Annotated in this window: 55 protein-coding genes, 1 tRNA gene and 1 riboswitch (1 of these 57 cut by a window edge); of the genes, 30 read left to right on the top strand and 26 right to left on the bottom strand. The window is 69.3% G+C overall.

The genetic code is table 11. The features are described 5' to 3' along the window. From MKD38_RS08160 to MKD38_RS08145, 4 genes are all read left to right on the top strand, one after another. On the top strand, positions 1-108 hold the 3' end of the coding sequence (locus tag MKD38_RS08160) for an MFS transporter (protein WP_252675694.1). It extends 1,104 nt beyond the left edge of the window; only the last 108 of its 1,212 coding nucleotides appear in the window; its start codon lies beyond the left edge, outside the window; the stop codon is at positions 106-108. A 151-nt stretch (positions 109-259) separates the two neighbouring features. Continuing rightward, a complete protein-coding gene (gene pdxH / locus MKD38_RS08155; protein ID WP_252675692.1) occupies positions 260-898 on the top strand; it encodes a pyridoxamine 5'-phosphate oxidase in 639 nt (212 codons plus the stop codon). 240 nt (positions 899-1,138) lie between these two features. Further along, positions 1,139-2,380, top strand: coding sequence for a class I SAM-dependent methyltransferase (locus MKD38_RS08150; protein WP_252675690.1), 1,242 nt, complete (start codon positions 1,139-1,141; stop codon positions 2,378-2,380). A gap of 15 nt (positions 2,381-2,395) precedes the next feature. Beyond that, complete coding sequence (locus tag MKD38_RS08145) at positions 2,396-3,475, top strand: DUF72 domain-containing protein (protein WP_252675688.1); 1,080 nt, start codon at positions 2,396-2,398, stop codon at positions 3,473-3,475. 33 nt (positions 3,476-3,508) lie between these two features. Here the strand turns inward: MKD38_RS08145 and msrA are convergent, their stop codons facing one another. The 5 genes from msrA to MKD38_RS08120 all read right to left on the bottom strand — a co-directional run bounded on the left by msrA (position 3,509) and on the right by MKD38_RS08120 (position 8,910). Further along, complete coding sequence (msrA, locus tag MKD38_RS08140; protein WP_252675686.1) at positions 3,509-4,051, bottom strand: peptide-methionine (S)-S-oxide reductase MsrA; 543 nt, start codon at positions 4,049-4,051, stop codon at positions 3,509-3,511. A gap of 77 nt (positions 4,052-4,128) precedes the next feature. Continuing rightward, positions 4,129-5,679, bottom strand: coding sequence for a class I adenylate-forming enzyme family protein (locus tag MKD38_RS08135; RefSeq protein ID WP_252675684.1), 1,551 nt, complete (start codon positions 5,677-5,679; stop codon positions 4,129-4,131). Continuing rightward, positions 5,676-6,929: an acyl-CoA dehydrogenase family protein gene (locus MKD38_RS08130; RefSeq protein ID WP_252675682.1), complete on the bottom strand. Its 1,254-nt coding sequence runs from the start codon at positions 6,927-6,929 to the stop codon at positions 5,676-5,678. The genes MKD38_RS08135 and MKD38_RS08130 overlap by 4 nt, the downstream gene beginning before the upstream one ends. Before the next feature lie 95 nt (positions 6,930-7,024). Next, positions 7,025-7,843: an alpha/beta fold hydrolase gene (locus MKD38_RS08125; protein ID WP_252675680.1), complete on the bottom strand. Its 819-nt coding sequence runs from the start codon at positions 7,841-7,843 to the stop codon at positions 7,025-7,027. Continuing rightward, positions 7,840-8,910, bottom strand: coding sequence for a 2,5-dihydroxypyridine 5,6-dioxygenase NicX family protein (locus MKD38_RS08120; RefSeq protein WP_252675678.1), 1,071 nt, complete (start codon positions 8,908-8,910; stop codon positions 7,840-7,842). Before MKD38_RS08120 ends, MKD38_RS08125 begins: the two co-directional genes overlap by 4 nt. 155 nt (positions 8,911-9,065) lie before the next feature. On the opposite strand from MKD38_RS08120, the gene MKD38_RS08115 reads away from it, so the two are divergent. Both MKD38_RS08115 and MKD38_RS08110 read left to right on the top strand, forming a co-directional pair. Beyond that, the gene (locus tag MKD38_RS08115; protein ID WP_018008175.1) at positions 9,066-9,626 is read left to right on the top strand and encodes a flavin reductase family protein; all 561 of its coding nucleotides are present in this window, start codon (positions 9,066-9,068) and stop codon (positions 9,624-9,626) included. 17 nt (positions 9,627-9,643) lie between these two features. Next, on the top strand, positions 9,644-10,102 hold the full coding sequence (locus tag MKD38_RS08110; protein ID WP_111519472.1) for a MarR family winged helix-turn-helix transcriptional regulator: 459 nt from the start codon (positions 9,644-9,646) through the stop codon (positions 10,100-10,102). Here the strand turns inward: MKD38_RS08110 and MKD38_RS08105 are convergent. Continuing rightward, positions 10,099-10,578 carry an Lrp/AsnC family transcriptional regulator gene (locus tag MKD38_RS08105; protein ID WP_252675676.1) on the bottom strand — a complete coding sequence of 160 codons (480 nt, stop codon included), beginning with the start codon at positions 10,576-10,578 and terminating at the stop codon, positions 10,099-10,101. The genes MKD38_RS08110 and MKD38_RS08105 overlap by 4 nt on opposite strands. Before the next feature lie 157 nt (positions 10,579-10,735). On the opposite strand from MKD38_RS08105, the gene kynB reads away from it, so the two are divergent. Genes kynB through kynA form a run of 3 tightly spaced genes read left to right on the top strand, consistent with a single transcriptional unit; the run spans position 10,736 to position 13,584 of the window. After that, positions 10,736-11,386, top strand: coding sequence for an arylformamidase (kynB, locus tag MKD38_RS08100; RefSeq protein WP_252675674.1), 651 nt, complete (start codon positions 10,736-10,738; stop codon positions 11,384-11,386). Positions 11,387-11,423: 37 nt separating this feature from the next. Then, the gene (kynU, locus tag MKD38_RS08095; protein ID WP_252675666.1) at positions 11,424-12,680 is read left to right on the top strand and encodes a kynureninase; all 1,257 of its coding nucleotides are present in this window, start codon (positions 11,424-11,426) and stop codon (positions 12,678-12,680) included. A 13-nt stretch (positions 12,681-12,693) separates the two neighbouring features. Beyond that, positions 12,694-13,584 (top strand): tryptophan 2,3-dioxygenase, encoded by an 891-nt coding sequence (gene kynA, locus MKD38_RS08090; RefSeq protein WP_252675664.1) that lies wholly within the window; start codon positions 12,694-12,696, stop codon positions 13,582-13,584. 50 nt (positions 13,585-13,634) lie between these two features. Here kynA and MKD38_RS08085 read toward each other — a convergent pair whose 3' ends face one another. After that, positions 13,635-14,453 carry an IclR family transcriptional regulator gene (locus tag MKD38_RS08085; RefSeq protein WP_252675655.1) on the bottom strand — a complete coding sequence of 273 codons (819 nt, stop codon included), beginning with the start codon at positions 14,451-14,453 and terminating at the stop codon, positions 13,635-13,637. Positions 14,454-14,746: 293 nt separating this feature from the next. On the opposite strand from MKD38_RS08085, the gene MKD38_RS08080 reads away from it, so the two are divergent. From MKD38_RS08080 to MKD38_RS08065, 4 genes are all read left to right on the top strand, one after another. Further along, positions 14,747-15,940 carry an acyl-CoA dehydrogenase gene (locus MKD38_RS08080; protein WP_252675653.1) on the top strand — a complete coding sequence of 398 codons (1,194 nt, stop codon included), beginning with the start codon at positions 14,747-14,749 and terminating at the stop codon, positions 15,938-15,940. Positions 15,941-16,405: 465 nt separating this feature from the next. Beyond that, positions 16,406-16,732 (top strand): ElaB/YgaM/YqjD family protein, encoded by a 327-nt coding sequence (locus MKD38_RS08075; protein ID WP_010813729.1) that lies wholly within the window; start codon positions 16,406-16,408, stop codon positions 16,730-16,732. A 219-nt stretch (positions 16,733-16,951) separates the two neighbouring features. Continuing rightward, positions 16,952-17,332 (top strand): phage holin family protein, encoded by a 381-nt coding sequence (locus tag MKD38_RS08070; protein ID WP_092306926.1) that lies wholly within the window; start codon positions 16,952-16,954, stop codon positions 17,330-17,332. Then, positions 17,329-17,835 (top strand): DUF3318 domain-containing protein, encoded by a 507-nt coding sequence (locus tag MKD38_RS08065; protein WP_252675650.1) that lies wholly within the window; start codon positions 17,329-17,331, stop codon positions 17,833-17,835. The genes MKD38_RS08070 and MKD38_RS08065 overlap by 4 nt, the downstream gene beginning before the upstream one ends. A gap of 13 nt (positions 17,836-17,848) precedes the next feature. Here MKD38_RS08065 and MKD38_RS08060 read toward each other — a convergent pair whose 3' ends face one another. The 11 genes from MKD38_RS08060 to ybgC all read right to left on the bottom strand — a co-directional run bounded on the left by MKD38_RS08060 (position 17,849) and on the right by ybgC (position 28,573). Beyond that, positions 17,849-20,674 carry an EAL domain-containing protein gene (locus MKD38_RS08060; protein ID WP_252675648.1) on the bottom strand — a complete coding sequence of 942 codons (2,826 nt, stop codon included), beginning with the start codon at positions 20,672-20,674 and terminating at the stop codon, positions 17,849-17,851. Positions 20,675-20,877: 203 nt separating this feature from the next. After that, positions 20,878-20,953 (bottom strand) — tRNA-Lys (locus MKD38_RS08055). Between the two features lie 66 nt (positions 20,954-21,019). Further along, a complete protein-coding gene (locus MKD38_RS08050) occupies positions 21,020-22,135 on the bottom strand; it encodes a YeeE/YedE family protein (RefSeq protein WP_252675646.1) in 1,116 nt (371 codons plus the stop codon). A 48-nt stretch (positions 22,136-22,183) separates the two neighbouring features. Beyond that, positions 22,184-22,867 carry a 7-cyano-7-deazaguanine synthase QueC gene (gene queC / locus MKD38_RS08045; protein WP_252675960.1) on the bottom strand — a complete coding sequence of 228 codons (684 nt, stop codon included), beginning with the start codon at positions 22,865-22,867 and terminating at the stop codon, positions 22,184-22,186. 120 nt (positions 22,868-22,987) lie between these two features. Next, on the bottom strand, positions 22,988-23,746 hold the full coding sequence (ybgF, locus tag MKD38_RS08040; RefSeq protein WP_012353551.1) for a tol-pal system protein YbgF: 759 nt from the start codon (positions 23,744-23,746) through the stop codon (positions 22,988-22,990). 15 nt (positions 23,747-23,761) lie between these two features. Continuing rightward, positions 23,762-24,271, bottom strand: coding sequence for a peptidoglycan-associated lipoprotein Pal (gene pal, locus MKD38_RS08035; RefSeq protein WP_115704257.1), 510 nt, complete (start codon positions 24,269-24,271; stop codon positions 23,762-23,764). A gap of 15 nt (positions 24,272-24,286) precedes the next feature. Then, positions 24,287-25,657, bottom strand: a complete 1,371-nt coding sequence (gene tolB, locus MKD38_RS08030) for a Tol-Pal system beta propeller repeat protein TolB (protein WP_252675644.1) — start codon at positions 25,655-25,657, stop codon at positions 24,287-24,289. Positions 25,658-25,873: 216 nt separating this feature from the next. Further along, on the bottom strand, positions 25,874-26,947 hold the full coding sequence (gene tolA, locus MKD38_RS08025) for a cell envelope integrity protein TolA (RefSeq protein ID WP_252675642.1): 1,074 nt from the start codon (positions 26,945-26,947) through the stop codon (positions 25,874-25,876). A gap of 36 nt (positions 26,948-26,983) precedes the next feature. Then, entirely contained in the window at positions 26,984-27,427 is a 444-nt protein-coding gene (gene tolR / locus MKD38_RS08020; protein WP_018008157.1) for a protein TolR, read from the bottom strand. 61 nt (positions 27,428-27,488) lie between these two features. Then, on the bottom strand, positions 27,489-28,172 hold the full coding sequence (tolQ, locus tag MKD38_RS08015; RefSeq protein ID WP_198046717.1) for a protein TolQ: 684 nt from the start codon (positions 28,170-28,172) through the stop codon (positions 27,489-27,491). Beyond that, positions 28,169-28,573, bottom strand: coding sequence for a tol-pal system-associated acyl-CoA thioesterase (gene ybgC, locus MKD38_RS08010; protein ID WP_111519457.1), 405 nt, complete (start codon positions 28,571-28,573; stop codon positions 28,169-28,171). The genes tolQ and ybgC overlap by 4 nt, the downstream gene beginning before the upstream one ends. Before the next feature lie 165 nt (positions 28,574-28,738). Then, positions 28,739-28,864: riboswitch (ZMP/ZTP riboswitch) on the top strand. Positions 28,865-28,988: 124 nt separating this feature from the next. Here ybgC and glyA point away from each other — a divergent pair. Further along, positions 28,989-30,236 (top strand): serine hydroxymethyltransferase, encoded by a 1,248-nt coding sequence (gene glyA, locus MKD38_RS08005; RefSeq protein ID WP_062801448.1) that lies wholly within the window; start codon positions 28,989-28,991, stop codon positions 30,234-30,236. A gap of 155 nt (positions 30,237-30,391) precedes the next feature. Continuing rightward, positions 30,392-30,856: a transcriptional regulator NrdR gene (nrdR, locus tag MKD38_RS08000; RefSeq protein WP_012353559.1), complete on the top strand. Its 465-nt coding sequence runs from the start codon at positions 30,392-30,394 to the stop codon at positions 30,854-30,856. Positions 30,857-30,871: 15 nt separating this feature from the next. Here the strand turns inward: nrdR and MKD38_RS07995 are convergent, their stop codons facing one another. From MKD38_RS07995 to MKD38_RS07970, 6 genes are read right to left on the bottom strand one after another with little or no spacing between them, the layout of a single operon-like run. Beyond that, positions 30,872-31,330: a type IV pilin protein gene (locus MKD38_RS07995; protein WP_252675634.1), complete on the bottom strand. Its 459-nt coding sequence runs from the start codon at positions 31,328-31,330 to the stop codon at positions 30,872-30,874. A gap of 5 nt (positions 31,331-31,335) precedes the next feature. Continuing rightward, positions 31,336-34,710, bottom strand: a complete 3,375-nt coding sequence (locus MKD38_RS07990) for a pilus assembly protein (RefSeq protein WP_252675632.1) — start codon at positions 34,708-34,710, stop codon at positions 31,336-31,338. Then, the gene (locus MKD38_RS07985) at positions 34,710-35,297 is read right to left on the bottom strand and encodes a pilus assembly PilX family protein (protein WP_252675624.1); all 588 of its coding nucleotides are present in this window, start codon (positions 35,295-35,297) and stop codon (positions 34,710-34,712) included. The genes MKD38_RS07990 and MKD38_RS07985 overlap by 1 nt, the downstream gene beginning before the upstream one ends. After that, entirely contained in the window at positions 35,294-36,019 is a 726-nt protein-coding gene (locus MKD38_RS07980) for a PilW family protein (RefSeq protein ID WP_252675622.1), read from the bottom strand. The genes MKD38_RS07985 and MKD38_RS07980 overlap by 4 nt, the downstream gene beginning before the upstream one ends. A 38-nt stretch (positions 36,020-36,057) precedes the next feature. Further along, a complete protein-coding gene (gene pilV, locus MKD38_RS07975) occupies positions 36,058-36,579 on the bottom strand; it encodes a type IV pilus modification protein PilV (protein ID WP_252675620.1) in 522 nt (173 codons plus the stop codon). 32 nt (positions 36,580-36,611) lie between these two features. Next, positions 36,612-37,229, bottom strand: coding sequence for a GspH/FimT family pseudopilin (locus MKD38_RS07970; RefSeq protein ID WP_252675618.1), 618 nt, complete (start codon positions 37,227-37,229; stop codon positions 36,612-36,614). A 525-nt stretch (positions 37,230-37,754) separates the two neighbouring features. Between MKD38_RS07970 and MKD38_RS07965 the strand changes: the two genes are divergently transcribed. The 12 genes from MKD38_RS07965 to MKD38_RS07910 all read left to right on the top strand — a co-directional run bounded on the left by MKD38_RS07965 (position 37,755) and on the right by MKD38_RS07910 (position 48,088). Further along, a complete protein-coding gene (locus MKD38_RS07965; RefSeq protein ID WP_252675616.1) occupies positions 37,755-38,075 on the top strand; it encodes a hypothetical protein in 321 nt (106 codons plus the stop codon). After that, positions 38,072-39,019, top strand: a complete 948-nt coding sequence (locus MKD38_RS07960; RefSeq protein ID WP_252675614.1) for a PilW family protein — start codon at positions 38,072-38,074, stop codon at positions 39,017-39,019. The genes MKD38_RS07965 and MKD38_RS07960 overlap by 4 nt, the downstream gene beginning before the upstream one ends. Beyond that, positions 39,013-39,606, top strand: coding sequence for a pilus assembly protein (locus tag MKD38_RS07955; RefSeq protein WP_252675612.1), 594 nt, complete (start codon positions 39,013-39,015; stop codon positions 39,604-39,606). Before MKD38_RS07960 ends, MKD38_RS07955 begins: the two co-directional genes overlap by 7 nt. Beyond that, entirely contained in the window at positions 39,603-41,438 is a 1,836-nt protein-coding gene (locus tag MKD38_RS07950; RefSeq protein WP_252675610.1) for a pilus assembly protein, read from the top strand. The genes MKD38_RS07955 and MKD38_RS07950 overlap by 4 nt, the downstream gene beginning before the upstream one ends. Next, a complete protein-coding gene (locus tag MKD38_RS07945) occupies positions 41,438-41,890 on the top strand; it encodes a prepilin-type N-terminal cleavage/methylation domain-containing protein (protein ID WP_252675608.1) in 453 nt (150 codons plus the stop codon). Before MKD38_RS07950 ends, MKD38_RS07945 begins: the two co-directional genes overlap by 1 nt. A gap of 7 nt (positions 41,891-41,897) precedes the next feature. Next, positions 41,898-42,458: a GspH/FimT family pseudopilin gene (locus MKD38_RS07940; protein WP_252675606.1), complete on the top strand. Its 561-nt coding sequence runs from the start codon at positions 41,898-41,900 to the stop codon at positions 42,456-42,458. A 51-nt stretch (positions 42,459-42,509) separates the two neighbouring features. Further along, positions 42,510-43,625: a bifunctional diaminohydroxyphosphoribosylaminopyrimidine deaminase/5-amino-6-(5-phosphoribosylamino)uracil reductase RibD gene (gene ribD, locus MKD38_RS07935; RefSeq protein ID WP_252675604.1), complete on the top strand. Its 1,116-nt coding sequence runs from the start codon at positions 42,510-42,512 to the stop codon at positions 43,623-43,625. Positions 43,626-43,683: 58 nt separating this feature from the next. Beyond that, positions 43,684-44,307: a riboflavin synthase gene (locus MKD38_RS07930; protein ID WP_252675602.1), complete on the top strand. Its 624-nt coding sequence runs from the start codon at positions 43,684-43,686 to the stop codon at positions 44,305-44,307. 255 nt (positions 44,308-44,562) lie between these two features. Next, the gene (gene ribBA / locus MKD38_RS07925; RefSeq protein ID WP_252675600.1) at positions 44,563-45,672 is read left to right on the top strand and encodes a bifunctional 3,4-dihydroxy-2-butanone-4-phosphate synthase/GTP cyclohydrolase II; all 1,110 of its coding nucleotides are present in this window, start codon (positions 44,563-44,565) and stop codon (positions 45,670-45,672) included. 86 nt (positions 45,673-45,758) lie between these two features. Further along, entirely contained in the window at positions 45,759-46,259 is a 501-nt protein-coding gene (gene ribH, locus MKD38_RS07920) for a 6,7-dimethyl-8-ribityllumazine synthase (protein ID WP_252675598.1), read from the top strand. Next, positions 46,252-46,770 carry a transcription antitermination factor NusB gene (nusB, locus tag MKD38_RS07915; protein WP_115704290.1) on the top strand — a complete coding sequence of 173 codons (519 nt, stop codon included), beginning with the start codon at positions 46,252-46,254 and terminating at the stop codon, positions 46,768-46,770. The genes ribH and nusB overlap by 8 nt, the downstream gene beginning before the upstream one ends. 136 nt (positions 46,771-46,906) lie before the next feature. Continuing rightward, positions 46,907-48,088, top strand: coding sequence for a pyridoxal phosphate-dependent aminotransferase (locus MKD38_RS07910; protein WP_252675596.1), 1,182 nt, complete (start codon positions 46,907-46,909; stop codon positions 48,086-48,088). An 83-nt stretch (positions 48,089-48,171) separates the two neighbouring features. Here the strand turns inward: MKD38_RS07910 and MKD38_RS07905 are convergent, their stop codons facing one another. Beyond that, positions 48,172-49,281 carry a lytic transglycosylase domain-containing protein gene (locus MKD38_RS07905; RefSeq protein WP_252675589.1) on the bottom strand — a complete coding sequence of 370 codons (1,110 nt, stop codon included), beginning with the start codon at positions 49,279-49,281 and terminating at the stop codon, positions 48,172-48,174. A gap of 647 nt (positions 49,282-49,928) precedes the next feature. Here MKD38_RS07905 and ubiD point away from each other — a divergent pair. The 3 genes from ubiD (at position 49,929) to MKD38_RS07890 (ending at position 54,537) form a co-directional block, all read left to right on the top strand. Continuing rightward, entirely contained in the window at positions 49,929-51,455 is a 1,527-nt protein-coding gene (gene ubiD, locus MKD38_RS07900; RefSeq protein ID WP_252675587.1) for a 4-hydroxy-3-polyprenylbenzoate decarboxylase, read from the top strand. 130 nt (positions 51,456-51,585) lie between these two features. Then, a complete protein-coding gene (locus MKD38_RS07895) occupies positions 51,586-53,610 on the top strand; it encodes an acetoacetate--CoA ligase (RefSeq protein WP_252675585.1) in 2,025 nt (674 codons plus the stop codon). Positions 53,611-53,634: 24 nt separating this feature from the next. Continuing rightward, positions 53,635-54,537: an aldose epimerase family protein gene (locus MKD38_RS07890; RefSeq protein ID WP_252675583.1), complete on the top strand. Its 903-nt coding sequence runs from the start codon at positions 53,635-53,637 to the stop codon at positions 54,535-54,537. Between the two features lie 15 nt (positions 54,538-54,552). Here the strand turns inward: MKD38_RS07890 and MKD38_RS07885 are convergent, their stop codons facing one another. Further along, positions 54,553-54,930 (bottom strand): DUF5594 family protein, encoded by a 378-nt coding sequence (locus MKD38_RS07885; RefSeq protein ID WP_252675581.1) that lies wholly within the window; start codon positions 54,928-54,930, stop codon positions 54,553-54,555. Position 54,931: the final 1 nt, after the last annotated feature.

Genomic DNA, 54,931 nt, shown 5'->3' with positions numbered 1-54,931 from the left:
CCGATCTTCCTGTCGATGGCGGGCGCGATGGGCGCGGCCGGCTACTATTCGCGGCGCCAGGGGCGCAAGGCGCTGGCACCGCCGGCGCAGCCCACTGCCGGCGGGTGACGCAGCAGGGACCGCTGGTTGCCGCTGGTCGCCGCTTGTCGCCACGCAAATGCGGCCCCCGATGCATTCGCTATACTCGAATCAGCCGGACCCGCGGCCCCCGCCCCCCGGGCGCACCGCGCTTCCGGACCGACTCCCTGATGATTGCGACATGACCCAACTTGCCGACCTGCGCCGCACCTATGTGCTGGGCGCGCTGTCCGAATCCGACGTGGCCCCGGACCCGATGAGCCAGTTCAAGCGCTGGTTCGACGAAGCGGTCACGGCCAAGCTGCCTGAACCCAATGCCATGACCCTGGCCACGGTCGACGCCGACGGCCAGCCCTCGGCGCGCATCGTGCTGCTCAAGGGCATCGACGACCGCGGCTTTACCTTCTTCACCAACTATGAAAGCCGCAAGGGCCTGGACCTCGCGGCAAACCCGCGCGCCGCGCTGCTGTTCCACTGGGTCCAGCTCGAGCGCCAGGTACGCGTCGAGGGCCGCGTCGAGAAGGTCTCCGAGGACGAAAGCGACGCCTATTTCGCCACCCGTCCGCTGGGCTCGCGCGTCGGCGCCTGGGCGTCGGCGCAAAGCCGGGAGGTCACCGGCCGCGACGTGCTCGAGCAGCGCGAGCAGGAATACCGCAGCAAGTACGGCGAAAACCCGCCGCGCCCGCCCTACTGGGGCGGCTACCGCCTGGTGCCGACCGCGCTGGAATTCTGGCAGGGCCGGCCGTCGCGGCTGCATGACCGCATCGCCTACCGGGTCCAGCCCGGCACGGGCTGGCAGATCGTGCGGCTGTCGCCCTGAGCCGGCCGGCGGACGCCGCGCGCGTCCGCGCTGATGCCTCTACGTCTCTCCCGGGACGACGGCAGGGTCTTCCGGCGGTGCGCTGCACGGGCTGCGGAATTGGACTAAAGTGAGACAGGCGTCGCTTGGCTACTCTTTTCTTGCAGCGCTCGCGACGGATCGGGCAAGGTTTGCGCGCAGTTTCTCCTTGCCGGATGCGTCCGCCGAAGCGTGTGCCGCAACCATCGGGAGGTGAAGCGCATGTTTTTCAAGCAAACCCTGGAAAAGCAACTCGACAACTGGATCGCCGACCTGCGCGAGAACGCCAATCTCCCGGTCAGCCTGCGGCTGTGGAATGGCGCCGAATACCCGCTCGGGCAATTCGACAAGCCAGTGGTGACGCTGACCGTGCGCGAAGCCGCGGCCCTGCCGCTGCTGCTGACCCCCAGCCTGGACAACCTGGGCGAGGCCTATGTCCAGGGCAAGATCGATTTCGACGGCCGGCTGGCGGACATCATCAAGGTGGGCTACGGCTTCTCGGCCGCGGCCACGCGGCGCGCCGGCGGCGCGCTGTACAAGGTGGCGCAGCACTTCTCGCATACCAAGCAGGAAGACAGGGAGTCGATCCAGTACCACTACGACGTCTCCAACGACTTCTACAAGCTCTGGCTCGACCCCAACATGGTCTATTCCTGCGCCTACTTCGAACACGGCGACGAAGACCTTGCCACCGCGCAGATCAAGAAGATCGACCACATCCTGACCAAGATCCGGCTGCAGCCGGGCCAGACCCTGCTCGACATCGGCTGCGGCTGGGGCGCGCTGGTGCTGCGCGCGGCGCAGAAGTTCGGCGCGCGCTGCGTGGGCATCACGCTGTCGCAGAACCAGTTCGACCTGGCCACCGAGCGCGTCAGGGCCGCGGGCCTGTCCGACCGCATCGAGATCCGGCTGCAGGACTACCGCGACACTGCCGGCACCTTCGACCGCATCACCAGCGTCGGCATGTTCGAGCATGTGGGCAAGGACAACCTGCCCGGCTACTTCAGCCGCATCCGCGAACTGCTGGCCGACGACGGCTTCGCCATGAACCACGGCATCACCTCGCCCGACCCGGACAACGGCGCGACGCCGATGGACGGCGCCGAGTTCATGGACCGCTACGTGTTCCCGCAGGGCGAGCTGCCCCATATCGGGCTGGTGCTGCGCACGCTGCAACAGGGCGGTCTGGAAGCCTTCGACGTCGAGCTGCTGCGCCGGCACTACGCGCGCACGCTGCACCACTGGGCCGACAACTTCGAGGCGCGCGGCGATACCATCCGCAGCATGGTCGGCGAGAAGAAGTACCGCATCTGGCGTGTGTACCTGGCCGGCTGCGCGCACGCCTTCGAGACCGAGAAGATGTCGATCTACCAGGTGGTGTGCCACAAGTCCGGGCTGCAGGCCGACTCGCTGCCGTGGTCGCGCCGCTATATCTACGAACAGCCCATCGGCGGCAACCACTGAAGGCAACCGAAACGATTGACTGAAGACCTTTTCGGCGGGCTGCCCCTACCCGCCTCCGCAGCCCCTCACGGGCGGCCCTCGGCTCCAGCCGGCGCGGCCGCCCAACCCGACTCCCAAGGCAAACCGGCGCGCGGCAGGAGCGTGCAGCCGTTTCCGGCCGCACCCGCACTGCAGGCGCTGGCCGCGCGGCTGCCGCCGCAGCTGTATTTCGGCACCTCGTCCTGGGCCTATCCCGGCTGGAACGGGCACGTCTACGACGGCGAGTACGGCGACAGCCTGCTGTCGCGCAAGGGCCTCGCCGCCTATTCGCGCCACCCGCTGCTGCGCGCCGCCGGCATCGACCGCGGCTTCTACGGGCCGATCCCGCTAGCCGACTACCTGTCGTACGCGGCGCAGGTGCCGGAGGGCTTCCGCTTCCTGGTCAAGGCCCCGGCCAGCGTCTGCGACGCGTGGCTGCGCGGCCCGGACGGTGCCGGCCGGCTGGCCAACGCCGCCTTCCTGGACGCGGAGATCGCGGCGCGCGACTTCGTCGTGCCGGCCACCAGCGGCCTGGGGCACAAGTGCGGGCCGCTGCTGTTCCAGCTGTCGCCGATGGGACCGCTGGCCGACAGCGCGGTATTCCTGGAGCGGCTCGACGCCTTCCTCGGCGCGCTGCCGGCGCTGGATCCGGCGCTGACGCCGCACGCCGCCTATGCCGTCGAGCTGCGCGATCCGGCCCTGCTGACGCCGCGCTATATCCGGCTGCTGCGCCGCCATGGCGTGCGCTTCTGCCTGTCGGCGCGCGACCGGCTGCCGCCGGTGCCGCGCCAGGCGGCGGCGCAGGCATTGATGGACGCGGCCGCGGCGGGCCCGCTGGTACTGCGCTGGATGCTGCATGCGGGCCGCCCCTACGCCTACGCGGAGAAGCGCTATGCGCCATTCGACCGCATCGTCGACGACGATCCCGACACCCGCCACGCGATTGCCGACGTGGTGGCGCGCACGCTGCGCGCCGGGCAGACCGCCATCGTCATCGTCAGCAACAACGCCGAAGGCTGCGCCCCGCTGAGCTGCGTGCGGCTGGCCGAGGCCATCGTGGCGCGGCTGGAGGGCTAGGCGCGCCGGCGCCCGCCCTGGCCCGCGCGCGCCTTACTTGTGCAGCTTCGCGCCGAACTGCTTGCGGAACTTGGCCAGCTTGGGCGAGATCACGAACGCGCAGTAGCCCTGGCTGGGATGGTCCTGGTAGTAGTTCTGGTGGCCGGCCTCGGCGCGCCAGTACGGCTGCTCCGGCTCGACCTGGGTCACGATCGGCGCGTCGAACGCCCTGGCGGCGACCAGCTCGCGCATCACGTATTCGGCCGTGGCGCGCTGCGCCTCCGAGTGCGTGAAGATGGCCGAGCGGTATTGCGGCCCGACGTCGTTGCCCTGCCGGTCCGGCGTGGTCGGGTCGTGGATGGCGAAGAAGATCTCGAGGACCTCGCGGTAGCTGATCACCGACGGATCGAAGCTGACGCGTACCACTTCGACATGGCCGGTATCGCCTTCGCAGACCTGGTGGTAGGTCGGGTGATCGACATGCCCGCCGGTGTAGCCGGACTCGACCGCGACCACGCCCTCGACCTGCTGGTAGACCGCTTCCAGGCACCAGAAGCATCCGCCGCCCAGCGTGGCGGTTTCCAATCCATGTTCCATTTGCGCCGCTCCCTTGCGTAGTCGTCTGTCTGGCCAGGCCTCAAGCATAAGCGCAGATCGGCGCGCTTGCAGCGGATTCAACCGGGCTCGCGGCGCGCCTCCAGCAGCGCGCGCAATTGCGGCTTGAGCACCTTGCCCAGCGCGCTGCGCGGCAGGTCGTCCATCAGCACCACCTCGCGCGGCAGCTTGAAGCGCGCGATGCGCGCGGCCAGCAGCTCGCGCAGCGGCTCGGCCGCCAGCGCGCCGCGCGGCGCCCCCGGCGCCGGCACGATCACCGCCACCGGCACTTCGCCCCAGCGCGCATCGGCCACGCCGACCACCGCGCATTCCTGCACGCCGGGCAGGCCGACCAGCACGTTCTCGATCTCGGCGGGATAGATGTTCTCGCCGCCCGAGATGATCATGTCCTTGCTGCGGCCTACCACCTCGATGCAGCCTTCGGCATCGCGGTGGGCCAGGTCGCCGGAATGGAACCAGCCGCCCGGCAGCCCGTTGTCGGTTAGCCCACTCTTGGTCTGGTTCCAGTAGCCCGCCATGACATTGGTGCCGCGCACCCACAGCTCGCCCACCGCGCCCGGCGCCACCTCGGCGCCGTCGGCGCCGGCCAGGCGCACTTCGGCCTCGGGCTGCGGCCAGCCAGCGTAGCCGGGGCGCGCCATGGCCTGTTCCAGCTTCAGCACCACCGACACCGGCCCGGTCTCGGTGGCGCCATAGACCTGTCCGAGCGGCACGCCGCGGGCGTGGAAGGCGTCGATATACGAGCGCGGGATGGTTGACGATCCCGCCATCACCCCGCGCAGCGCCGCGAGGTCGGCATCGGCCCAGCCCGGGTGCTCCAGCACCGCGCGCAGCGTCGCCGGTACCATCAGCGACAGGCTCGGCCGCGCCGTGGCCACCGCATCCAGCCACGCCTGCGGCGCAAAGCGGTCATGCAGCGTGACGCGCGCGCCGGCGAGCAGCGCCGGCAGCGTCTGGATGCACAGCCCGCCGACATGGAACAGCGGCAGCACCGACAGCACGTGGTCGTCCGCGCTCATGCCGTGCGCCCACCAGCTGGCGCGCGCATTGGCCAGCAAGCCGGCCTGGGTATGGACCGCGCCCTTGGGCTTGCCAGTGGTGCCGGAGGTATAGGCCAGCAACAGCGGCGCATGGTCCGGCACGGCGGCATGGATCACGTCGGACGGCGCCGGATGGTCGATCAGCCGGTCGAGGTGCGCCAGCCGGCAATCGGCGCCGGCCTCGCGCGCCAGCGCTTCATGGGCCCCATCATGGAACAGCACGGCCAGTTGCGCGTGGGCCGCAATCGCCCGCAGTTCGGCCGGCGCCAGCCGGTAGTTCAGCGGCGCAAACATGGCGCCGACGCGGGCGCAGGCGAACAGCAGCACCAGCTGCAGCTCGTGGTTCAGGCACAGCGTGCCGACGCGGTCGCCGGGGCGGATGTCCCAGGTTGCGGCCAGGTGGGCGCTGGCGCGCTCCACGCGCCGCCACAGCTTGCCGTAGGTGAAGGTGCGGCCCTGGTAGTGCAACGCCGGCCGGCCCGGCGCTGCGTCGGCATGGCCATGCAGCATGGCCGGCAGCGCACCCAGGCCAGCGGCACCGGCACGGATGGCCCGGCGGGGGGCGCTCATTCGTCGCGCTCGCCGGATTCGTACAGGGTCTCGCGGCCCATGCGGTCGAGGATCAGCTCGGCGGTCCACGGCAGCATCAGCGCGCCACAGCGCGAATCGCGGTAGAGCCGCTCCAGCGGCAGGTCCTTGAGCATCGACTGGCCGCCGCAGGTGCGGATCGCCAGCCGGGCGATATCGTTGGCCCCTTCCATCACCGTGTAGTGCGCGGCGTACAGGCGCAAGCGCTCGTCCTTGGACGGATTGGGCTTCGCTTCGTGGATCGCGCGCCAGAAGAGCGAGCGCATGGTCTCCAGCTGGATGCGCATCTGCGCCACCGCGATCTGCTTGGTGGGATACATGCGGCGCTTGACCGGCGGCTGGCCCGGCACCTCGCCGCGCAGGTACTGCACGGTGAAGTCGTAGGCCGCCTGCGCCACGCCGAGGTAGGTCGGCGACAGCGTGAAGAACATCGCCGGCCAGGTCTGCGCCGCGCGGTAGTAGACCCCGCGCGGCATCAGCTGCTCGTGGTCGGGCACGAACACGTCCTTGAGCAGCAGCGTGCGCGACACCGTGCCGCGCATGCCCATCGGGTCCCAGTCGCCGGTAACGGTGAGCCCGTCCGCCTGTCCGGGCACGGCGATGTAGAGCGTGTCGCGCATGTCCGGATGCTGGTCGCCGCGGTCCTCGGTGCACAGGATGCCGTAGTAATCGGCCGCGCCCGACAGCGAGGCGAAGATCTTGCGCCCGTTCAGCACCCAGCCGCCGTCGACCTTGCGCGCGGTGGTGCCGAACGGCGCCTTGCCGGCGGCGGCGGCCGAGCCTTCGGAGAACGGCTGCGCGTAGACCGCGCCGTCGCGCACCACCCGCGCGAAATGCAGCTCGCGGCGGGCCTGGTGTTCGTCGCGCTGTGCCGGCGTCATGTCGATGCCATCGGACAGCACGCCGGTCCACATGGTCGAGCAGATATGCATGTTGTAGGTAAGCGCGGTGGCGCCGCAGAAGCGGCCGATTTCCGCGCCGACCATGCAGTAGGTGGCAAAGTCCGCGCCCGCGCCGCCAAACGCCCGCGGCACGCACAAGGCCAGCAGGCCGGCCTCGCGCAGGTCGTCGTAGTTGGCGAACGGGAAGCTGGCCTCGCGGTCCCAGGTGGCGGCGCGCGGCGCGAAGCGCTCGCGGCCCAGGCGGTTGGCCAGCGTCAGCCATTGCGCCTGTTCCGGGGAGAAGTCCGCCGTACCGACGGCGGGAATGAAGTCGAGCTGGCCGGATGGCATGTCGCGTCTCCTTTTTGTCCTGCTCGCGCCGGGTGGGGGAACGGGGGCGGCGCGGCGGCGGTTGTTGTGTTGGCGTGGCCGGAAAGCGGCGCGCTTCAGTGCACGGGAAAGTGCCGGCGCAGGAAATCCAGCACCGCGTCGTTGAACAGCTCGGGGCGCTCCATGCAGGCCAGGTGGCCCACGTCGGACAGGCAGCGGTACTCGGCGCCTGCAATGCGTTGCGCCATGCGCTGCATCACCTCGGGCGCGGCGTTGGTATCGTGCTGGCCTGCAAGCGCCAGCACCGGCACCGTGATGCGCGGCAGCGCGTCGCGCTGGTTGAAGCGCACCAGCGCGCCCAGCGCGGCGCGGTAGGTGGGCGCCGGCACCGCCGCCATTACCGCGGTGGCGAAGGCCACCGCCTGCGCGTCGGCATCGGGCGCGACCATGGTGCGCACCAGCCCGGCCGCCATCTGCGCCATGGTCTTGCCGGCATCCAGCGGCGCGGTGCGCGCGGCGATGAACTCGCGCTGCCACGGGCCATCGCCCTTACCGAAGGCGGGCGAGGTGCCGGACAGCACCATGCCGTCGACCAGCGCGGGCGTGGCCGCGCAAGCCTGCTGCGCGACCATGCCGCCCATGCTGTGGCCCAGCAGCACCACGCGCCGGCCGGCGTCGCGTTCGAACAGCAGCACGGGGGTCAGCGCCTGCGCCAGTCCGTTGAAGTCATAGGGGTCGATCAGGGCACTGTCACCATAGCCCGGCATGTCCCACGCCAAGGCGCGGTAACCGGCCTGCGCCAGGGCCTCGCCCTGCGCCGGCCAGGCGGCCTTGCCGCCGCCGATGCCATGCAACATCACCACTGCCACCGGCCCGTCGCCCCAGGCCAGCGTGGCGATGCCGTTGGCGTGGCGCTGCGTGGTCACGGCGCTCATGCGGCCACCTCCACCAGCGTGCCGGCCTCGACCTCGTTGCGGCCGTCGAGCGACACCGTGCAGTTGCGCAGCGGCAGGTCGAAGTGGCCCAGCGTATGCCGCCCGGCGACCTCGTTGGCGCCGGTCGAGAACAGGAAGTTGCCGGCGAACGCGCGCAGCTCGGTGCCGTTGCAATCGCGCTTGTCGTAGAACGTCATCGCGTCCCAGCGCGCCATCCGGTTCAGGCCCCAGCCCACGTGCGAGACCGCGTAGGCGTCGCGCGTGCCTTCGCGGTCGGCCCAGGCCTGGTAGTAGCCGCGCATCATGTCGGCGTCGACGCCCTGCCCCTCGACCGCGACGATATAGTCCTCCTCGATATGGCAGACCACGGTGTCGCGCAGGTAGGTCTTGAAGGTCAGGTTGACGTCGCCCGGCGCCAGCACCAGCGTGCCGTTGACCTGGCGCCCGGCCGGGAATGCCAGGCACAGCCCGCCGGGCCAGTGCGAGACCTGGCCGGGCTTGTTGCAGAAACCCCAGACGCCGCCCACGCGCGCCTCGGCCAGGCCGATGCGCAGTTCGGTGCCGGCGGCCGAATGCACGCGCATCTCGCGCGCGCCGCGCAGGCGCTTCATCGCCGCGCGCACGGTGGTCTCCAGCGACGAGTCGGGCTGGCAGCGCTCCAGGATCTCGGGGTGCTCGTTGCTGATCATCAGCATGCGCGGCACCACGCCGTCGGCGCCGCGCAGGATTTGCGGCAGCTCAGGCGCGTGCAGCAGGCCTTCGACGGTGCAGTCGAGCACCAGCTGGCAGCGCGACAGCGCCGCCAGCACCGGGGCCAGATTCTGCAAGGCGTCGCTGGCACCGGTGGAGCGCACCGGCGCCGGCGCCGCAAGCGCCGGGCTCGGCACCTGGATCCGCACCGGCGTGGCGCCAAGGGTCTGCACGGCCAATTCGGCCAAGGCCACGTTGACAGGGCGGGATTGGGACTCCGTTACAATTCCCACGACATCCCCGTGCCGCAGGGCACAGAGTTCCAGCGTGCGGCGGAACGCCGCCAGCCAGCGGTGTTCGATCTGCTCGATGAGCATGCGCTTGTCTCCTGCTTGTTATTGGCTTCTTGTTCTATGGGGCCCGGGCCGCCCACGCTTTGTGCAGCGGCCAGCGCCGGCGGCGCCGGACTTGAACTCGCCGCCCCTGGCGCGAATAATATATATGAAATTTCATGAACTCCAGTGGAGCCCCCATGGGCATGCCTGAGGCCCAGCCACGGATCGCCAGCGTAGCCGCCGCTCCGGACTTCGATGCGATGCACTTCCGCCGCACCCTGTCGCAGTTCGCGACCGGGGTCACGGTGATCACCACGCGCGCCAGCAACGAGTCGGTGGCGGCCGGTGCGCCGCCGTTCATCGGCATCACCGCCAGTTCGTTCAACTCGGTGTCGCTGGAGCCGCCGCTGGTGCTGTGGAGCATGGCCACGCGCGCCAACAGCCTGCCGATGTTCCGCGACGGCACCCACTACATCATCAACGTGCTGTCGGCCTCGCAGCTGGACCTGTGCCAGCGCTTCGCCACGCTCAAGGGCGACCGCTTCGCCGGCGTCGACTACCGGCTCTCGGCCACCGGCCTGCCGATCCTGTCGAATGCGCTGGCCTGGTTCGAATGCCACAACCGCAGCCGCTACGACGAGGGCGACCACGTCATCTTTGTCGGCGAGGTGGAGCGCTGCGGCGTGCTCGATGGCAAGGACGGCCCGCTGATATTCCAGGGCGGCCAGTTCACCACCACCGCTCCGCTCGATCTCTGAACAGCCACTGAGCCATCATGGCGGACCTGCCGGCAGTCCCCTCGCCTCAACCCTTCGTCGACGGCTACCTGGCCTACCTGCTGGCCCGCGCCAGCCATCTGATCTCGGGCGAATTCCATCGCGAGGTCGAGGCCAGCGGCCTGTCGGTGCAGGAATGGCGCGTACTGGCGACGCTGGCCGACCGCCCCGACTGCACCGTCGGCGCGCTGGCGGAAATCACGCTGACCAAGCAGCCCACGCTGACCAAGCTGGTCGACCGCATGGCGCACGACGGCCTGGTCCGGCGCCGCGCCGGCAAGACCGACCGCCGCCAGGCGCTGGTCTCGATCACCCCGCGCGGCCTCGCGCTGGTGCAGCCGCTGCTCGAGCGCGCCGCGCAGCATGAGCGCGCCGTGCTGGATGACTTCGGCGCCCGCCAGGGCGCGCAACTGAAGGAAACCCTGCGCCAGCTGATCGCGCTGCATACGCAGCGCTAGGCTTCCCCGGCCTTCAGGATCGCCAGCGGCGAACTGTCCACCTTGATCCGCTGCAGCACGATGTTCGAGCGGATATCCATCACGCCCGGGGTGCGGTACAGACGGTTCACGATGAAGTCCGAGTAGTGCTTCAGGTTGCGCGCCTGCACGCGCAGGATGTAGTTGCTGTCGCCGGTGATGATGTACGCCGACAGCACTTCCGGCCACGACTGCACCGCGGCGATGAAGGTGTCGTGCCAGCCCTCCACGTCATGGCGCATCGATACCTGCACGATCGCCTCCAGCTCCAGCCCCAGTTGCTCGGCATCGAACCAGGCGCGATAGCCGCCGATCACCCCCGACTCTTCCAGCAGCCGGACACGGCGCAGGCATGCCGACGGCGACAGCGCCACGCGGTCCGCCAGGTCCTGGTTGCTGATGCGGCCGTTCTCCTGCAGGCAGGTCAGGATGCGCAAATCGGTCGGATCGAGGTTCATTCGAATATCCTTCGACTAATCGTGAATTTTTCGCATTCTATGCGAAAGACCGGGCGGGTGACGGGCCATTTAGCAAGCCTCTTGCCCCCGATTTTGACTATGATTCCCGACATCGAGGCACACAGAAACGGCGCCCGCAGACGGCGCCGCGCAACCCATGACCGCCCCCAATCCCGACCCGCGCCGGCTGTGGGACATCAGCCCGCCGCTGTCGCCCGCCACGCCGGTGTGGCCCGGCGATACGCCGTTCCAGCAGCAGCCGGCCTGGCAGATCGACGCGCATTGCCCGGTCAATGTCGGCCGCATCACGCTGTCGCCGCACACCGGCGCGCATGCGGACGCGCCGCTGCATTACGCCGCCGACGGCGCGCCGATCGGCGCCGTGCCGCTGGCGCCCTACCTGGGCCGCTGCCGCGTGATCCACTGCATCGGCGCGGCGCCGCTGGTGCAGCCGCACCATGTCGCGCACGCCCTCGACGCGCTGCCGCCGCGGGTGCTGCTGCGCACTTACCGACAGGCGCCGCAGGCGCAGTGGGACCCGGCCTTCTGCGCGGTATCGCCCGACACCATCGCGCTGCTGGCCGCGCACGGCGTGCAGCTGGTCGGCATCGACACGCCCTCGCTCGATCCACAGGACTCCAAGACCATGGACGCGCACAACGCCGTGCGCCGCCACGGCCTGGCGATCCTGGAAGGCATCGTGCTGGACCAGGTCGATGCCGGCGACTATGAACTGATCGCGCTGCCGCTGCGCTTTGCCGCGCTGGACGCCAGCCCGGTGCGCGCGGTGCTGCGCAGCCTCGACTGACCCTTTTCCCGAACCCCGCCTGGCCTTTCTGCACGACATGACGACCATTGACCGCGAGCACTGTATCCGGCTCGACCAGCAAGACCCGCTGCGCCCGCTGCGCGACCAGTTCGCCCTGCCCCCGGGCGTGATCTACCTCGACGGCAATTCGCTTGGCGCCCGCCCGCGCGCCGCCGCCGCGCGCGCCGCCCAGGTGGTGGCCGAGGAATGGGGCGACGGCCTGATCCGCAGCTGGAACACCGCCGGCTGGTTCGAGCTGCCGCAGCGCCTGGGCAACAAGCTGGCGCCGCTGGTGGGCGCGGGCCACGATGAAGTGGTGGTCACCGACACCACCTCGATCAACCTGTTCAAGGTACTGGCCGCGGCGCTGCGCGTGCAGCAGACGCGCGACCCGGCGCGCAAGGTGATCGTCTCCGAGGCCAGCAACTTCCCGACTGACCTGTATATCGCGCAGGGCCTGGCCGACCTGCTGCAGCAGGGCTATTCGCTGCGGCTGGTGAACTCGCCGGCCGAGATCGACGCCGCGGTCGGCGCCGACACCGCGGTGCTGATGCTGACCCACGTCAACTACAAGACCGGCGAGATGCTCGACATGGCCGGGCTCACCGAGCTGGCCCACGCGCGCGGCGCGCTGACGGTGTGGGACCTGTGCCATTCGGCCGGCGCCGTGCCGGTCGACCTGAAGTCCGCCGGGGCCGACTACGCCATCGGCTGCACCTACAAGTACCTGAACGGCGGCCCGGGCTCGCCCGCCTTCGTCTGGGTCGCGCCGGCGCTGCGCGACGCCTTCTGGCAGCCGCTGTCGGGCTGGTGGGGCCATGCCGCGCCGTTCGCGATGGATCCGCAGTACCGCCCGGTCGAGGGCGTGCGCCGCTTCCTGTGCGGCACGCAGCCGGTCACGTCGCTGGCGATGGTCGAGTGCGGGCTGGACATCTTCGCCCAGACCAATATGCAGGTGCTGCGCGCCAAGTCATTGCTGCTGACCGACTTGTTCATCGAACTGGTCGAGGCTCGCTGCGGCCACCACCCGCTGACGCTGGTGACGCCGCGCGAACACGCGCGCCGCGGCAGCCAGGTCAGCCTGGAGCACCCGGACGGCTATGCCCTGGTGCAGGCCCTGATCGAACGCGGCGTAATCGGCGACTACCGCGAGCCGCGCATCGCCCGCTTCGGCTTCACGCCGCTCTACACCAGCTTCGCCGAGGTGTGGGATGCTGTGGAAATCCTGCGCGACGTGCTGGACAGTGGCGCCTATCGCGACGCGCGCTTCCAGACGCGCGGCCAGGTGACCTGACCGGGAGCGCATCATGAGCGAATTCAAGGGATGCCCCTTCTCCGGCGCGGCGCCGGCAGCCACGCCGGCAGCCACCCCCCAAGACGACGACTGGCACGGCGCGCAGATGGATTTCGCCCGGGACATGAGCTATGGCGACTACCTGGGCCTGGACCAGATCCTGAGCGCGCAGCATCCGCTGTCGCCGGACCACAACGAGATGCTGTTTATCGTGCAGCACCAGACCACCGAGCTGTGGATGAAGCTGATGCTGCACGAGCTGCGCGCCGCGCGCGAGTCGGTCAAGGGCGACAGCCTGCCGCCGGCGTTCAAGATGCTGACGCGCGTGTCGCGCATCATGGACCAGCTGGTGCAGGCCTGGAACGTGCTGGCCACCATGACGCCGCCGGAATACTCGGCAATGCGGCCCTACCTGGGCATGTCGTCGGGCTTCCAGTCGTACCAGTACCGCGAGATCGAGTTCATCCTGGGCAACAAGAACGCCGCCATGCTCAGGCCGCACGCGCACCGGCCGGAACACCTGGCGCTGGTCGAGGCCGCGCTGAAGACCCCGTCGCTGTACGACGAGGCGATCCGGCTGATGGCGCGGCGCGGCTTTGCCATCGACGCCGACTGCGTCGAGCGCGACTGGACCCAGCCGACCGCTTATAACGCCTCGGTCGAGGCGGCCTGGCTCGAGGTCTATCGCAACCCCGGCGCGCACTGGGAACTCTACGAGCTGGGCGAGAAGTTCGTCGACCTGGAAGACGCGTTCCGGCAATGGCGCTTCCGCCATGTGACCACGGTCGAGCGGGTGATCGGCTTCAAGCGCGGCACCGGCGGCACCGAGGGCGTCAGCTATCTGCGCAAGATGCTGGATGTGGTGCTGTTTCCGGAACTGTGGAAGTTGCGGACCGACCTGTGAGCCGCGCCGTCCCTGCGCGCAGGGACCGCCGTACGGCCGGGCGGGCTGACTCAGCCCGCCGGCTCTGACAACCTTGCCGCCAGCGTCTGCAGCGCCGGCGCCAGCGTCTGGTGGAACACCGCCTCGTCCACCGCGCCATAGGAAGCACTGCAGCTCAGCATGTGCAGCTCCTTCTCCCCCACCGGCCGGAACGCCACCGCACAGGCATGGATGGCCGGATGCCAGTCGCGGAACGACGCGGCATAGCCACGCTGCTGCGCCTCGGCCAGCGCGGCGCGGGTGGCGGCCTCCTGCTGCTTCCATTGCTCCGGGAAGGCCTGGCTGAACTCGGCCATCACGCGCTCTCGGCGCGGCGCCGGCAAGGCGGCCAGGTAGGCCCGCCCCATCGAGCTTGACACCAGCGACAGCCGCGAGCCGACGCCCAGCCCGAGCATCACGCCGGCATCGTTACGGATCGACTCCAGGTAGATCACCTCCATGCGCTCGCGCTTGCCGAGCGACACCGAGACTCCGTATGACTGCGCGAACGCCAGCATATGCGGGCGCGCCAGCGACACCACGTCCGACGCCGACAGGTAGGCGTAGCCCAGCGCCAGCACCCCGGCATCGAGCGCGTACTTGCCCAGGCTCTCGTCATAGCGCAGGTAGCCAAGCTGCACCAGCGTGCCGGCGAGCCGGCTTACCGTAGCCTTGGGAAACCCCGTGCGGCGCACGAACTCCTGGTTGCCCAGCATCGCCTCGCCGGTGCGGAAGCAGCGCAGCAGCTCCAGGCCGCGTGCCAGCGCGGTGACGAAGTTCGGGTCGCTGTCGCGCAGGGGTGCCACGGCAGGTTCGTGGGAAAGTGACGGATCGGGATTAGGGTTGGCCAAGGTTCGCGGCTCCAGTCGGCGCTTGTCCGTTCATCGCACAAAGGCGCGGAGGTTCAGGGTTTTGCCTGTTGCGTGGCAAGACCATTGCGATATACTAATTCAACGGAACACAGTTCCGCAATGCGGAACTTACAGGATCCCGAAAAAATCCTCCGCACGATCGCCGTCGACCACCATCGACCGATCACCGATCGATCACCGAACCCGTTACGAATGACGGAGTCCGCCGGCGCGGACCGCGGCACGCCAGCCGCCCGCCCGGCGCTTCCGCTGCGCCACCGAAGGAGACCTGCATGGCTGCCAACGCCGAATTTCACTGGGCCGACCCCCTGCTGCTGGACCAGCAACTGACCGCCGACGAACGCGCCGTGCGTGACGCCTCCGCGGCGTACTGCCAGGACAAGCTGATGCCGCGCGTGCTGCAGTCGTTCCGCAACGAGAAGACCGACGTCGAGATCTTCCGCGAGATGGGCGAACTCGGCCTGCTCGGCCCGACCATCCCCGAGCAATACGGCGGCCCGGGCCTGAACTACGTCAGCTACGGCCTGATCGCGCGTGAGGTCGAGCGCGTCGATTCGGGCTACCGCTCGATGATGAGCGTGCAGTCGTCGCTGGTGATGGTTCCCATCTACGAATTCGGCACCGAGGCGCAGAAGCAGAAGTACCTGCCCAAGCTGGCCACCGGCGAGTGGATCGGCTGCTTCGGCCTGACCGAGCCGAACCACGGCTCCGACCCCGGCTCGATGGTCACCCGCGCCAAGAAGGTCGACGGCGGCTACGAGCTGACCGGCGCCAAGATGTGGATCACCAACTCGCCGATCGCCGACGTGTTCGTGGTGTGGGCCAAGCTGCAGGGCGAAGACGGCAAGGAAGACATCCGCGGCTTCATCCTGGAAAAGGGCTGGAAGGGCCTGAGCGCTCCGGCCATCCACGGCAAGGTCGGCCTGCGCACCTCGATCACCGGCGAGATCGTGCTCGACCAGGTGTTCGTGCCGGAAGAGAACATCATGCCGGGCGTGAAGGGCCTGAAGGGTCCGTTCACCTGCCTGAACTCGGCCCGCTACGGCATCGCCTGGGGCGCGCTGGGCGCCGCCGAATTCTGCTGGCATACCGCGCGCCAGTACACGCTGGACCGCAAGCAGTTCGGCCGCCCGCTGGCCGCCACCCAGCTGGTGCAGAAGAAGCTGGCCGACATGCAGACCGAGATCACGCTGGGCCTGCAGGGCTGCCTGCGCCTGGGCCGCATGAAGGACGAAGGCACCGCCGCGGTCGAGATCACCTCGATCATGAAGCGCAACTCGTGCGGCAAGTCGCTCGACATCGCCCGCGTGGCGCGTGACATGCTGGGCGGCAACGGCATCTCGGACGAGTTCGGCGTGATCCGCCACGTGGTCAACCTGGAGGTGGTCAACACCTACGAAGGCACGCACGATATCCACGCGCTGATCCTGGGCCGCGCCCAGACCGGCCTGCAAGCCTTCTTCTGATCGCAGTCCGGCGCTCCCGCACAGGCGCTCCGTAGTAAAAAGGCCCGGCGGTAAAGCCGGGCCAAGCACACTACCAAGGAGACGACGAGGCTGCCCCGTCGATACAACACCTGTCTTGCACACGGCCCCGCCCTGGCGGGGCCGTGTGCATTTGGCTGCAGCGCTGCGATATCGCCAACACGCAACGCCATGTTTTCACGGTGGAACCAGCGTAACTGGATTGATATCCAACCCAAACGAATATAAAGTCACTACAAAATCACTCGTAGTCATATAGACATTCTCTGACATTCATCACGCCCGCTTTCGTGCATGCTGGCAATACTTGAGCGCCAGACCCCGCAGCAATCCCGCAGCAACCCTGCAGCGAACCTTGTTCCGGGCGCGTTGCCTTGAAAGGGCGACGTGTCGCCACATATGCTAAGTATCAGACCGACAAATGCCGTTAGCCTCGGAGCGAAGAAAATGTCAGAATCCGCACAAACCGAACCAACCGCCCGCAAACAGGAGAAACTGATGAGCGATGTCAAGACCGTTCTGTCCGACGCCGAGGAACTGCTGAAGCAAGCCGCCTCGACCACCGGGGAAAAGGCCGCCGAACTGCGCGAGCGTGGCATGGGCCTGCTCAAGCAAGCCAAGGAAAAGGCCCAGGACCTGCAAGACGCCGTCGTAACCAAGAGCAAGGCTGCCGCGCGCGCCACCGACGACTACGTGCATGACCACCCGTGGCGCGCCGTGGGCGTGGCAGCCGGCGTGGGCCTGCTGATCGGTCTGCTGCTCAACCGCAAGTAAGCGCTGCAAATCCGGCGCGGCACGCCAATGCCGCGCCATCGCGGCAACCCGCCCGGGTTGCCAATGGCCGGGGCGCCCGGTGTGCCGGTAACGCTGTCGTGGTTGACCTGTCACGGTCAACCGGTCGTTGCCGACACAACTCGCGCCGTCATCCGGCCCCGCCAGTTGGATAGGTGCGTACGGCCATGCCGGCGCACCGCTCTTTCACGCCGGAGCCGCATGAGCGAAGCCACCCCTTCCCCCAAGTTCCTCGACGCCGTGCGCAACCTCGCCGGCTCGCTCGTGGCGATGGTGCAGACGCGCCTGGAGCTCGCCAGCGTGGAGCTGGCCGAGGAGCGCACGCGCCTGCTGAAGGTCGCCCTGCTGGCCTTGTTCGGGCTGGCGTTCTTCGGGCTGGGCCTGGTCACGCTGACCGCCCTCATCGCGATCCTGTTCTGGGACACCTACCGCTGGCAGGCGCTGGGCGCGCTCACGGTGCTCTACCTGGTGCTGTGCGCCGTCTGCCTGGCGTACGCCCGCAGCGTGCTGCGCAACGCGCCGCCGATGCTGGAAGCCACGCTCGCCGAAATCGACAAAGACCGGGAGATCCTGCGCCGATGAGCACACTCGACCCTGACGACAGCACGCCCGCACGCGAACGCGGCGAATACCCGCGCGCGCCCCGGTTCACGCAGGAGGTGCGCCTGCCGCTGGCGGTGCGCAAGGAACTGCTGCTGACCCGCGCCGCCCTCGAACGCCACGATTGCCGGCAGGCGCTGCACGCGGTGCGCGGCGGCGTGCACCGCCTGGGCACCGTCAGTGCCTGGCTGCCGCGGATCGCGCGGCCGGGCTCGTGGATGAAGGTGGTCGGGCTGACCAAGGACTATCCGCTGCTCAGCACCGCGGTGACACTGGCGCTGCCGCTGGTCAAGCGCGTGCCGGTGCTGCGCCTGACCTGGAAGCTGTCCAAGCTCGGCTTGGTCGCCGGCGCGGCTTACTGGGCCTACAACACCTGGCGCGATGCCAAGAGCCAGGCGGTGCCGCCCGCCAACGTGCCGACCCCGGCCCCGGCAGGCACCCCGCCCGCCGCCGACACTGGCTTCCGCGACCCGCTGATTCCCTGACGGCGCTGGGGGCTCATCCCGCCAGCGCCAGCGTCGGCCGCGCCCCGGTCTCCGGGGCGGCCGGTGCGAACGGCACCGGCGGCGCAATGTGGTAGCCCTGCACCAGGTCCACGCCCAGCTCGCGCAAGCGCGCGAGCATCGCCTCGTTCTCGACGAATTCCGCAATGGTCTGCTTGCCCATCGCGTGGCCGATGCGCTGGATCACCTCGACCATCACCAGGTTGACCGGGTCGGCCAGCATGTCGCGCACGAAGCTGCCGTCGATCTTCAGGTAGGCCGCGGGCAGGTGCTTGAGGTAGGTGAACGACGACATGCCGGCGCCAAAGTCGTCCAGCGCGAAGCGGCAGCCGAGCTGCTGCAGTTGCATGATGAATGCCCCGGCCTGCGCCAGGTTGGCGATGGCCGCGGTCTCGGTGACCTCGAAGCAGATGCCGTCCAGTGCGATGCCGAAGCGCTGCGCCTGCTCGCGCACGAAGTCCGGGAACTGGATGTCCGCCAGCGACGAGCCTGACAGGTTGATCGCGCAGATCGCGATCTCGGCCTGGCGCTCCGCCAGCGTGGCAAACGCGGTCTCGACCACCCAGCGGTCGATCATCGGCATCAGGTTGTAGCGTTCGCAGGCCGGCACGAAGGCCATCGGCGGCACCAGCCGCCCGCGCTCGTCGACCATGCGCAGCAACAGCTCCACATGGCGCCCCGCCGCCGCCGTGCCCGGCTGCACCGGCATGATCTCCTGCGAGAACAGGCAGAAGCGGCCGGCGGCCAGCGCCGCATGCACGCGGCTGACCCATTCCATCTCGCCATGGCGCGCCTGCACCACGCTGTCCAGCGGATGGTAGACCTGCACGCGGTTGCGCCCGCCCTCCTTGGCCACGTAGCAGGCCGCGTCGGCGGCGCTCAGCGCCTCGGCCACGCTGCCGGTGTGCCGGTCCAGCGTGACCAGTCCGATACTGACCCCGACCGCGAAGGTGCGCTGCCGGTGCGCAAAGCGGAAGCTCGCAACGGCGTGGCGCAAGCCCTCGGCGATGCGCTCGCCGTCGACGCTGCCGCAATGCTCGAGCAGCACGCCGAACTCGTCGCCGCCCAGCCGCGCCAGCATGTCGCTGCGGCGCAGCTGGCCGCGCATGATCTCTGCCATCTGCCGGATCAGCTCGTCACCGGCGGCGTGGCCGCAGGTATCGTTGACCACCTTGAACTGGTCCAGGTCCAGGTACATCAGGGTGTGGGGGATGCCTTGCACGCGTGCACGCTCGATCGCCGCGGCCAGCCGGCGCTCGAACTCGGCACGGTTGACCAGGCCGGTCAGCGCGTCATGGCTGGCCTCGTACGCCAGGCGCGCGGCATGCGCGCGTTCCTGGCTGATGTCGTGCAGCACCACCACCACGCCGATGGCCTGCGCGGCGCGGTCGCGGATCAGCGCCACCGATGGCTTGACCGCCAGCGCCTGTCCGGGCTGCCCGGCACCGTCGCGCTGCACCAGCTGGGCCGAGCGGCTGTGCCAGCGCTGGCGCAGCGCCAGCGTCACGATATCGGGCAGCGGCGCCAGGCTGTCCTCGTCGCGCAGCACGCAGACCTCGCTCAGCGGCAGCCCGCGCGCCTCGGCTTCGCGCCATCCGGTCAGCGCTTCGGCGGCGGGGTTGAGCGACTGCACGCGGCCCCACACGTCGGCGGTCACCACCGCGTCGCCGATCGCCTGCAGCGTGACCTGGGCGCGCTCCTTTTCGGCAAACAGCTGGGTCTCGTAGCGCTTGTGGTCGGAGATATCGGTCAGCGACCCCGCCATGCGCGCGCGCCGGCGCCCGGCGCCGCGCACCAGCCGGCCGCGCGCGCGCACCCACAGGTAGTCGCCGGCCCGGTTGCGCAGGCGGAATTCGGCATCGTAGGGCTCGCCGCTGCGCAGGTGATGCGCCAGCTTGGCCTCGAACGCCACCAGCTCGGACGGATGCAGCAGCCCCAGCACGGTTTCGCGCGCATGCGGCAGCTCGTCGCCGCGATAGCCGAGCATCTGCGCGCAGCGCGGCGAGAAATACAGTTCGCCGCGGCCCAGGTGCCAGTCCCACAAGCCGTCATTGCTGCCCTCGACCGCCAGCTGCAGTTGCTCTTCACGCTGCGCCAGCGCCTCGCGCAGCCGGCGCTCGCGCCGCAGCGGCCCCATCGACAGCAGGATCGCCGACATCAGCAGCGCCGCCGCCATCACTGCGCTGCCGTTGGTGAGCAGCCGCGTGACCCGGCGCGAGGCCTGGCCCAGATGTCCCGAGAAGGCACGTTCCAGCGGCGTCAGCCTGGCGTCGATCTGCGCGATGTTGCGCAGCACCGGCGCAACGCAGGCGTCGTCGCAACCGGGCTGGGCGGCCAGGCGCCGCAGCACCAGCGCCTGCTCATGCAGGGCAAAGATTTCGAGATCGCCCTGCGCCCACACGCGGATGGCGGCGTCAACCTCATGGATCTGGCGGAAATTCCGGTACAGGCGCACCATCCGCGGGATGTCTTCGGGGTCGTTGCCGCCGGCCAGCAGGCCCTCGTGCACGCGTTCCAGGTCAGGCTCGGCACGGTCAAGTTCCAGGCGCGCTCGGTGGTCGCCGAACGGGATGGCGATGGACGCCAGATAGGCGTCGAAATCCGCCGGATCGCGGTCCTCGCCGTAGCGCAGCAGGTGCAGCACGGCGTTCTTCTGGCCCTTGGACCACTGGCTCTCGCCCGCGACAAAGGCGCGCGCGGCCGACAGCAGGTCCAGGCTGGCGATGCTGAACAACGCCAGCGCGACCACCACCGGTACGAACGGCCAGATGATGCGCAGCACATGCCCGCTGGCCGGCAAGGAAACGCCTGCTCGCCGCATAGGTCTTGTTCGAGGGGGCCGTGTCTCGCGGCCGTTCCGAGCGCCCGCGGTCCACACGCCGCGGCTGGCCCATTGTGGGGCGCGCGCCGGGCCCGCGTCTCTACCTCGAACTAGTTAAAGCACCCCCTACCATCGGGGCATGCCGGACGAAACAATGCAAAAGAAAAGGGCCTGTGACGTGCGCCACAGGCCCTTCGACATACTGGTGGGTCGTGCGTGACTCGAACACGCGACCAACGGATTAAAAGTCCGCTGCTCTACCGACTGAGCTAACGACCCGAAAAAACAGAACCGCGATTATAGTGATGCGATTCTCGATGTGTCAAGGGCATGGCGCGCCAGCACTTACACCATGCGTTCCAGGCGCCACATCTGGTAACGGAACGCCAGCGTCGCGCCGGCCAGGATGCCGGCCAGTGCAATGAACGAGCCCAGCGCCAGCGTCGACACGCCCGACAGCCCCTGCCCCACCGTGCACCCCAGCGCGGTGACCCCACCGGCGCCCATCAGGATGCCGCCGACCATGTGGTTGGCGACGTCCTCGGCATTGCCGAAGCCTTCCCAGCGAAAGGTGCGCGTGGCCAGCGCATACGCGGCCGCGCCGGCGATCACGCCGAACACGCTGACGATGCCGATGGTCAGCACCTTGCTCTTGTCGCTGAACAGCATCAGCCAGTCGAGCGTGTAGGCATACGGCGCGACGAAGCTCAGGCTTTCCATGCGGCCACTGTTGGTCGAGACGAACAGTTCTTCCAGCGTATTGGGGTCTTCGGCGACGTAGCCCATGTGGCCCGACACGTACCACATCGCCACGATGATCAGTCCCACGCCGATGCCGCCCAGCAGGTTGTCGAAGGTGCGGAAACCGCGCCCCGCCAGCGCCCACGCCGCCAGCACGCCGCCCAGCGCCAGGCCCAGCCCCAGCTGCAGCACGCCGCGCGCCGCGCCGGTGCCCTGCGCCAGCACCGACGGCAGGTCCTGCGTGGTCGGCAGCGCCAGCGCCACCGCGTCGACGGTATTGACGCGCACCACGCCGAACAGGCCGCGCAGCGTCATGTAGGCCGACAGCCCCAGGAACACGAACACCACCAGCGACTTCAGGTTGCCCGCGCCGATCCGCACCAGCGTCTTGCTGCCGCAGCCCGATGCCAGCACCATGCCGAAGCCGAACATCAGCCCGCCGGCCAGCGCCGACAGCCAGGCCAGCTTGCTGGCGGCATAGATGGTCTTGGTCGGGTCGATGGCGCCGTTCCAGGCCAGCACGCCGGTGCCGATCATGGCCACGCCGATCGCCAGCACCCACATGCGCATGCGGCTCCAGTCGCCCATGTTGACGATGTCCGAGACCGCCCCCATGGTGCAGAAGTGCGTGCGCTGCAGCACCGCGCCAAACAGGAAGGTCAGGACAAAGGTGCTCAGCAGCACCGAGCGCGACAGCGCGGCAAGATCGATTTCAGGCATGGGGCGGGAACGGCGGACTCAGGCTAAGGCGCGGACTCAGGTGCAGGATCAGGCGGCGGCCTGGTAGCGGGTCGGGTCGGGCACGCCGGCAGCCTCGAAGCCGGCGCGGCGGATGCGGCAGGAATCGCACACGCCGCAGGCGCGGCCGTCATCGTCGGCCTGGTAGCACGACACCGTCAGGCTGTAGTCGACGCCCAGCGCCATGCCGGCGCGGATGATCTCGCCCTTGGTCATGTCGATGATGGGCGCATGCACGCGGAAGCGGTCGCCCTCGACGCCGGCCTTGGTGGCCAGGTTGGCCAGGGTCTCGTAGGCGGCGACGTATTCGGGGCGGCAGTCCGGGTAGCCGGAATAGTCGACCGCGTTGGCGCCGAAGAACAGGTCGCGCCCGCCCACCGCCTCGGCCCAGCCGAGCGCCAGCGACAGCATGATGGTGTTGCGCGCCGGCACATAGGTGACCGGGATGCCGCCGGTGGCGCCGTCGGTCGGCACTTCCAGCGCGTCGTCAGTCAGCGCCGAGCCGCCGAAGCGGCGCAGGTCGAGGTCGACGATCTCGTGGCGCACGGCGCCCAGCGCGGCGGCCACGCGCTTGGCGGCCTCCAGTTCCGAGGAATGGCGCTGGCCGTAGCGCATCGACAGCGCATAGGTCTCGAAGCCCTGGGCGCGGGCCATGGCAAGTACGGTGGCGGAGTCGAGTCCGCCGGACAGCAGGACGATGGCGCGTTGGGTCATGGTGCGGGTCGCGCCGTAGGCGGCGCGCAAGAACATTCAGGCGAATCGCATATTCTAGCGCGACAAACGAGAAAGGCCCGCGGAAGCGGGCCTTGCGGTGGCGGGCGGCGGCGCCGGCGCTTACTTCAGCGTCTTGAGCCGGTTGCTCGCCGCCTGCGCGCCCTCGGTACCGGGATACTTCGCCACCACCTGCTCCAGCGTCTTGCGCGCGGCCGCCTTCTGGCCGGACTCGAGCTGGTTGTTGGCAATGGCGATCATCGCGTCCGGCACCTTGGGGTGGGTCGGGTTGGCATTGACCATGTTCTGCAGCACGAAGGTGGAACCCTTGTAGTCGCGCTGCGCGTACAGCGAGTTGCCGAGCCAGTACTGTGCCAGCGGCAGGTACGGGCTCTGCGGGTACTTCTTCACGAACGCCGAGAACGAATTCCCCGCGCTCTTGAAATCGCCCGCCTGGAACTGCTTGAGCGCGGCATCGTATTCGGGCTTTTCGCCCGGCTGCGCGATGCCTTCGCGACCTTCGACCGTGACCTGCTGCGGCTCGAATTTCTTCAGGCGCGCATCGAGGTCGGCGTAGTAGTCCTTCTGCTGCTTCTGCAGCGTGTCCACCGTGTTCTGCAGGACTTCGTTCTGGCCGCGCAGCCGCGCCACTTCCTGGCGCAGGCCTTCGAGCTGGTTCTGCATGTCGAGCAGAGTGCGGCTGTTCTGCTCGATGCGCTGCGTCGCGGTCGCCTGGAAACCGTTGAACTGGTCGCGCAGGCCGATGACGGCCTTGCGGGCCTCGTCATCGTCGAACACTCCGGCATGCGCCTGCGACAGCGGCAGCATGCCGCCGCCGGCCACGGCGGCGAGCCACAACAGGGTGGAAACGCGTGCTTTCATGGAAGGCGGTCCAGATCAGTAGTTGATGTCCGCGCGGCGGTTCTCGGCCCACGAGGCTTCATCGTGGCCGGTGGCCTTGGGCTTTTCCTTGCCCAGGCTGACGGCTTCCATCTGCGCATCGGGCACGCCCATCGAGGCCAGCGAGCGGCGCACGGCTTCGGCACGCTTCTGGCCCAGCGCGAGGTTGTACTCGCTGGTGCCGCGTTCGTCGGTGTTGCCCTGGATCAGGATCTTGCGGCCCTTGTTGCCGCCCAGATACTTGGCGTGCGCGGTCAGCAGGCCCTGGTAGTCGGACTTGACGGTGTAGCTGTCGAAGTCGAAGTAGACGCTGCGCTTGGCCAGCGGGCTGTTCGGGTCGTTCAGCGGATCGGCGGCGGTCACCGGGGTCACGGCGCGCGGATCGGCGCCCGTGCCGGCCGTGCCGGCACCGGCGTTGGCGGTGTCGTCCAGCTTGACGCCGGAGCTGCAGGCGCCCAGGGCCAGCAGCGCGGCGACGGCAAGGGTTTTGGTCATCAGTTGGGCCATGGTGGTTGACTCCTGTTATTGCATGAAAGGACCCCAGGACGGCTCGCGAACATCGCCGGACTGGAGGGACAGAACCTGCCGGGTACGCCCGTCAGTGGACACCGCCGCCAGCACCGCGCGACCGCCCACGCGGGTGGCATAAAGGATGTACTTGCCGTTGGCGGCGAAGCTCGGCGCTTCGTCGTTGGCCGTATCGGTCAGCGACGTCACGTCGCCGTTGCTCAGGTCCTGCAACTGCAGCTTGAAACCGCCCCCGCGCGAGATGTACGCCAGGTACTTGCCATCCGGCGAAATGCGCGGGCTCACGTTGTAGCTGCCCTTGAACGTCACGCGTTGCGCCCCGCCGCCCTCCTCGCCGGAGGCGGGCATGCGGTAGACCTGCGGCGCACCGCCGCGGTCGCTGGTGAAGTAGATGCTCTTGCCGTCGGGAGAGTACTGCGGCTCGGTGTCGATGGCGCTGCTGCGCGACAGGCGGCGGATGCCCGAGCCATCGGCATTGACCTGGTAGACCTGGGTATTGCCGTCGCGCGACAGCGCCAGCGCCAGGTGGCGGCCGTCCGGAGACCACGACGGCGCGCTGTTGTTGCCCTTCTGGTTCGACACCAGCGTGCGCTTGCCGCTGGCCAGGTCATGCACATACACCACCGGCTTCTTGGCCTCGAACGAGACATAGGCCACGCGCGCGCCATCCGGCGACCACGACGGCGAGATGATGGGCTCGTTGCTGGTCAGCGCCACCTGTGCGTTCTGCCCGTCCGAATCCGAGATCAGCAGCTGGTAGCGGCCGCCCACCTTCGACACGTAGGACAGGCGCGTGGCAAACACGCCGCGCTCGCCCAGCAGCTTTTCATAGATGTAGTCGGCGATCTTGTGCGCGGTCACGCGCAGCTGCGACTGGTTCACGGTGAAGGCCAGCCCGCCCAGGCTCTGGCCCTTGACGGTGTCGTACAGGCGGAAGCGCACTTCATACTTGCCGCCCGCGGCCGGGGTCACGCTGCCGGCGACGAAGGCATCGGCACCGCGCGCTTTCCAGCCGCCCAGGTCGACATTGGCGGATTCCGCCACGGTGGCGCCGCCCGGGTCGACATTGCGCAGGCGACCGCTGCGCGCCAGGTCGGCACGGATGATCGCGGTCAGGTTCTGCGGCGCCTGGGCCTCGCCCTGGAAATTGGCGGTGGCCACCGGGATCTGGGTGGCGCCGACCCCGGAGATCTCAACGTTGAGCTGCGCGTGCGCGGCGCCGGCTGCCATGGTCATGGCCGCGGCCAGCCATGCCATCAGCGCGCGGCGGCCCGCCAGGGGCTGCGGCCGGACGGCGCGTTGTGGTGCGGGGTTTGCGTTGTGCCGCCTCGCGGACAGCCAGTTGGGGGCCCAAAGCTTTCGCATGCTGCTCCTCAGTCGATTTCAAGTTTCGTCGGGCACGACAGGCAATCGGCAACACGGGCAAATGCGGCATTGCAGCGCGTGGCGCATGCCCCGTCCGTGTGCATACCGCACCGTCGGCTGCGTCAGGCAACCTGTCATGCTAGCGCTGGGACCGGAACCCGACGATGAAGGTTGCATTATGTTGCAAATCATGCTGTGCCGTTCACTCAGTCTCACTCAGTCCTTCGGCCGGAAGGTGATGGTGAAGCTGGCCGGCGCCTTGCCGTTCTCGTCGCGCGGCAGCGGATCGGAACGCTCCACCGCGCGCAGCACGGCATTGTCCCAGCCGGAGTTGCCGCTGGACCTGGACAGCCGCGCCGACAGCAGCGAACCGTCCGGCGCCAGCTGCACCGAGACCACCGCGGTCGGATTGCCCGGCACGTCCTCGGTAAAGACGATGTTCGGCTTGACGCGGCGCCGCACGCGGTCGGCATAGCCGGGCGACGCCTTGCCGCCACCGCCGGCACCGGCGCCGGCCGCATTGCCGACCCCGCCACCGCCCGCGCCGGAGCCGCCGGCCAGCGCCTGCAGGCGCGCCAGCTCGCTCTTGCGCTGGGCGTTGGCGGCGGCTTCGCGCTTGGCCTTGGCGTCGGCATCCGCCTTGGCCTTGGCATCGGCCTGGGCTTTCGCCTTGGCGTCGGCCTGGGCCTTGGCCTTGGCATCGGCCTGCGCTTTGGCCTTGGCCTCGGCGGCTTCCTTGCGCTCGCGCTCGGCCTGTTCCTTGCGGTCCTGCTCCTGCTGCGCGGCCTTCTTCTTCGCGTCTTCCTTGCGCTGCGCTTCCTTGCGCTCGGCCTCGCGCCGCTCGGCTTCCTTGCGGTCGGCCTCCTTGCGCAGGGCTTCCTTGCGCGCCTCTTCCTTGCGCTCGGCGTCCTTGCGCACCTCTTCCTTGCGTGCTGCTTCCTTGCGCTCGGCTTCTTCGCGGGCGGCCGCTTCGGCGCGGCGCTTCTTCTGCTCCAGCGCGATATCGGCGTCGTCCTCGACCTTGCTCTTCACCTGGGGCGGCGGCGGCGCCGGACGCGGCTGCACCACCGGTTCGGGCTCTGGCTGCGGCCGCGGTGGCGGGGGCGCAGTGGCGGCGGGGATTTCCTCCCACAGTTCGGCCTCGGCCCCGACCGGGGTGCTGCTCTGCCAGCTCACGCCGTAGTACAGCACCACGGCCAGCATCAGGTGCATGAGCAGCGCGAGCAGGAAGGAACGCAGGGTTCCCCGCTCCTTGACCGGCTGGTAGGGATAGGCGGCGGCGGTCGTCATCAAGCGCAACGGCAATCGGATAGGGGCTTCAATACGTCAGGAGGTCTTGGACTTGACCATCAGGCCGACGCGCTTGACGCCGTCGGCTTTCAGGACCGACATGACGTCCAGCACCGCCTCGTACTTGACCGCGCGGTCGGCGGCGATCACCACCGGCTGGTCCGGGTTCTCGTTCTGGCGCTGGTGGACGAAATCCAGCAGCCCCTGCTTGTCGAGCTTGCGTTCGAACGCATTGCCGGCGTTGTCCTTGCCGCGCGCGGTGAGCTGGCCGTCTTCATGCACGGTGACGACGATCGGCGGCGCCTTCTGCTGCGGCGTGGCATTGGCCACGGTGGGCAGGTCGACGGTGGCGGGGCTGACGATCGGCGCGGCCACCATGAAGATGACCAGCAGCACGAGCATGACGTCGATATACGGCACGACGTTGATCTCGGCGCTGGCCCGGCGGCGCGAGCCGCCGCGGCGCTGAATGGCTGCCATTGCAGGACTCCTGGAAACGCCGGCCCGGGCTCACCGCCCGGACCGTTGATAGGGAATACGGTTAGCGGGTCTGGCGCTGCAGGATGTTCAGGAACTCTTCCATGAAGCTCTCGAACCGGATCGCCAGGCGATCGATTTCGGTGGCGTAGCGGTTGTAGGCAATCACCGCCGGGATCGCCGCGAACAGGCCGATCGCGGTCGCCACCAGTGCCTCGGCAATGCCGGGCGCCACCGACGCGAGCGTCGCCTGCTGCACGTTCGACAGCCCGCGGAACGCGTTCATGATCCCCCACACCGTGCCGAACAGGCCGATATACGGGCTCACCGAACCAACCGAAGCCAGGAACGGCAAATGCGATTCCAGCACGTCCATCTCGCGCTGGTAGGCCGCGCGCATGGCGCGGCGAGCGGCGTCGAGCAGCGCGCCGGCCTCGTTGCCGCGTTCGCGCGCCTTCAGGAACTCGCCCATGCCGGATTCGAAGATCCGTTCCAGCGCACCGGTGTTGTGGCGGTTGTTGACGGCGCTGTTATAGAGCGCCTGCAGGTCGCCGCCGGCCCAGAAGTCGCGCTCGAAGCCTTCGGTCTGGGTGCGCGCCGAACGCACCGCCAGGTGCTTGCGGAAGATATAGGTCCACGAAAACAGCGACATGGCGAGCAACAGCGCCATGACGGCCTGTGCCAGCACGCTGGCGTGGAGCACCAGCGTTACGATCGACATGTCTTGCGTGACGGTCACGGGATTCATCGTGCTGACTTGATGGTGGCTAGAACGGGGTCGGGGATCGGGGCGGGACGGAAAGTGCTTTTGTCGACGCAGCCAACGCGGATCGCGCCGGTCGCGAGCATCAGCTCGCCACGCCAGGCTTCCTGGGTGAACTGCACCGAAGCCGGGCCGACCCGGTCGATGCGCGTGCGGATTTCAAGCTGGTCGTCCAGCCGGGCGGGCGCATTGTAGTCCACCGCCGTGCTGCGGACGATGAAGACCACGCCGGCCTGGTCGGCGAGCGCCTGCTGTTCGATGCCGAGCGAGCGCAGCCACTCGGTGCGGGCGCGCTCGAAGAACTTGAGGTAGTTGGCGTAGAACACTACGCCGCCTGCATCGGTGTCTTCCCAGTACACCCGCAGGGTCCAGACAAAGTTTGGCATGGCCGCGATTGTAACGGAGAGCGATACCCGTTTCGTGTAAACCCGCAGGACGACTTTGCAACAGCAAGTTGCTGGCCAGGCCCGCGCCAGCCCTTGCCAGCGCTTGGCTGGCGGCGCCACGGCTTGCGGCGGGCAGCCGCCTCGCGCTACACTGCGCGCAACCATTCCATCTTGCGCGACTGGCGAAGTCAGTGGGCACTACCACGAGGAAGCGCAAGTTCTCTGGCGTGAAGTTTCCAGACGCCATGGCGTTGACGCGAGTCATGCCTGCCGCTCGCCTGGGCAGCGAATGGGAAGCAGGGTGCGCCCTGCGCCGACGGCCAAGCCGCCGCCGGTGCCGGTCGCCGCTAGCCTTCCCCGCGCGCCCTACCCCCGATGCCTGAATCGGATTCCCTTTTTTCAGACGAGTTTCGCCATGTTCGAACGCAGCCGTTTTACGATCGACCAGATCGACCCCGAGGTCTTTGCCGCCATCCAGCAGGAAAACCAGCGCCAGGAAGACCACATCGAGCTGATCGCCTCCGAGAACTACACCTCGCCCGCGGTGATGGCCGCACAGGGTTCGCAGCTGACCAACAAGTACGCCGAGGGCTATCCCGGCAAGCGCTACTACGGCGGTTGCGAGTACGTCGACATCGTCGAGCAGCTGGCCATTGACCGCGTCAAGCAACTGTTCGGCGCCGAAGCCGCCAACGTGCAGCCCAACTCGGGCTCGCAGGCCAACCAGGGCGTGTACTTCGCCGTGCTCAAGCCGGGCGACACCATCATGGGCATGAGCCTGGCCGAAGGCGGCCACCTGACCCACGGCATGGCGCTGAACATGAGCGGCAAGTGGTTCAACGTGGTCAGCTACGGCCTGAACGCGCAGGAAGACATCGACTACGACGCGCTGGAAAAGCTCGCGCAAGAGAAGAAGCCCAAGCTGATCATCGCCGGCGCCTCGGCCTTCGCGCTGCGCATCGACTTCGAGCGCATCGGCAAGGTCGCCAAGTCGATCGGTGCCTATTTCATGGTCGACATGGCCCACTACGCCGGCCTGATCGCCGCCGGTGTCTACCCGAACCCGGTGCCGCACGCCGACTTCGTCACCACCACCACCCACAAGAGCCTGCGCGGCCCGCGCGGCGGCGTGATCCTGATGAAGGCCGAGCACGAGAAGGCGATCAACTCGTCGATCTTCCCCGGCATCCAGGGCGGCCCGCTGATGCACGTGATCGCCGGCAAGGCGGTGGCGTTCAAGGAAGCGCTGACGCCGGAGTTCAAGGAATACCAGCAGCAGGTGGTGAAGAACGCCGCGGTGCTGGCCGAAACCCTGATCGCGCGCGGCCTGCGCATCGTCTCGGGCCGCACCGAGAGCCACGTGATGCTGGTCGACCTGCGCGCCAAGAACATCACCGGCAAGGAAGCCGAGCGCATCCTGGGCGAGGCGCACCTGACCGTGAACAAGAACGCGATTCCGAATGACCCGGAAAAGCCGTTCGTCACCTCCGGCATCCGCGTCGGCTCGCCGGCCATGACCACGCGCGGCTTCAAGGAAGAAGAAGCCCGCATCGTCGGCAACCTGATCGCCGACGTGCTGGACAACCCGCACGACGCCGCCAATATCGCCGCGGTGCGCGAGCAGGTGTCGGCCCTGACCAAGCGTTTCCCGGTCTACGGCTGACGCTGACAAGGCCGCCCGTGCGCACGCGCATGGGCGGCCGGCAGCTCCGCGGCCCGCGCCCCTCCGGCGCGGGCCGCGGGCCTCGCCAACCCGCCCTGCCGCCGCAGAACGACAACACGGACAAGGCGATGGGGTTCAACTGAAGGTGGTCCGGCATGAAATGCCCCTTTTGCGGTCATTCCAATACCCAGGTTCTCGACACCCGCATGTCGGAAGACGGCGATGCCGTGCGCCGGCGCCGCCGCTGCGAAGCCTGCGACCGCCGCTTCACCACCTATGAGCGGATCGAGCTGTTCTTCCCCGCCATCGTCAAGAAAAACGGCTCGCGCGTGGACTACGCCCGCGCCAAGCTGAAGGATTCGATGCGCCTGGCGTTGCGCAAGCGCCCGGTCTCGGCCGAAGCCATCGACGAAGCCATCACCCGGATCGAAGAAAAGCTGCTGGCGCTGGGCGAGAAGGAAATCCCCAGCAGCCAGGTCGGCGAACTGGTGATGCGCGAGCTGCGCAAGCTCGACAAGATCGCCTATATCCGCTTTGCCTCGGTCTACCGCAGCTTTGAAGACGTGTCCGAATTCTCGGACGTGCTGGCCGAAGTCACCGCCGGCAGCGGCAAGCGCTGACGCCCGCGTCTTCCGCTACCAGCACTGCGCCGACGCCACGCCGGCGCGCATCCCCGTGTTCCCCTGCAGCCCCAGGTGGTTGATGGTGTAGCTGCCGCAGTCGTCTCCCGCCTGCGCGCCGACCGGCGCCGCGGTCGCGGTATAGCTGGTGGCCGGATTGCCCGCCACCACCGTCAACTGGTAGTACGCCTGGCCGCCTGACCGGATTTCCACCGGAAAGGCCGGCCCGGCATATCCCAGCGCGGCGGGCGTGCCGCCATAGACGTTCTGCGTGCTGAACAGCCGCTCCTGGCGCGCCGCCAGATCCAGCAAGGCGGTCTTGGCGTCGGTGCGGCGCGACTTGCGCACATGCTCCGTGTAGGACGGATAGGCGATCGCGGCCAGGATCGCGGCGATCGCCACCGTGATCATCAGCTCGATCAGCGTGAAGCCCGCGGCAGCGCGCCGCGCTTGGAGAAAGGCAGGCAGGTTCATGGTGGTCAGCGCAGGCGAATCCAGTTGAGGCGGGCGCCGGCACCGTTGGCGCCGGGGTTGATCTGCGTGATGGCGCCGCTGCCGCCAACGGTCTGCTGCACCAGGTAAGGCCGCTTCTTCGCCGTCACCACCGACGGCGTGCCGGTGCCGCTCAGGCCGATGCCGCTGACGATGCCGTTGTTCAGCAGCGGGAAGGTGCTGCTGTTGGTGCTGCTGAAGAACGACTGCGCGGCCGCGCCGCCCGAGCCCATCGACACGCCCATGGTGAAGCCCGACGGCACCTCGGCATTGCACGACAGCGCCTGCGACAGCGCCGAACTGGGCGGGATGGTGGTATTGACGATCACCATGCCGTAGGCGATCACCGGGTTGTAGATCACCTGCTCGCGCGTGGCCGACGGCAGCGGCAGCTGCCAGCCGTACTTGTTGTTGCCGCTGGCGCAGGCGGTCGAGCCCTGCCAGCACACCTTGCCGGCGCTGACCGTGCGCACCGTCACCGTGCTGCCGGCCGCGCGCCCTTCTGCGGTAATCGACTGCTGGGTCAGGTTGGCGGCGGAAAGGGGCCGGGTGGCGCTGGCCAGCGACGCATAGCGGGCCTGCGCGCCGGCCACCGCGTTCCATCCCGCCATGTCCCAGTCCCACACGCCATACAGTCCCTGCCCGCCGGGCTCGAACACCGCTTCGCTGCCCTGCGTCTGCTCCAGCCGGCGGCCGGTGCCGAACGCCACCACCACGCGCGGCATCGCCGCGGCGCCGGTTCCGTTGCCGGGCACCGAGCCTACCGCCACCCGGGTGGAGATCGGCTTGCCGCCGGTCTGCATCAGCGGCCGGCTGGCGGCGCGCCAGTGGTCCGGATTGTCCGAGGTCAGGTCGAAGCGCCACAGGTTGCCGAACACGTCGCCGGCGTAGACGTAGTCGGTGATGTGGTCGCCGTCGAGGTCGGCCGGCGTGACAAAGGCAATGCCGTTCTTGCTGTTGGCGCCGGCCGGATCCTGCTGCGGCCCGTAGCCGGTGCCGAGATAGCGGAAGCTGCGCGCGCCGTCGGCCGGGTCGACCAGCATGATGAACAGGCCGGCCGAGCCGCTCTTGCTGCCCAGGCCGTTGCCGAACAGCACCGCCCACTGGCCGTTGTGCAGGCGGCGGATCACGGGCGTGCCATAGGTGTTGCCGAGGTTGTCGCCGCACGCGCTGTCGCCAGTGCACTGCAGCGTGTGGTTCCACTCGCCGATCACCGTGGCACTGGCCGCCGCCGGGGTATCGCCGAAGCGCTCCGGATCGGTCACGTCGAGCGCGTACAGCGCGCCGCCGGTCGCGGTCGCGGTCTTGCTGGCGAGCGGGCCGCCGCGGTTCGCGCCCGGCCCCAGCCCGCCGACCAGCCAGGTATGCCAGGCGCCGGCGTAGTAGAGATCGCCGGTGCCTGGCGTGGCATCGACGAACAGGTTGTGCACGTATTGCGGCGAACTGTAGGCGAGCGCCGCATTCGACGACTGGATGGTGTCGAGCACCGCGCCGGGCATGTAGGCCAGCACCTCGCGGCCGTCGTTGGGCTTGCCGGCGTCGTTGCCGACAAAGGCGCCCGCCGCGTTGTAGTAGCCGGAGCGGAAGCCGTGCAGCAGCCCGTCGTTGGCGCCGACATAGACCACGTTGAGCCGCTGAGCCCTGGCTTGCCGGAAGGCATCATAGCTGCCGGCAGGCTCGGGCGGGCTGGCGCGCTTGTACAAGGCATCGGTCCACGGCCCGCTGTACGGCGATGACGGCGCGCCGACCCAGGCCGGGCTGGCATCGATGATGTCGCCCAGCACGCCGGTGCGCTTGCGGAACAGCCCGGCGCCGGCCGCGGTCAGCTCCTTGCTGCGGTTCCCGCGCAGGTAGTCGAGACGGTCGCCGCTCGGCGCGGCGTCGCCCGCGGTCAGCTTCGCCTTGTGCGCGTCGGGCAGGTTGGCATCCCAGCGCAGCGGGATGCCGGTGCTGCCGCTCCAGGTCAGGATCTTGCGGCTGTCGGGCGCCTGCGCCACCACCGTAGTGCCGGTCGCCGCGCAATGGCCGCCGGTCAGCGTGCAATGCGCGTTCCAGTTGGCCACGGTGGCAATCGACACCGAATCGGTGGCGGGATCGTAGAGCAGGTTCTGCGCGCTCAGCTCGCCCCACCAGTTGGTCGGATGGTAGTAGGCCAGGTACACCTGCGCGCCCGCCTCGACCCGCGCCGACTGCTGCACGTTGGTGCCGGCCGAGCTGCTGGACTGGCCCACCGGCTCGGCCTTGAAGCAGGTGATCTCGTGCACGTTGCTGCCGCCGCCGGTGCCCGCGGCGAAGCCGAAGCGCAGCGCCGCCGGCACCGGCCCGTTGGCCTGCGTGATGTCCTGGTCGGTGATCACCGGCGTGGCTGCGCCGCCGTTGTAGCTGTAGGACATGCTCAGCAGCCCGTTCTGCGTCAGCTTGAGCGAATAGACAATCGGGATGCCTTTGGCGCGCGTCGGCCTCGACACCGCCTGCTGGTTGGCGATCTTGTCGGGCAGGTCGCTGATGCCGAGCATGCGGTAGTTGTAGGCCAGCCGCCGTCCCCTGACGTCGCCGCCGTCCTTGCCGCTGCTCCAGTCCTGCACATAGCCGCGCGCACAGGTGTTCTGCACGGCCTGCGCGCGCTTGCTGGCGCTCAGGTTGTCGGGGTAGTAGGCCGGATAGGCGGCGCGCAGGCCGGCCCAGTTGGTATCGCCCGAGCCGCGCACGCTGATGCGGTTGGCCTGGAACGCCGGGCCCGAGTCGGTGTTGTCGGCCTTGTTCGAGAAGTTGCCGAACTCGTCGATGCCGATGCCGATATAGCCCCCGGCCACGCCGTCGTACGCGGCATTGACGTTGGAGCAGCTGTAGCCCAGGCTGCCGCCCAGCCCGCCCACAGTCGGGCTCCTGCTGCCGTCGGCGAGATAGAAGCTGATGCCGTCGGCGCCGGTGCCGCGCAGGTTGTCGCCGCCGTAGGTGACGGTGGAGAACGTGACTTGCAACCCTTCCTGCATGCCGAAGGTGAAGCGGGACACCACCGCGCCGGTCTGGTTGTCGCCGTTGGCGCCCTCGGCCGTGTCGCCGTTGGTCAGCCGCAGCGCGCCGTAGCCGACAGCATCCGGCACGCTCCCGCTGGCGCCTCCGACCAGTTTCGAGTTGCGGTCCCGGTAGTAGGTGAAGCTCGACGTGGCGCAGCCCGGAATCGAGCCGGTGCCGTTGCCTGCGGTCAGGCACGCGCCATTCAGCGCCACCCAGTCATAGTAAGACGACGCCCCGTTCAGGTTGTCCTGGATCACCAGGGCGTGCGCCGGCCCTGCCAGCAGCATGTTGACGGCGGTGCTGACGGCGGCGGCAATGCCGGCGAGGCGTGGAGGTTGGCTCATCACTCTTTCCCGAGGTCCTTGGTGCCCGCGCCAAGCTGGTAAGTGCTCTGCACCACCGCGGCGGTGCCGTCGCTGCCGCCATAGCCGGCGCCGGTCACGCGGAACAGCATCGACAGGCCATCCGGCGACAGACCCAGATAGTGGATGTAGAGGCTGGGCGCGCGCGCGTAGTTGATGTCGGCGCCGTTCAGGCCGCCGGGGCTGCCGGCCGTCGCAAGGCGCATCGACGGCGGCAGGTAATCCGCCCGTGCCGGCGTCCACGGCAGGCTGGCCGGGTCTGCCAGCGCGTTGGCGCAGACCTGCAGGTTGGCCGGATCGTTGGCGTCGATCACGCTGTTGCAGGCCGCGCCGGCGGAGCCGTTGCCCTGCCCCAGCCACCACTCGCCGTACTGCAGCGCGCCCTGCGCGGCCTCGAACGCGCGCTGCTTCTCGCGGGTGTTGCCGGCGATCTTCTCCTGCAGGCCGAAGCCGCGGAACATCGTCACCGACAGCAGCGACAGGATCAGCAGGAACAGCAGGCCGATGATCAGGACATAGCCGCGCGGCGCGGCGCCGGCGCGGAAGCGGTCTGGCTGGGCGCGGGTCATGGGCGGTTCATCAGGCCGATGGTCTGGGTCCAGCCGAGCGTGGCCGGCTGGCCGGGCTGACCGGCAAAGGGATTGGCAAAGGTCAGCGACACGCGCGCACTGCGCACCTGGCCCCACAGTGCGCCGGCGGTGACCGCGCTGGCGCTGAGGTAGGTGTCGACGTTGCCGCCGTTGCTGGTGTCGGTGCCGTAGCGCACCCGCAGCGCGGTGATGCCGCCGGCCAGCGGCACCGGCGCGCCGCCGTTGACCGCGCAGGTCAGCTCGTTGGCGGCATTGACCGCAAAGGTGTTGAGGTAGGCGACACTGGCGCCCGAGGTATTGGCGGCGCCCTGGCAATTCATGATGCCGTCGCCGCTGGCGGTGACAAAGCGCGCCGTCAGCGTATCGCTGGCACCATCGGCGCCGGACTGGCCGACGATGGCCTGCCCCGCGACGAAATCGCCAAAGGCATTGCCGGCCAGCGCCGGCAACGCCTCCGCCGCCACCTGGGTCAGCGGATCGGGGAAGTACCCGGCCGACTGCACCGTGTTGGCCAGCATCGTCATCACCAGGCGCTCGCTGTCCTGCAGCGCCGCCAGCCGCTCCTGGTCGCGCACGGTGCCGCGCAGGTTGAGGAACACTGTCATCAGCGCCGCCAGCATGAACAGCGCGATCACCATGGCCACCAGCACCTCGACCAGCGAGACACCGGCCTGCGCGCATCGATACCTGCGCCGAGGCATGCGGCGAGGCATGCGGGGCGGGATTCGAAGGATCGCTCTCATGGCTGGACGTGCAGCGTCAGGCTTTGCGTGGCGGCCATGGCCGAAGTCTGCGCCGCGGTGGTCTGGTTGTAGGCCAGGTAGCGCTCGCTCCAGGTGGCGGTCAGGCTGCAGCGGATCGGGCGGCTGATGTCGTTGCTGCAGTTGACCGTGGCCGCATAGGTGGGAAAATGGGCCGCCATATCCGCGGCCCAGTGCTGCACGTCGTAGGCGGCCATCTGGATCGGCGTGCACGCCACGCTGGCGCAGTCCGGCGCGGCGGCGCTGAGCGCGCCGGTGCTGTCGGTGACCGTCGTGCCGGACAGCGTGAACGTCTGCGGCGCCGTGCCGGCCGCCCAGAAGCCGCGGTTGCCGTGCATCGCCGCGGCCAGGCTTTCCAGTTGCAGCGCCACCAGCGCACGCCCGCGCGCGATCTGCGTATTGGCCAGCGCTGCCGCCTGCATCTTGGCCAGGCCGAGCAGCCCCACCGAGGTGATCACCAGCGTGATCAGCACCTCGATCAGCGAAAGTCCGCACGCCATGCGGCGCCGGTGCAGACTGCAGTTCCGTCCGGTCACTGGCATGCGCCCTCCCCGGCGCGCTGGATGGTCTGCCGGCCGGCAATATTGATGGCGATGCAGCGCGTGGCGTCGTCGGCCACCGGGCTGGTGCGCAGCGTCATCGTCAGCGCGCCGCCAGGCAGCACGGCGAAGCCGTCGCGGTTGTAGCTCAGGAAAGCCGCGCCGGCGGGCGTGGTGAAGGTGTCGGTGGCGGACCAGCCGGCGCGGTAGTGCAGCACCTCGTCGGCCGGCGGTGCCGCGTCCACCGTTCCCGACCCATTGCGGTCGACGAAGGCGATCCAGCCGCCCGCCCAGTTGCCGGCGCCCAGGCAGGCGGTGCCATTGGCGGACGGGCACACGCTGACCGGCAAGCCGCGCTTGACGGCCTCGCTGCGCGCGAGCTGCAGGGTGCCGACCATCGACTGGATCTCGCTGTCGACACGGCTGGTGCGCAGCAGCGAGACGAACGAAGGCGTGCCGATCGCGGCCAGGATCGCCACCATCACCACCACCGCCATCAGCTCGACCAGCGTCAGCCCGCGGCAGCGCCGGCGCAATGCGCGCGGCCCGGGGCCAGCGCCGCTGCCGCTGCCGCTGCGAGCCACGCGCACAGGCAGGCCCGGGCCGGGCATGGCCACATCGTGGTGAAGGCGGGGAGGCGCGGTATCGCGAAGGCGAACCGTCGCCGGCATGTCAGCGCGCGGGCAGAGGTGCCGCCGCCGATGGACAAGGAACTGCCAGGATGACCCGATGCATGTTGACCCCCGATAAATGGCTTTGTTATCTGGGCAAGGCATTCCGCTCTGACGGCGGAAAGGCCAGCCCGCACCCGAAAATTCTTGTTCTATGCCTCGCTGCCGCCTCAGCGGCCGGCAACGGGATGCCGCGAATCGCGGATCGAATAGCGGAATCGTTACGACTTTGCAACACCCGCGATAGTGGGGAATTTGATAATTCCTGTCAATTGCATCGCGCAGCGTTTGGCGGCCAGTCGGCAAGGCGTTGGGCCGCCGCAACTGCGCGCGGGCAAGCGTGACGGTCGGGCGCAGCAGGCCCGCGCTTAACACAATGGTGCGGATCTCCCTGCTTTACGTTTCGGCACGTTCGCGGTTCGGAGGGCTGGCTAATCTGGGCCCATCGCCTTCACAACCCATGCCATGTCCTCATCCGCCGTCCGGCGTCGATCGCCGCCGCCAACTACCCCGCAACCCAGGGTCCAGCGCGCCTACGCGCTGATCGAGGCGCTTGGCGCCCTGTCGATCGTCCTTGCCGGACTGCTGCCGATGGCGGTGGTCGGCACCACCGGGCTGGGCTGGCTGCGCCAGCTGGAGCGCCTGGCACAGGCCACGCGCAGCGCGGCCGACGATGCCGAACTGGGCCGCTGTGCAGCGCCCTTGGCCACCGCGGTCGCCGCCATCGTGCCGATGCCGGATGCCGGCGGCTGCCTGCCGGCCGGATCAACATGGGCGCGACCATGAACCGGCTCATTGACGCCCGCAGCTTGCGGACCCACCCGCGCGGCTTTTCGCTGGTCGAATTGATGGTCGGCATGACGCTGGGCCTGATCGCCTCCGCCGCGGCCGGCGCCGCCTTCCTCAACGCGCATGCGGCCTACCTCGCCGCCACCGACCGCGTGCTGATCGAGGAACGCGGCCAGCGCGCGCTGGCCATTCTGTCCACGCTGCTACGGCAGTCCGGCTGGCCGGGCGAGCCCGCCTCCGGCATGGCCGCCACTGCCCTGCCCGCGGTCAGCGGCGCGGACAATTGCGGCCAGCCCGCCATCGCCGCCGTACCCGCCTGCGCCAGGGCCGCGGTCGGCCAAAGCGACGCGCTGCTGGTCCGCTTCAGCGGCAGCGGCCTGCCCGCCGCGCCGGCGCAGCCGGACGACACCATGACCGATTGCAGCGGCTATGCGGTCGCGGCAATTGCAACAGGCGCGGCGGCCACCGCACCAGCCGCCAGCTATGTCGCCGAGAACCTGCTCTATGTGGCGGCTGGCGCCGACGGCGTGCCGCAACTGCTGTGCCGTTACCCGGCCCGCCGCAATGGCCTGATCGACGGCAGCGGCTGGACCTCGGGCGCGCTGGTGCGCGGGGTGGAATCGCTGCAATTGCGCTATGGGTTGGACCTGGACCAGGACGGCCGCCCCGATCGCTTCGAAACGGCATCGGCGATCCCCGCGCCGGGCGATGCCGCCTGGCAACGCGTGGTGGCGGTCCAGATCGCCCTCGCCGTGCGCGGCGACCGGCCGGGCTCGGCCACGCCGGTCCGGGGTAGCGCTACGGACACGCTGTCGCTGCCCGGCACCGCGGCGGCGGACCTGCCGCCCGCTACGCCGGCGCAGGCAGGCACCGCGCGTCGCGTGTTCGCCGCCACGGTGCGGCTGCGCAATGCGCCGCACTGCGAGGAGACACTGTGCTAGCGCCCCGCCTGCCACGCCCGTGCCAGGCCGGCGCCGTCACGCTGCTGCTGTGCGCCACCCTGCTGCTGATGGTGGTGCTGATCGCGGCCGCCACGCTGCAGATGCTGCTGTCCGGCCGGCAGCTTGCCGTCATGCAGCATGAGCGCGAACTCGCGTTCCGCGCCGCCGAGGCCGCCCTGCGCGATGGCGAGGCCGAGCTGCTGGCGGCCGCGGCATCGCCGAACCTGCAGGACCGCCTGGCTCTTTGGCCGGCCCCGGGTCGCTGCGGCAGCGGCCAGCAGGCGGGCCTCTGCCGCCCCGCATTGGCCGGGCCACCGGTGTGGCAGCCATGGCTGCGGGCCGATGCCGAGGTCGACGTCATCGGCGTGCCGCTGGGCCGATTTACCGGCGCTGCTCTGCCGGCCGACGCAGCCGCGCAGGAGCCGCCGCGCTATGTCGCGGAAATCCTGGACGAAGCGCCGGCCGGCTACAGTGCGCCGGACCCCGCCTTCGCACTCGCCCCGGCACCGCGGATGCGGGTGACCGCGGTCGGCTTCGGCCGCACCCGGGCCGTGCGCGCTCTTTTGCAAAGCGTGATCCAGCCATGACCCGCCTCGCCGTCCGCTGCACCCTCGTCTGTCTTGTCCTTGTCGTAGCTGCGGCCTGCCATGCCGCCGGGTCCGAAGCGGGCCGGCTGCCACTGGCCTACCGGACCGCGAACGGCGCGTATCCGTGGACCGGGCGCCTGTTCGCCATCGGCTGGCAGGACCTGACGCAGGCGCCCTCGCCGGACCTGTGGGAGGCCGGCGACCGCCTCGACCGCCGGACCGTGCCGTCGCGGCGGATATTCACGTATGCGGCACCGGACGGCGAGACGGCGCGCGCCATTCCGCTGCAATGGGATGCAGTAACCGAGGCCTTGCACATTGGGGACAGCGCCTCGGTGGACTGGCTGCACGGCGACCAGACCCGCCCCGGCCTGCGCCCGCGCGATACCCGCCTGGGCAATGCGGCGGGCGCACGCGTGCGGGTGGTGGCGCCGCCCGCATGGTCGCCCGGCAAAGCCGGCCACGCCGGCTTTCGCCTGCGCTACAGCCTGCGCACGCATGTGGCCTGGCATGGCACCGTCGACGGCCTGCTGCATGCGTTCGATGCCGCGACCGGCGAGGAGCGTGCCGCTTACCTGCCGGGCGCGCTGCTGCCCTATGCCATCGCCATGCCGGCCCCGGGAACACCAACGGTGCCGCCGCCCTGCCCGCGCCCGGAAGCGCAGGACGTCACCCTGCGCGGCGAATGGCGCACGGTGCTGCTATGCGGCGTCCCGGCCAATGCCGCCGCCGGCAACCCCGCGGCAGCCTTCGTGCTCGACGTTACCGATCCCGACGGACAGATGCCGTTCGTGCCGATCTGGGAGATCGCCGCGACCGACGCCCTGCCGCTGGCCGGACGCGGGCCGGTACGCGCGGCGGGCATCCGTGGTCCGGATGGTTTGCGCTGGTTCGCGGTCGTGATCCTCGATGCAGGCACCGGTGGCGAGGCGGGCGCTGGCCGCGCCGGACTTGCCTTGCTGCCACTGGACAAGCCCGCCAGCGCCGCATGGGCCGGCCAGTACGCCATCCGCACCTTGACCTTGCCGGAGCGCGACTGCCTCGGCGGCCCTGCGGCCGGCCAGCTGGTGGCGGTCAGCGTGCTGCCCGATCTCACCGGTGCCGCGCTCGCGGCCTATGCCACCGACAATGCCGGCCAGCTCTGGCGCTTCCCGCTTGCCGACGCGCCGCCGGCCGGCGCAAGCCCTGCCGCGGCCTGCCTGTACCGGATGCAGGTGTCCGCGCAACCGGCCAGGGAAGAAGCCCCCGTACTGCTCGGATCCCCGACCGCGCCCGTGGTGATCTACGGCGCCGGCAACGAGCTGGCCGCGGTGCCCGATGACCTTGCCACACGCAGCGTCACGGCGCGCGCGCCCCGGCAGGTCACGACCCAGGCGGCAGACAACGGCCACATCCTGCGCGCGACGCCCGGCGGCGCGCAGGATCCCGGCTGGCGCCTGACCCTGCCCCATGCCGGCGAACAGCTGGTCGAGATCGAACCGGTCTTCCCCGGCTACCTGCTGTTCGTGACCCGCACACCCGATGGCGCGCAACGCAGTTACCTGGTGCTGGCGGCGACCGGGGAATCCGTCGTGCAGCGCAGCTTCGGCGAGCGCCTGCTGGTCGCCACCGGCCAGTTGCTGGCGCCCGGGGCCAGCGTGTTCGCGACCCGCACCGAATTGCCCGGCACGCCCGCGCAACCGGGCGGCGCCGGACGCCAGGCGTTTTCCCTCTCGGTGTGGTCCGCCACGGGCAACGCCGTCACGCAGGTCGCACAAACGCTCGCCACGCGCCGCACCGGGCGCCTGCGCTGGCGCGAGATCGTCGGCCCGGCCAGGGAGGAGGCGCCATGATGAGCCGGGCATCTGCCCGCCGGCGCAAGCGCGGCTTCAGCCTGATCGAGCTGGTGGCCGCGCTGGCCGTGCTGGCCATCCTCGCGGCCATGGCCGTGCCCGCGTGGCACCGCCATCTGGCGCGCGGCTGGCGCGCGCAGGCCCGCGCCGCGCTGGCCGGCGCGATGCTGCAACTCGAGCGGCATGCGCTCGAGGCGGTGACCTTTGCCGCCGCGCCAGGGGCCGACATGGTTGCCGGCCAGTGGCCGCTGCGCGTGCCAGCCAATGGCCCGGTGCGCCATCTGGTAAGCGCCGGCGCCTGTCCGCAAGTCCCGTTGGATACCTGTGTCGAACTCCGTGCGGTGCCGCAAGCCGCGGATCCCGAATGCGGGACGCTGATCCTGCGCAGCACCGGTCAGTGGCTGGCGCTGCCCGACGGCGCGGTGCCGCAGCCGTTGCCACCCCATTGCTGAGGCCCCGATGGACATGCCATGGAATGCCGGCAGGCCTCGACACACGGGTGGACTGACGCTGGTCGAACTGGTCGCCGGCCTGGCCATTCTCAGCGTATTCACGGCCGCGGCCTATCCGCTGTTCAGCGGCATGCTCGCGCGCCAGCAGGTCACGCTTGCGGCCGACCGGCTGGCGATGTCGCTGGCGCTGGCACGCGCCACCGCGCTGTCGCGCCGCGTCGAGGTGACGCTGCAGCCGCTGCCGGGCGAGTCCACGCTGAGTCCGGGCTGGCAACTGGTGACGGCAGGCGCCAGCCCTGACCAGCCGGTGGTGCTGTCCGTGGTCGAGCCCGGCACGCCGTGCCTGTCCGTGACCCTTCGGCAAACGGTGCGCGGTGCCAATGTGCTGAAATTCCTGCCTGTGGGATACTCTCGTTCTGAGCAGGGCGGTTTCCAGGCCGCCACCTTCACACTTGGCTGCCGTGGCGAGCAGCGGCAAGTCAGGCTGGGCGCGCAGGGACGTATCCGACTCTGCACACCCGGCCGCGACACCGACTGCGAGGCGGCGGAATCCTCCGAACCGCCATGACCTGGCAGCCCTGCCACCTAATCGCAGCGCCAAGGCCCACCCGATCGCCGAATGTTTTCCGATACCGACCACGCCGCCATGCAGCAGGCGCTCGCGCTCGCCGCGCGGGGCCTGTTCAACACCACGCCCAATCCGCGCGTCGGCTGCGTGCTGATCAAGGATGGCCAGGTTATCGGACAGGGCTTCACCCAGCCGGCCGGGCAGGACCATGCCGAGATCCAGGCGATGAAAGACGCGCTGTCGCGCGGGCTCGATCCGGCCGGCGCCACCGCCTATGTCACGCTGGAGCCGTGTAGCCATTTCGGGCGCACTCCGCCCTGCGCCGATGCGCTGGTGCGCGCCGGCGTGACGCGCGTGGTGGCGGCGATGGAAGACCCCAATCCATCGGTCTCCGGGCGCGGCCTGCAGCGCCTGCGCGATGCCGGCATCGACGTGCGCTGCGGCCTGCTGGAAAAAGAGGCGCGCGACCTGAATATCGGCTTTGTCTCGCGCATGACGCGCGGGCTGCCGTGGGTGCGCGTCAAGGTGGCGGCGTCGATGGATGGCGGCACGGCGCTGCATGACGGCACCAGCCAGTGGATCACCGGCCAGGCCGCGCGCGACGACGGCCACGCCTGGCGCGCCCGCGCCTGCGCCATCCTGACCGGCATCGGCACCGTGCGCGACGACAATCCCGCGCTGACGGTGCGGGCCATCGCCACGCCGCGCCAGCCACAGCGGGTGCTGGTCGATTCCCGGCTCGAAGTGCCGCTCGACGCGCAGATCCTGACCCCGGATACCGGCGAGTTCGCCCGGCCCGTGCTGGTGTTCTGCGCGGTGGAAGACCGCCAGCGCCAGCGCGCGCTGGAAGGCCGTGGCGTCGAAGTCGTGGTGCTGCCCAACCCGCACGGCAAGGTCGAGTTGCGCCGCATGCTGGAAGAACTCGGCCGGCGCGGCATCAACGAATTGCACGTCGAGGCGGGCTTCAAGCTCAACGGTTCGCTGGTGCGCGAGCACTGCGCCGACGAACTGCTGATCTACCTGGCGCCCAAGCTGCTCGGCGATGCCCAGGGCATGTTCAACCTGCCGCCGCTGGCGCGGCTGCAGGATGCCGAGCAGTTCCACTGGCATGAAGTCCGGCAGATCGGCGACGACCTGCGGCTGATCGCCCGGCGCAACGATGCGTAGCGCCAGAACGCCGGCAGCCCATCCGAGATTCCCAAAACCTCAAGCACAAGACTCCACCATGTTTACTGGCATTGTCGCGGCGGTCGGCCGCATTGAATCCGTGACCCCGCTCGGCGCCGCCGCCGATGCCGGCGTGCGCCTGCGCATCGCCGCGGGCGGGCTCGACCTGTCGGATGTCATCATCGGCGACAGCATCGCCATCCAGGGAGCCTGCATGACCGTGATCGCCATGGCGCCCGACGCGTTCGAGGTCGAGGTCTCGCGCGAATCGCTGGACAAGACCGTGGGGCTAGACCGCGCCGGCCGCGTCAACCTGGAGAAGGCGCTGCGCCTGGCCGACCGGCTCGGCGGCCACCTGGTGTCGGGGCATGTCGACGGCCTGGGCGAAGTGGTGCACTTTGCGCCGGTGGGCGAGTCGCACGAGCTGCGCATCCGCGCCCCGCGCGAGCTGGCGCGCTACCTCGCCTACAAGGGCTCGGTGGTGGTCAATGGCGTGTCGCTGACCGTCAACCGCGTCACCGATGAAGCCGACGGCTGCGAGTTCTCGATCAACCTGATCCCGCACACCGTCGAAGTGACCACGCTGCAGGAGCTCAAGCCCGGCGCGCGCGTCAACCTGGAGATCGACCTGATCGCGCGCTACGTGGAACGGATGCTGTCTGCCGCTCAGGCTCCCGCGTAAGGCGGGGCCTGCCCGGCGCCGCAGCCTGCCCCTCGCCCGTCCCTTCGCCAGCCGGCAGCACTTTCGCGGCCTGCGCGTCCAGCGTGGGCTGCCTTGGCGTACAATACCCGGCTTGACTGGGCGACCTGCCGGGCGTATATGGCCCGGCCGGCCTGGCCCGATGCCCCGCCTCAGTCCGGCCGCTTTCCACCGCGGCCATGGTTCCTGCCACAGCCATTCGCCTGATTTCCGCCCCAACCTGCCGTTCAGCACGCCATGACAATCGCCCGTACCGAAGACATCATTGCCGACATTCGCGCCGGCCGCATGGTCATCCTTGTCGACGAGGAAGACCGCGAAAATGAGGGCGACTTGGTCCTGGCTGCCGATTTCGTCACGCCGGAGGCAATCAACTTCATGGCCAAGCATGGCCGCGGCCTGATCTGCCTGACGCTGACCGCAGAGCGCTGCCGCCAGCTCGACCTGCATCCGATGGTGAGCCGCAACGGCACCCAGCACGGCACCAACTTCACCGTCTCGATCGAGGCGGCCGAGGGCGTGACCACCGGCATTTCGGCCGCCGACCGCGCCCGCACCGTGCAGGCCGCCGTCGCCCGCGACGCCAGGCCGGCCGACCTGGTACAGCCGGGCCATATCTTCCCGCTTACGGCGCAGCCCGGCGGCGTGCTGATCCGCGCCGGACATACCGAGGCCGGCTGCGACCTGGGCGCGCTGGCCGGACTGACGCCGGCGGCGGTGATCTGCGAGATCATGAAGGACGACGGCACCATGGCGCGCCTGCCCGACCTGGTCGAGTTCGCCCAGGAGCATGACCTGAAGATCGGCACCATCGCCGACCTGATCCACTACCGCAGCCGTACCGAGAGCATCATCGAGCGCGTCGGCGAGCGCGCCATGCAAACCCCGTACGGCACCTTCCACAGCATCGCCTACCGCGACAAGCCGACCGGCCAGGCCCACCTCGCGCTGGTCAAGGGCGAGCCCACGCCAGAACAGGAAACGCTGGTGCGCGTGCACGAGCCGTTCTCGGTGCTGGACCTGCTGGAAGTGAAATGCACGACGCACTCGTGGAGCATCCCGGCGGCGATGCAGGCGATTGCCGAGGCCGACCGCGGCGTGATCGTGCTGCTGAACTGCGGCGACACCGTCGAGCAGGTGTTCACGCAATTCAGCGCGCTCGACGCGCCGCAGTCGCGCCCGCGCCGCAAGCCCGACCTGCGCACGTATGGCATGGGCGCGCAGATCCTGAAGGATGTCGGCGTCGGCAAGATGCGCGTGCTGGCCGCCAAGCAGCGCATGCCCAGCATGACCGGCTTCGACCTGGAAGTGACCGGCTACCAGCCGATGAGCGGCCAGGCCGACTGAGCCGGCCCCAGGACCGAGCCACCCCCAAATACCCGGGTTTGCGGCGCCTGCCGCCGCGGCCCTCCCGAAAACTGGAGAACTGAACAATGGATCACGGCTTCTACCCCAGCAACCTCGACGGTGAAGGCCTGCGTATCGGCATCGTGCAGGCGCGCTTCAACGAGCCGGTCTGCGCCGAACTGCTCGAGGCCTGCGTGGCCGAGCTGGAACAGCTCGGCGTCGAGGGCGAAGACACCCTGGTGGTAACCGTTCCGGGCGCACTGGAAGTCCCGCTGGCACTGCAGAAGATGTGCGAGAGCGGCCAGTTCGACGCGCTGGTCGCGCTGGGCGCCGTGGTGCGCGGCGAGACCTATCACTTCGAGCTGGTCTCGAACGAGTCGGGCGCCGGCATCACCCGCGTCGGCCTGGATTTCAACTTGCCGATCGCCAACGGCATCCTGACCGTCGACACCGACGAGCAGGCCCATGCCCGCACCCGCGAAAAGGGCCGCGACTGCGCCCGCGCCGCGGTGGAGATGGCCAACCTGGTGGCGGCGCTCGATTCGCTGCGCGGCCAGGAAGACGAAGATGAGGACGACGATGAGTGATACGTCGAATACGCCGGACAACGACGCCGGCAAGGCTGCCGGCGGGAAGCCCGCGGCCGCCCGCACCGAAGCCAAGGCGCCGCCCAAGAGCGCGCGCCGCCGCTCGCGCGAGCTGGCCCTGCAGGGCCTGTACCAATGGCTGCTGAACCGCAACGACATCGGCGCGATCCAGGCCCACCTGCATGACGCCCAGGGCTTCAACAAGGCCGACCGCGAGCACTTCGACGCGCTGCTCAACGGCGCCGTGCGCGAAGAGGCCCGCCTGACCGCCGCGTTCGAGCCGTTCCTGGACCGTTCCGTCGACGAGCTGTCCCCAGTCGAGCGCGCCGCCCTGCTGGTCGGCAGCTATGAGCTGGTGCACTGCCTCGACATCCCGTACAAGGTGGTCATCAACGAAGCGGTCGAGCTGACCAAGACCTTTGGCGGCGTCGAGGGCTACAAGTACGTCAACGGCGTGCTGGACAAGCTGGCCGCCCAGGTACGCGCCGCCGAGGTGGCCGCGCGCCGCTGAGCCGCCCTCGCCGCGGCCCCGCCGTGCCGTCGCGCTCGCCTGGCGCCAGCGCCGATGAAGACGACACCCGCCGCGGCGGGTGTTTTCATTCCTGTCTATCCCTTTGCTGAACGGGCCCTGCCCGCCCCGGAACACCATGGACTTGCAGCACCTGGCCACCGCCGCCCGCCTCGCCAACATCGACGCCTTCCATGTGATGGAGCTGGCCAAGCAGGCCGCCGCGCTGGAGCGCGCCGGCCGCCATATCGTGCACATGGGCATCGGCGAGCCGGACTTCACCGCCGCCGAGCCGGTGGTGCGCGCCGCCGAGGCCGCGATGCGCCGCGGCGTCACGCAGTACACCGGTGCGCTCGGCATCCATCCGCTGCGCGAGGCCATCGCGGGCTATTACCAGACCGCCTACGGGCTCGATATCCCGGCGCGGCGCGTGATTGTCACCGCCGGCGCCTCCGGGGCGCTGCTGCTGGCATGCGCGGTGCTGGTCGAGATCGGCGCCGAGGTGCTGATGCCGGACCCGAGCTACCCGTGCAACCGCCACTTCGTCGCTGCCTTCGACGGCATCGCGCGCATGATCCCGAGCGGCCCGGCCGAGCGCTTCCAGCTGACCGCCGCGCAGGTCGAGGCCCACTGGGGCGAGCAGACCCGCGGCGTGCTGCTGGCCTCGCCGTCCAACCCGACCGGCACCTCGATCCTGCCCGACGAACTTGCGCGGATCCTGCAGGCGGTGCGCGCGCGCAACGGCTTTGCCATCCTCGACGAGATCTACCAGGGCCTGTCCTACGACGCGCCGCCGGTGTCGGCGCTGAGCCTGGACCCGAACGTGGTCACGGTGAACAGCTTCTCGAAGTACTTCAACATGACCGGCTGGCGCCTGGGCTGGCTGGTGGTGCCGGAGGCGCTGGTCGAGGCCTTCGAGAAGGTCGCGCAGAACCTGTTCATCTGCGCGTCGGCGGTAGCGCAGTACGCCGCGCTGGCGTGCTTCACGCCCGAGGCGCTGGCCATCTACGACGAGCGCAAGGCCGAATTCCGCCGCCGCCGCGACCTGATCGTGCCGGCGCTGGAGTCGCTCGGGCTGCGCGTGCCGGTGCGCCCCGACGGCGCCTTCTATGTGTATGCGGACTGCCGCGGCGTCAACCACCCGGCCGCCGGCGACGCCGACCGCCTGACGCAGGCCATGCTGCACGACGCGGGCGTGGTGATGGTGCCGGGACAGGACTTCGGCCCGCATACGGCCCGGGACTACATCCGGATCTCATACGCGACCTCGCGCGAGAATATCGAAGAGGCAATGGCGCGGCTGGGCAGGCTGTTCCGCTGACGGCACCCGGCCGCTGCGGCGGCAGGCCAATAAAAAAGCACCCCGCGGGGTGCTTTTCTTCTGGGCGATGCCGGGGAGCCGGCTCAGGCGTTGTGCGGCCCGTTGTTGGCTTCCAGCTTCTCGGTCGGCGCATGCTCGACCGGGGCCTTGTCCTCGGCCGCCGGCTTGTCGGCATTGGCGGGCGCGCTGCGCACGCCGATCAGCTGGCGCAGGCGGGCACGCTCGGCCAGCACCTTGGCGCCGTAGCCGCCATCGGTGGCCGTGGTGGCGCCGACGTAGTACTTCAGGCCGCCCTCGAGCGAGCCGGCGCGGGCGATGCAGTCCTTTAGCACCAGCGCGCCGATCTTGATGTTGGCGTACGGGTTCAGGGCCGCGGACACGCCGCCGACGGCTTCGTACTTGTCCTGGTGGACCTTGGTCATGACCTGCATCAGGCCCTGCGCGCCCACGCCGCTTTCGGCGTACGGGTTGAAGCTGGACTCGATCGCGATCACGCCCAGGATCAGCAGCGGGTCGATGCCGACCTCGCGCCCGGTCAGGTAGGCAGCCTTGACCAGCTGCGCGGTGGCCTGGGCCGCCACGCGGTACTTGCGGGCGATATAGTCCGCCACGGCGGCCTGCTCGCGCGCGCTGCCCAGCGTGGCGCCGGTGCTGCGGGCGTCCATGGCCACGCGCGTCACCGGGATCCGCGCAGCAAGGTGCGCGACCGACGGCACCTTGGTGCTGGCCGCCAGGCTCCATTCGTCGACGCCCGACACGGTCGGCAGGCCGAGCTTGCCACCGCGGCCAGTGCCATAGCCGAACTTGGCCGCCGCGACGTCGGCCGTGCTCGGCGGGACGGCGCTGGACACCGCCGGGCTGTTGGCAGCGTTGGCAGCAGTGCTGGCATGTACGGGCGCTGCCACGGCGGCGCTCACCAGCACCGCGGGCGCTTCGTCACCGGCCAGCAAGGCGGCCAGCGTGGTGCGCCATTCCTGGCTCACCGACAGCGACACCGCCGAAACCACTGCCATCACGCCCAGGCTGTTCAGGGCGTACTTCAGCGTCGTGCGGCCACCGCGCAAGGCGCGGCCCGCGACCGGATGCGCGAGACGGACCTGCAATGCCCGACTCACTCCGGGTACCGGCTGTCGGAGGCGGACCTGCAGGGCCCGCCCGATGCCGGGAAGATGAAGGGTTTTCCAACCGCTCATGCTTACCTCCATCCGTTGCCCGCTTCGCGTGCCCGACTGCGGCATGCGCCCGATCTCAACGTACTCAAGTAAGGATGCCGCGCCGTCTAGCAGTGACGACCAAGCACCTGTTGGCAGGGCGCTCCCCATGCGCCCAACTGGAAACAGGCCGCGCCCTGGGGGAGCACTACCTGCCACGACTTAACTCCCTACACTCCGGCAAGTCGCCGGAGGCGACCGGTCACCCGCCATGCGCGCGGGTCTATGACCATTGGTCTTGCTGGAGGGATTTTCTGGCACGTTGTTTTGATGTGCACCCCTTGACACAGGGGGAAAATCCATGTTGCGACGCAACACTCCATGGAGCAGACCGGATTGTAGAAACGGTGTTATATCCCGTCAAGAATAAAAAAACTTAAATTCACTACTTCCAGTTATTTGTAACAAGAGGGTTTTGGTCGGCCCGGCATCACTCGAACACCCGCAACCGCAGGCGTGGCCTTGGCTCGCCGCGTTGCGGGCGGTCCCGCGGCGGACAAAAAACTTACAATTTCCGCGGCACCGGGAGGATGATTTTTTTGCCGTCGCTCCGAGGAATGTGTATCGTCACCGACCTGACCGCCGCCTCCTGGATCCGGTGCGGATCCCGCACCACAACAGAATTCACCATGCAATACAAAGACTTGCGCGATTTCATCGGCCAGCTCGAAGGGCTCGGCGAGCTGCGGCGCATCGCCCGCCCGGTATCGCCCAACCTGGAAATGACCGAAATCTGCGACCGCCTGCTGCGCGCCGGCGGTCCCGCGGTCGTCTTCGAGCAACCTGCGGGCGCTCCCCATGGCGACATCTATAGCGTGCCGGTGCTGGCCAATCTGTTCGGCACGACACGCAGAGTCGCATTTGGCATGGGCGCCGAATCGATGGAAGACCTGCGCGACATCGGCCGGGTGCTGTCGGCGCTGAAGGAGCCGGAGCCGCCGCGCGGGCTGCGCGAGGCCGGCAAGCTGTTCACGCTGGCCAAGTCGGTATGGGACATGGCGCCCAGGCGCGTCAGCAGCCCGGCCTGCCAGGAGATGGTGTGGGAAGGCAACGACGTCGACCTGGCGCGCCTGCCGATCCAGACCTGCTGGCCCGGCGACGCCGCCCCGCTGATCACATGGGGCCTGGTGGTGACCAAGGGCCCGCACAAGAAGCGCCAGAACCTGGGCATCTACCGCCAGCAGGTGATCGGCCGCAACCAGGTGATCATGCGCTGGCTGGCGCACCGCGGCGGCGCGCTCGACTTCCGCGAGCATGCGCTGGCCAACCCCGGCAAGCCCTTCCCGATCGCGGTGGCGCTGGGCGCCGACCCGGCCACCATCCTGGGCGCGGTGACGCCGGTGCCCGATACGCTGTCCGAATACCAGTTCGCCGGCCTGCTGCGCGGCAGCCGCACCGCGCTGGCGGGCTGCCTGACGCCGACGCTGTCCGAGCTGAGCGTGCCGGCCTCGGCCGAGATCGTGCTGGAAGGCCATATCCAGCCCGATCCCAACCACCCGTCCGGCTACCAGCACGCGCTGGAAGGCCCGTTCGGCGACCACACCGGCTACTACAACGAGCAGGACTGGTTCCCGGTCTTCACCATCGACCGCATCACCATGCGGCGCGACCCGATCTACCACTCGACCTACACCGGCAAGCCGCCCGACGAGCCGGCCGTGCTGGGCGTGGCGCTGAACGAGGTGTTCGTGCCGCTGTTGCAAAAGCAGTTCCCCGAGATCACCGACTTCTACCTGCCGCCCGAAGGCTGCAGCTACCGCATGGCGCTGGTGCGGATGAAGAAGCAGTACGCCGGCCATGCCAAGCGCGTGATGTTCGGCGTGTGGAGCTTCCTGCGGCAGTTCATGTATACGAAGTTCATCGTGGTGGTCGACGACGATGTCGACGTGCGCGACTGGAAGGAAGTGATCTGGGCCATCACCACTCGCGTCGATCCCAGCCGCGACACGGTGCTGGTCGACAACACCCCGATCGACTACCTCGATTTCGCCTCGCCGGTGTCGGGCCTGGGCTCCAAGATGGGCATCGATGCCACCGACAAGTGGCCGGGCGAAACCACGCGCGAATGGGGCACGCCGATCGCCATGGATGCCGCGGTCAAGGCGAAGGTTGACACCCTGTGGGAAACACTATTCGAACGTCCCGCCGGTCGGTGATGCCAGCCGGCACGCGCCGGCAGCGATCCGCCGTTATCATGTCACGCTGATGCCGGGCGCCCGCGACAGGCGCCCGCGGCCAACCCTCGCACCATCCGATGCCCGCGGCAGACGGGCCCAAGGAGGAGACATGACCACCGCCGCCCCGCTCGCCGAAGGCAACCTGATGTGGACGCCGTCCGAGGCGTTCCGCGACCGCAGCCAGATCGCGCAGTTCATGCGCTGGCTGCGCACCGAACGCGGCCTGGCCTTCGACGACTACGACAGCCTGTGGCAGTGGTCCGTCACCGAGCTGGAAGCCTTCTGGGACGCCGTGCGCGCCTACTTCGACGTGCGCTTCGATACTCCGGCCAGGCAAGTGCTGGACCGGCGCACCATGCCCGGCGCGCGCTGGTTCGACGGCGCCACGCTGAACTACGTGCAGCAGGTCTTCCGCCATGCCGGCAGTGGCAGCGCGCGCCAGCGCACCGCCATCCGCCATGCCGGCGAGGCGCAGCCGCTGGCGGACATCAGCTGGCACGCGCTCGAGGCGCAGGTCGCCTCGCTGGCGCATGCGCTGCGCCGGATGGGCGTGCAGCGCGGCGACCGCGTCGCCGGCTACCTGCCCAATATCCCCGCCACCGTGGTCGCCTTCCTGGCCACCGCCAGCCTGGGTGCGGTCTGGTCCGGCTGCGCGCCGGACATGGGACAGGTGGCGGTGGTCGACCGCTTCCGCCAGATCGCGCCCAGGGTGCTGATCGCCGTCGACGGCTACCGCTACGGCGGCAAGGTCTATGACCGCGCGCCGGTGCTGGCCGAGCTGGTCGCAGCGCTGCCCTCGCTGACCGACCTGGTGCTGGTGCCGCAAGCCGGCAGTGGCGCCGCGGCGCCCGCCGGCGTGCGCGTCCATGCCTGGCAGGACGTGCTGGCGCACGACGTGCCGCTGGCGATCGAGCCGGTGCCGTTCGACCATCCGCTGTGGATCGTCTATTCGTCCGGCACCACCGGCATGCCCAAGCCGATCGTGCACGGCCATGGCGGCATCGTCATCGAGCAGCTCAAGCTGATGGCGTTCCACAACAACCTGGGCCCTGACGACGTGTTCCACTGGTACAGCAGCAGCGGCTGGATCATGTGGAACGCGCAGGTGGCCGGGCTGCTGCTCGGCACCACCATCGCGCTCTACGACGGCAACCCGGCCTGGCCCGACGCCGGCGTGCTGTGGCGCTTCGTCGACGATGCCGGCGTGACCCTGTTCGGCGCCGGCGCGGCATTCTTCACCAACTGCATGAAGGCCGGCATTGAGCCGGCTCGCATCGCCGACGTGTCGCGGCTGCGCGGACTGGGCTCGACCGGCTCGCCGCTGCCGGTCGAGGCCTACGACTGGATCTACCGCCATGTGCGCGAAGACATCTGGCTGGTGCCGATGTCGGGCGGCACCGACTTCGCCGGCTCGTTCGTCGCCGGCTGCCCGCTGCTGCCGGTCTATTCCGGCGAGATGCAGTGCCGCTGCCTGGGCGCCAAGGTCGAAGCCTTCGACGACCATGGCCAGCCGCTGGTCGACGCGGTCGGCGAACTGGTCTGCACCGAGCCGATGCCGTCGATGCCGCTCTACCTGTGGGGTGACTCCGATGGCCAGCGCTACCGCGACAGCTATTTCGACACCTACCCCGGCGCCTGGCGGCATGGCGACTGGATCAAGATCACCAAACGCGGCGGGGCGGTGATCTACGGGCGTTCCGACGCCACCATCAACCGCCACGGCATCCGCATGGGCACCAGCGAGCTGTACCGCGTGGTCGAAGACCTGCCCGAGGTGCTCGACAGCATGGTGGTCGACCTCGAATACCTTGGCCGCGAGTCGTATATGCCGCTGTTCGTGGTGCTGCGCGAAGATGTGGTGCTCGACGACGCGCTGCGCGACACCCTGCGCGCGCGCATCCGCAGCGCGCTGTCGTCGCGCCACGTCCCCAACGAGATCGTGCAGGCGCCCGGCGTGCCGCGCACGCTGTCGGGCAAGAAGATGGAGGTACCGATCAAGAAGCTGCTGCTGGGCCATGCGCCGCAGGGCATCGCCAACCGCGACGCCATGGCCAACCCCGACACGCTCGACTGGTACTTCGACTATGCCGCGCGCTTCCTCAAGGCGCGCCAGGCCGAGTCGGCCACCACCTGAGCACCGGCGCCACATCCCCACGCCATGCCCAACCTGCCAACCGAAGACTTCCAGGGCCAGCCGCTGGTGCGGATCGGCCAGGCCGATTCCTGGCTGCTGCTGGCGCCGCAATACGGCGCGCGGCTGGTCCGCTGGGTGCATCGCGGGCAAGACCTGCTGTACTGGCCCGACGCCGCCGACTGGAGCCGCCCGGCCAAGATCCGCGGCGGCAACCCGCTGCTGTTCCCGTTTATCGGACGGCATTTTGTCGACGGCAACCCGGGTCAATGGCGTGACGGACAAGGGATGGTCCACACCCTGGCGCAACACGGCTTTGCGCGCGACCTGCCGTTCGAGGTCAGCGCCATCGACCCGCAGGCTGCGATCACGATGACGCTGCGCGACAGCGAGGCCACGCGCGCCGGCTATCCGTTCGCCTTCGTGTTCGACGTGGTCTACACCTTGCTGCCCGACGGCCTGGAGATTGCGCTGCGCACCACCAACCCCGGCACGCAGCGCCTGCCCTGTTATCCCGGCCACCACTTCTATTTCACCCTGCCCCACGCGCAGCGCAGTGCGGCGTCGCTGGCCCTGCCCGACACCGGGCGCATGCGCCAGCTACCGGATGGCAGCCCTGGACCGGCCGAGGCCGGCGAGTCGGCCTACCAGCTCGACGATCCACGGCTGCAGGACACCTTCCACGTCTTCCGCGGCAGCCCCTCGGCGCAACTGGTCATGTCCGGCCGCCGTATCGGCTTCGAGCTCGACCTGCCCGGCAGCACGCCCTGGCATGCCGTGACCACCTGGTCCGAAACCGAAACCTCCGACTTCTATTGCGTGGAGCCGTGGGTGGGACTGCCCGATGCCATCCACCATGGCCATGGCTTGCGCTGGATCGAGCCCGGCCAGTCGGAAAGCGCGGTGTGCCGGCTGCGCGTCGCCGGCTGATTCAGGCAACGCCGCTTAGTGTTCGAAATCCAGCCCGCCGATCAGGATCTGCGGGTCGGCCTGCGACAGCGAGCGGAAATCGATGCCGCGCGGCTCCTGCCACGCCCGCAGCTTGGCCGGCAGCGCCGCGAGGTAGCCGGCAAAGCGCGCCTCGCCGCCCGCGGCGAACAGCCGCTGCACCTCCAGCCCGTCCCACGCCAGCGTGATATCGAGCGCATACGGATGGCGCCGCAGCTCCGGCGGGCCCTCTGCGGTCATGCGCAGGCGCGGCGGCATCCCGGGGCCATCGGCGGGCAGCGGCTGGAGTTGCAGGCGCCGGTGCTGCTGGCCGATCGCATCGGTGATGCGCGGCAGGCATTCGGCTTCGAAGCGGGCGAAGAAGTCGGTGGTCAAG

The sequence above is a fragment of the Cupriavidus sp. WGlv3 genome, from assembly GCF_023952475.1.
Classification (GTDB): Bacteria; Pseudomonadota; Gammaproteobacteria; order Burkholderiales; family Burkholderiaceae; genus Cupriavidus; species Cupriavidus phytorum.
This window is presented reverse-complemented; position numbering and strand designations above follow the sequence as displayed.

Excerpts from the sequence above, each read along its gene's own strand:
- MKD38_RS08130 (WP_252675682.1), bottom strand. The coding sequence starts at position 6,929 with ATGCCATCCGGCCAGCTCGACTTCATTCCCGCCGTCGGTACGGCGGAC.
- MKD38_RS07950 (WP_252675610.1), top strand. The coding sequence starts at position 39,603 with ATGACCCGCCTCGCCGTCCGCTGCACCCTCGTCTGTCTTGTCCTTGTC.
- ybgC (WP_111519457.1), bottom strand. The coding sequence starts at position 28,573 with ATGCCAAACTTTGTCTGGACCCTGCGGGTGTACTGGGAAGACACCGAT.
- glyA (WP_062801448.1), top strand. The coding sequence starts at position 28,989 with ATGTTCGAACGCAGCCGTTTTACGATCGACCAGATCGACCCCGAGGTC.
- ubiD (WP_252675587.1), top strand. The coding sequence starts at position 49,929 with ATGCAATACAAAGACTTGCGCGATTTCATCGGCCAGCTCGAAGGGCTC.
- MKD38_RS08105 (WP_252675676.1), bottom strand. The coding sequence starts at position 10,578 with ATGAACCTCGATCCGACCGATTTGCGCATCCTGACCTGCCTGCAGGAG.
- pal (WP_115704257.1), bottom strand. The coding sequence starts at position 24,271 with ATGGCCCAACTGATGACCAAAACCCTTGCCGTCGCCGCGCTGCTGGCC.
- pilV (WP_252675620.1), bottom strand. The coding sequence starts at position 36,579 with ATGGCGTGCGGACTTTCGCTGATCGAGGTGCTGATCACGCTGGTGATC.
- MKD38_RS08125 (WP_252675680.1), bottom strand. The coding sequence starts at position 7,843 with ATGAGCGCCGTGACCACGCAGCGCCACGCCAACGGCATCGCCACGCTG.
- MKD38_RS07980 (WP_252675622.1), bottom strand. The coding sequence starts at position 36,019 with ATGCCTCGGCGCAGGTATCGATGCGCGCAGGCCGGTGTCTCGCTGGTC.
- MKD38_RS08060 (WP_252675648.1), bottom strand. The coding sequence starts at position 20,674 with ATGCGGCGAGCAGGCGTTTCCTTGCCGGCCAGCGGGCATGTGCTGCGC.
- MKD38_RS07910 (WP_252675596.1), top strand. The coding sequence starts at position 46,907 with ATGGACTTGCAGCACCTGGCCACCGCCGCCCGCCTCGCCAACATCGAC.
- pdxH (WP_252675692.1), top strand. The coding sequence starts at position 260 with ATGACCCAACTTGCCGACCTGCGCCGCACCTATGTGCTGGGCGCGCTG.
- MKD38_RS08110 (WP_111519472.1), top strand. The coding sequence starts at position 9,644 with ATGGCGGACCTGCCGGCAGTCCCCTCGCCTCAACCCTTCGTCGACGGC.
- msrA (WP_252675686.1), bottom strand. The coding sequence starts at position 4,051 with ATGGAACATGGATTGGAAACCGCCACGCTGGGCGGCGGATGCTTCTGG.
- kynB (WP_252675674.1), top strand. The coding sequence starts at position 10,736 with ATGACCGCCCCCAATCCCGACCCGCGCCGGCTGTGGGACATCAGCCCG.
- ribD (WP_252675604.1), top strand. The coding sequence starts at position 42,510 with ATGTTTTCCGATACCGACCACGCCGCCATGCAGCAGGCGCTCGCGCTC.
- ybgF (WP_012353551.1), bottom strand. The coding sequence starts at position 23,746 with ATGAAAGCACGCGTTTCCACCCTGTTGTGGCTCGCCGCCGTGGCCGGC.
- tolB (WP_252675644.1), bottom strand. The coding sequence starts at position 25,657 with ATGCGAAAGCTTTGGGCCCCCAACTGGCTGTCCGCGAGGCGGCACAAC.
- ribH (WP_252675598.1), top strand. The coding sequence starts at position 45,759 with ATGGATCACGGCTTCTACCCCAGCAACCTCGACGGTGAAGGCCTGCGT.
- queC (WP_252675960.1), bottom strand. The coding sequence starts at position 22,867 with ATGACCCAACGCGCCATCGTCCTGCTGTCCGGCGGACTCGACTCCGCC.
- MKD38_RS07940 (WP_252675606.1), top strand. The coding sequence starts at position 41,898 with ATGGACATGCCATGGAATGCCGGCAGGCCTCGACACACGGGTGGACTG.
- MKD38_RS08150 (WP_252675690.1), top strand. The coding sequence starts at position 1,139 with ATGTTTTTCAAGCAAACCCTGGAAAAGCAACTCGACAACTGGATCGCC.
- MKD38_RS08135 (WP_252675684.1), bottom strand. The coding sequence starts at position 5,679 with ATGAGCGCCCCCCGCCGGGCCATCCGTGCCGGTGCCGCTGGCCTGGGT.
- tolR (WP_018008157.1), bottom strand. The coding sequence starts at position 27,427 with ATGGCAGCCATTCAGCGCCGCGGCGGCTCGCGCCGCCGGGCCAGCGCC.
- MKD38_RS07945 (WP_252675608.1), top strand. The coding sequence starts at position 41,438 with ATGAGCCGGGCATCTGCCCGCCGGCGCAAGCGCGGCTTCAGCCTGATC.
- MKD38_RS08080 (WP_252675653.1), top strand. The coding sequence starts at position 14,747 with ATGGCTGCCAACGCCGAATTTCACTGGGCCGACCCCCTGCTGCTGGAC.
- tolA (WP_252675642.1), bottom strand. The coding sequence starts at position 26,947 with ATGACGACCGCCGCCGCCTATCCCTACCAGCCGGTCAAGGAGCGGGGA.
- MKD38_RS07895 (WP_252675585.1), top strand. The coding sequence starts at position 51,586 with ATGACCACCGCCGCCCCGCTCGCCGAAGGCAACCTGATGTGGACGCCG.
- MKD38_RS07995 (WP_252675634.1), bottom strand. The coding sequence starts at position 31,330 with ATGAACCTGCCTGCCTTTCTCCAAGCGCGGCGCGCTGCCGCGGGCTTC.
- MKD38_RS08120 (WP_252675678.1), bottom strand. The coding sequence starts at position 8,910 with ATGCTCATCGAGCAGATCGAACACCGCTGGCTGGCGGCGTTCCGCCGC.
- ribBA (WP_252675600.1), top strand. The coding sequence starts at position 44,563 with ATGACAATCGCCCGTACCGAAGACATCATTGCCGACATTCGCGCCGGC.
- MKD38_RS07890 (WP_252675583.1), top strand. The coding sequence starts at position 53,635 with ATGCCCAACCTGCCAACCGAAGACTTCCAGGGCCAGCCGCTGGTGCGG.
- MKD38_RS07985 (WP_252675624.1), bottom strand. The coding sequence starts at position 35,297 with ATGACCCGCGCCCAGCCAGACCGCTTCCGCGCCGGCGCCGCGCCGCGC.
- MKD38_RS08075 (WP_010813729.1), top strand. The coding sequence starts at position 16,406 with ATGTCAGAATCCGCACAAACCGAACCAACCGCCCGCAAACAGGAGAAA.
- MKD38_RS07990 (WP_252675632.1), bottom strand. The coding sequence starts at position 34,710 with ATGAGCCAACCTCCACGCCTCGCCGGCATTGCCGCCGCCGTCAGCACC.
- MKD38_RS08050 (WP_252675646.1), bottom strand. The coding sequence starts at position 22,135 with ATGCCTGAAATCGATCTTGCCGCGCTGTCGCGCTCGGTGCTGCTGAGC.
- MKD38_RS08070 (WP_092306926.1), top strand. The coding sequence starts at position 16,952 with ATGAGCGAAGCCACCCCTTCCCCCAAGTTCCTCGACGCCGTGCGCAAC.
- MKD38_RS08065 (WP_252675650.1), top strand. The coding sequence starts at position 17,329 with ATGAGCACACTCGACCCTGACGACAGCACGCCCGCACGCGAACGCGGC.
- MKD38_RS07960 (WP_252675614.1), top strand. The coding sequence starts at position 38,072 with ATGAACCGGCTCATTGACGCCCGCAGCTTGCGGACCCACCCGCGCGGC.
- MKD38_RS07965 (WP_252675616.1), top strand. The coding sequence starts at position 37,755 with ATGTCCTCATCCGCCGTCCGGCGTCGATCGCCGCCGCCAACTACCCCG.
- kynA (WP_252675664.1), top strand. The coding sequence starts at position 12,694 with ATGAGCGAATTCAAGGGATGCCCCTTCTCCGGCGCGGCGCCGGCAGCC.
- tolQ (WP_198046717.1), bottom strand. The coding sequence starts at position 28,172 with ATGAATCCCGTGACCGTCACGCAAGACATGTCGATCGTAACGCTGGTG.
- kynU (WP_252675666.1), top strand. The coding sequence starts at position 11,424 with ATGACGACCATTGACCGCGAGCACTGTATCCGGCTCGACCAGCAAGAC.
- MKD38_RS07930 (WP_252675602.1), top strand. The coding sequence starts at position 43,684 with ATGTTTACTGGCATTGTCGCGGCGGTCGGCCGCATTGAATCCGTGACC.
- MKD38_RS07905 (WP_252675589.1), bottom strand. The coding sequence starts at position 49,281 with ATGAGCGGTTGGAAAACCCTTCATCTTCCCGGCATCGGGCGGGCCCTG.
- nusB (WP_115704290.1), top strand. The coding sequence starts at position 46,252 with ATGAGTGATACGTCGAATACGCCGGACAACGACGCCGGCAAGGCTGCC.
- nrdR (WP_012353559.1), top strand. The coding sequence starts at position 30,392 with ATGAAATGCCCCTTTTGCGGTCATTCCAATACCCAGGTTCTCGACACC.
- MKD38_RS07970 (WP_252675618.1), bottom strand. The coding sequence starts at position 37,229 with ATGCCCGGCCCGGGCCTGCCTGTGCGCGTGGCTCGCAGCGGCAGCGGC.
- MKD38_RS08115 (WP_018008175.1), top strand. The coding sequence starts at position 9,066 with ATGGGCATGCCTGAGGCCCAGCCACGGATCGCCAGCGTAGCCGCCGCT.